Below are 55,421 nucleotides of genomic sequence, written 5' to 3' on the forward strand. Positions count from 1 at the left end.
ATCATCACGAGCAGTGGCCCAGGTGACCTGTTCACTGTGCGCAACGTCGGAAACTTGGTTCCTGCCGGCGGCCGCGATACGTCGGTGGAAGCGGCACTGGCCTTCGGGATCGACGAGTTGGGTGTCAGTTCGGTGATCGTGTGCGGACACTCGGGTTGCGGCGCGATGCAGGCACTCCTGACGAACAGTTCGTCGGAAGCGGGAGTTGTCGGTGAGTGGTTGAGGAATGCGGAGACGAGCTTGCAGGCATATACGAGTGGCCATCCGGTGGCGCGTGCTGCGGCCGAGGCGGGTTTCTCGGAGGTCGATCAGCTCGGAATGGTCAATGTTGCAGTCCAATTGCAGACTCTCGAACGCCATCCTCTGGTCGGTCAGGCCCGTGTGGATGGTCGCCTGCGTATCGCCGGACTGTTCTTCGACATCGGCTCGGCTCGGGTCATCGAAGTGACAGCGTCAGGGATCGGCGAGTTGATCGAGACCTGAAGGGGCTATTCGGGTCCGGGCTGATCCCTGAGTTCGACCAGCAGGCGAGCCCCGCCGAGCGGACTGTCGTGAAATGTCGTACGTCCGCCGTGCAGGGCCGCCTGCTGCGCCACCAGTGCCAGGCCCAAACCGGAACCCGTCTTGCCTGCCGTCGATCCGCGAGTGAAGCGTTCGAAGACGCTCGAGCGTTCCTCGGCCGGTATTCCGCAACCGTTGTCGTCGATCGTGATCGTGACGGTGTCCGGTGAATCGACCGGGCGCGCGAGGGTGATGCGCACCGTGCTCGCGCCGCCGTGGCGGACTGCATTGGTGATCGCGTTGTCGAGGATCAACCGGATTCCGCCGGGAAGGGCCCGGATGCAATAGGGCAGTGGGGAATCCACCGTGACGACACTGACATCGACGCTCGGGTGGTGGCGTCGTGCATCGTCGGCAGCGATGTCGCATACCTCGGTCAAATCGGTGTCCTTGAAGTCCTCAGCCGTCGACAACTCGCCCTTCGCCAGTCGCTCCAGGTCCCGGAGAGTCGATTCGACGCGGCCCTGTGCGCGGGCCAGATCTGTGAGGATCTCACGTCGCTGCTCGTGGTCGAGATCGTGAATGGACAACACTTCGATGTCGGTTCGCATCGCCGTCAACGGAGTTCGGAGTTCGTGAGCCGACGCGGAAGCAAAGTCCCGAGCGGCAGCAAGGGCCGAGTTGGTCGCGGCCTGTGCCCGGGCGACGTCGCTGAGCATCGATTCTGCTGCTGCGGCAAGCTCGTCCGCTTCACGGATGCCGGAAACCTCGGTGGCGAGATCGGGATCTCGCCTGGCGATCCGGCGGGTCAATTCCACGAGTGGGCGCACCGCCGGGCCACCGAACAACCATCCCAACGCGGCTGCGGCCGCTACGGCTCCGACGCCGAAGAACGCAACCTGACGCTGTTGGTCGACCGTGATGTCCCGCGCCTCGGCATAGGGAACCGCCAGCGAGACCAGGGCATTGATTCCGTCGGCCTCGGCGGTGTAAGCCCGGTACTTCGTACCGTCCACGTCGACGGTCGCCGAGCCGACCGGTAATTCGGGCAGTCGCGTCGGGGTACTGGATTTGACGGTTCCGTCGGTATCGGAGCGGATGGTCACGGAGAACGCTCCGCCGTCACCGAACGCGCCGAGAAAAGGTCCCGCTGTAGCCGCATTGGCCACGATGACCGTCGATGCCGTCTCCAATCGACGGTCCAACTGCGCCAGATTGTTTCGTGCGATAGCCAGTGCAACGACCACGCCGAGTGCGATGACGATGAACGTCGCCCCCAGTGCCGCGGCCGCGGCAACGCGAGTTCGTAGTGAGAAGCGGCGACGCTTCACGGGTTCTCCCGAAGCACGAACCCGACGCCGCGAACGGTATGCAGCAGACGAGGTGAACCGCCGGATTCGAACTTTCGACGCAGGTAGCCGATGAAGACGTCCACGACGTTGGTGTCGGCGACGAAGTCGTAGCCCCACACGAGTTCGAGGAGACGTTCGCGAGTAAGCACGATGCCGGAATTGTGAGCGAGCACTTCGAGTAGCTCGAATTCGCGTTTGGTGAGCGGTACTTCCTTGCCGTCGACGCGAACCCGGCGGCCGGAGAGGTCGATGTCGAGGTTGCCGACCCGCAGGGTGTTCGTTCCCTCGGAGTGATCACCGGCCGGAGTGTTGCTGCGACGGAGCATTGCGCGGATCCGGGCAACCAGTTCGGCGAGGACAAACGGTTTGACCATGTAGTCGTCTGCGCCGGATTCGAGCCCGGCGATGCGATCGTCGACCGAATTGCGTGCGCTGAGCACGCAGATCGGGATTTCGTTGCCGGCGGCACGAAGCGCCGTCACCACACCGGTGCCGTCGAGCACCGGCATGTTGATGTCGAGGACTACCGCGTCCGGTCGCTTGTCGGAGATCACTCGGAGCGCGTCGGCGCCGTCCACTGCCGTCAGTACGGTGAATCCCGAGAGCCGCAATCCGCGTTCGAGTGAGGTCAGGACGTCTGCGTCGTCGTCGACTACGAGGATTTTCGGTATCTCGGTCACAGCCCCATTGTGCCTTGCCTGGTACGTCGGGTTTCGCCGATCAGACCGGCAAGTCGGTACCGTCCGGACGCAAACCGGCCATGAACACCGCGACCAACCGCGGGACCAGGTTCGGCATGGCCTCGTCGGACAATTCGATTTGCGGGCGCGTCAGTTTGGCCAGAGCCATGACGAATTCGAGCGGTTGCAGATCGGCGCGAACCAGTCCGGCGCTCTGAGCGGCGCCGATCGTCGCGGTCATCTTCGATTTCGTCACCTCACGCACCGCCAGAACTTCGGGCGCCAGCTCGGTGAAACTGCGTTCCACCAGTGCAGGAATGAGCGCACCCAGGCGCAGTTCCACGAGGCGGTCCACCAGCGTGTGCCACGCGTTTGTGGGATCGGTGGACATTGCCGTGAGTGCGATGTCGGCAGCCTCGCGAACATCGGTCAGTGTTGCGACGGCGACGGCGGTCACGAGGTCCTCGCGCGTCGGAAAGTTCCGATACAGCGTGGCGATGCCCACTTTCGCGAGTTCTGCGACTGCGTCGAGGGGCGCGTCGTGCCCGCGCTCGGTGAACACCGCTCGTGCGGCGTCGACTATTGCGTTTCTGCGTTCACGTGCATCGGCTCGCACATTCACCTCCGGTATTGACAGTTCATCATAACCGGAGGAATATCTTCCACAAATAGTGGAGGAAAAACTTCCACTTAGGGAAGGTAGTTATGAACGCCGAAGTTGAAGCACGGGACCGCAAGAAGTTGGTGGCTGTGGTGTTGGGCTTGTCCGCCGTGATCGGGCTGATGCTGCTTGCCTTCGTACTGCCCTCGGTCAACAGTGGCCCGCACGAACTGAAGTTGGGCATCACCGGTCCAGCTCCGGCAACCGAACAGATCAGCACCTCGCTCGAGGCGAGTAAGCAAGGCGCCTTCGATACTCGAGAATTCGCTGACGCCGACGCCCTGCGTGACGCGATTCGGAATCGCGACGTGGTCGGCGGAATCGCCGTTGATGCCAACGGTCCTCACGTGTTGATCGCGACTGCAGGCGGAACCCCGATCGCCCAGACCCTGACCGGGGTGGCCAACAGCCTCTCGGAGGCCTCGGGGGCAAAGGTGCCCGTCGAAGACGTTGTGCCGCTGACTGCGGACGACCCGACCGGTGCTGGGCTCACGGCATTGGCCTTGCCCTTGGTGTTCGGCGGAATCATGCCTGCTGTTGTTCTCGTGCAACTGTTTCCGCGGAGCATTGTCAAGCGAGTGTTGGGCGCTGCCGGCGTCGCGGTTGTCGCGGGTTTTGCACTGACTGCCATTCTGCAGTTCGGCACCAACAGTCTTGACGGAAACTACCTGCTCACCGCGCTCGCACTCACCATGGGCATGTCGGCCATCTCGCTGCCCATTCTGGGACTCGAATCCCTGCTCGGGATGAAGGGATTCGCGTTGGGTGCCGTCACGATGATGTTCATCGGAAACCCACTCTCGGGGATGGCGACAACTGCCGCGTGGTTGCCCGCAGGCTGGGGTGCATTGGGGCAGCTGCTCCCACCTGGCGCCGCAGGAGCATCCGTCCGTTCGATGTCGTTCTTCGACGGCCATGGCGCCGCCACGCCACTTCTGGTGCTGGTGTGCTGGATTGCCGTCGGGATCGCGCTGTGCGTCGCCGCCGGCCGGAAGAAGGCGTCGACCCCCGTGGTCGAACCCGAGGCTGCGCTGGTCTAGCCGGCGGGGCTTGCGTACGGGGTCAGGTCGGGAATCGGCCAGGCCCCGTCAACGCGTTCCACGACCAGTTCGACGACCACGGTGTCCTCGTCCATCGGTAGAGGTCGGAGGATTCGGGGCTTTCCCGCCTCCCATTCGACGTTGATGCCCGCGGAGGTCAGAGCGTCCTGGTCGATGACGGCGACGATCAGTGGCAACGTGAGGTCGCCGAACACCAGATCGAGCACCGAATCGAGCGCGTCCGGGGTGGTTGCGCGAATGAATCCCGCCTCGTCGTAACTGATTCCGCGCGTCGAGACCTCGTACTCACCGAAACGCTTGCATGCTTCCCAGTCGTCGGCGATGGCGACGTGGACGAGTCGTTGTCCGGTCATGCAGTGCTCCTGTAGTGTTCGAAATAATGAAACGTCAACGTAGCATTAATTGAGTGGCACGGTAGTAGGGGACTTGATGGAGCAACCGCGCAGACGTGGGAGAACCAGCGACGCGGAGCGAGCTGATCGACGCAACGAGATTCTCGACGTCGCGGTCGACTCGTTTCGAGAAGTCGGGTTCGCTCGAACGACCATCGACGCCATTGCCACAGCGGCCGGCGTCGCCAAGCGCACCGTGTACAGCTATTTCGGCGACAAATCCGCGGTCTTTGCTGCTGCTGTTTCGCGTCAGCACGCGTATGTCGAGAACGCCGGTGGCGACCAGTCGGACCTGCTCGCCGCTGCAGTGGACATCGTCGTCGCCCTGCACAGCGACAACTCGATTGCGCTGCACCGCATGATGATCGGCGAGGCCGTGCAGTTCCCGGAACTGGCCGCCGCGTTCTACGAATCCGGCCCGGCCAAGTCGATTGCCTTTCTGGAGAAGATATTGATCGATCAGCACGGCCAGAAGGCTGCGCTGTGCGCGGATCAGTTGTACACGTTGCTGCTCGGGGAGGAGCACCGGCAGCGACTGCTCGGGCTCGCTTCCGAACCGACAACAGAACGAGCTGCGCAACTTGCAGCTCGTGCGGTGGGATGCGTTCTGGGATCTGATCGGTAGGCTCGACTGGGTGAGTAACTCTGTGGTCTGGTTTCGACGTGATCTGAGGGTAGGTGACCTTCCCACCCTGAGTGCAGCGTCGGATGCCGGCGGGCGGACGTTGGGTTTGTTCGTTCTCGACGAGAACCTGCTCGGACCGGCAGGCTCACCCCGTCAGGATCAACTGTTCGCCAACTTGACGGCGCTCGATCATCAACTCGACGGAAAACTGATGGTGGTTCGAGGTGATCCGGCGGACGTGGTGCCCCGTGTAGCGGAATCCGTTGGCGCCGAAGAAGTTCACATCAGTGCCGACTACGGACCCTACGGCCGACGGCGCGACGCGGCCGTGGCGGAGCAGGTGGAGTTGATAGCCACCGGATCTCCGTATGCCGTGGCGCCCGGACGCGTCACCAAGGCGGACGGTGATCCGTACAAGGTGTTCACGCCGTACTTCCGTCAGTGGATGGAACACGGTTGGCGGGGCCCCGCGTCGACCGATGCGCAGACGGTCCGTTGGTTCGATCCGAGCGACAAGGAGGGTGGCCCGCGCCGGGTGAGTATCCCCGCGCCATCCGCCTCCGTCAGCGATTTCGTCGGTGAGGTCGGCGCCCTCGAACAGTGGAAAGAATACTGTGAGAACGATCTTGACCGGTACGACGACGAACGAAATCGGCCTGACCTCGACACCACGAGCCGGATGTCGATTCCGCTCAAGTACGGCACGATCCATCCGCGAACGATGTTGGCAGATCTCTCCAAGCGACTGGGCGACGGCGCTCAGGCTTACCGTCGCCAGTTGGCGTGGCGAGACTTCTACGCAGACATCCTGTTTCAACGCCCCGACAGCGCGCGGAAAAACTACGACGACAAGTTCGACCGTTTACGTCACGACGGTGGAGTGGACGCAGACGCCGCCTTCACGGCCTGGTGTGAGGGCAAGACCGGCTTCCCGATCGTGGATGCCGGCATGCGGCAACTCGCGGCCGAGAACTGGATGCACAATCGGGTGCGAATGATCGTCGCGTCTTTTCTGGTGAAGGACCTACACATTCCGTGGTGGCGTGGCGCACGGTTCTTCATGTCGCATCTGGTGGACGGTGACTTGGCCTCCAATCAGCACGGGTGGCAGTGGACTGCAGGGTCGGGCACAGATGCTTCGCCCTTCTTCCGCGTTTTCAACCCCATCACGCAGGGGGAGAAGTTCGATCCCGACGGCGCATACGTCCGTCGGTGGGTTCCCGAACTCCGCGATGTTCCCGGGAAGGCCGTCCACTCGTTGAAGGCGATGCGCCCGGTCGACTACCCGGACCCGATCGTCGATCACGCGCATGAGCGTGAGGAAGCCTTGCGCCGGTACGGCGAGATCAAGGGCTGAGTGCTCAGTGATCTGCGGGCGCTACGCGGAGGCGGTTTCCGTCCAGATCTGAAATGACGAATGTCAGACCGAAGACATCTTCGTTTGGCTCTTCGACGACCTCAATTCCCTTGGCCACCCACTCGTCGTATATCGCCCGAATTTCATTGCTCCCGCCGTCGACCAATATGCCGACTTCGAAATTGCGCGGAGTCGCGGGATCGAGGTCGCGGGACTTGCCGCTCCACAGTGCAAGGACCACGCCGCCGCCGAGGTCGAAGGTCATGTACCGAGGGCTGAGGACCTCAGGCTTCGCGTCGAACAATTCGCCGTAGAACGCTGCTGCGGAGGCGGCATCGCTGACGTAGATCAGAAACTGGTTGGGTAGTCGCACTGTGGTTTTCCCTCTCCCGTTGATGTTCGGGCCACCGGCAGCGGGGCGTGTGCCTGGTCGTGCGGGGCCGTGTTCAACACTTCCCTCGCGCCGGACGAATGTCCAAGAACGAGTGCGTCTGAGAGGCAGATGGATTACTTATGACGACTGCTGCAGTCACACCGCACTGAGGTGGTACCCGACGCTCAGGTTCGGGTAGTAGCCGTCGATGTAGCTCGAGATGAAGTAGTGATCAGGGTCGGTGGTGCGAGTTCCGTCGGTGTCGAACTGCGGATAGTCGTTGGCCATGAAGACGGCTTGTCCGCCGCCGGGAGTGGAATAGACGACGTCGACCGTCAGGCCGCGCGGGTCCTGGTTGTAAGCCGTGACGATCTCGGTCTCGTGGGGCGCGAGCGACTGGCGTGGGCTCTGCATCCACTGTCCGTAGGGGTTGTCGGCGCCTTCGAGATGAATTGTCTGTTCGGTGTCGTTGCTGATCGTCATCGTGATGGTGTTGCCGGTCGTGGGAAGAGTTCCGGCACTGGCGATTCCGCTCAATCCCAAAGTGAGGGCGCCGGCGGCCAGAGCTGTGATTGCGGCAACTACGTAGCGTGGGTTCGTCATCGTCGGTGTCCTTTGTCCGGGTGAGCGTTCGGTTGGCTCTCTCGAAGACAACTATGTCGGAGCGGATCGATGTCGTATGTCCACTTCCAGGACCCTGTGCAGGAGGAACGGTGTGTCCACCGATCGGGGGACACCTACTCCGACACGGAGACAGCTTCGACCTTTCGCTCGCCGGTGACCAGCAGTCCGATCAGTGCGGCGGCCGCGAGAACCATGACGAGTGCGCCGTAGCCACGCGTCGTATCCACCAACCCCACCTTGCCGACCAGGTAGCCGGCCAGCAATGCCGGAAGGCTGTTGGCCAGATATGCGATGACGTAGACGGTGGACAACAACCCCGCGCGTTCGTGGTTCTCGGCCAGCGGCATGACAGTGAGGATGGTTCCCTGGAATCCTGCTCCGAAGCCGATCCCGGCAACAGCCGTACCAACCAGAATCAATACTGCAGAGGATGTTTCAGCACCGATGAGTGTGACGGCCACCCCGAGCACCAAGGCGGTTGTTCCGATCAGCATCACGGTTCGGCCGCCGAGTTTGCGGAAGGTGAGCACCGCTGCGGCTCCGAATCCCGTCAGTGTTGCGACCATGATGGCACCGATGAGCGAGCTGTGAACGTCAAGTGCGTTGCGCGCCAGCGCCGGTCCGAGTGAGAGGTAGAAACCGCCCAGCGCCCAGACCGCGATCAGGCACGGTGCTGTGAGCGCAATCATGGTTCGGGCCTCGCGAGGAACAGCAAGGGTGGGGCGTAGCGACTGCCAGGCTCCGGGGCGTCCGCCCGAAGTCTCGGGAGCGGCCCAAACCCCGAGGATCTCGAGGACGACGAGTACGAGGAGGACCAGGTAGACAGTGCTGGTTGGCCTGGGCAGGTGCTCGCTGATGAGACTCGAACCCACGGCTCCGACGGCAAGCCCCACTGTCGGAGCGACGCTGTTGATGATCGATCCGCGGCCCGGAGTGCGTTCGAGGTCGATCAACGCCGAACCCAAAGCGCTGATTGCAGCGCCGGTGGCAACACCTTGCACGACCCGGGCAATCAGCAGAATGGTCAAACCGTCGGCCGAGGCGAACAGGGCGAGCGAGACCGCCTCCAATGCGAGCGCTCCGAGCAGGACCGGGCGCCTGCCGATGTGATCGGACAGGGATCCGGCGGTCAAGAGCGTGGCGAGCAATGCGAGAGCGTAGATGCCGAACACGAGCGTCGACGCGAGCGAGGAGAATCCCCACAACTGTTGATAGTGCTCGTACAACGGTGTCGGGGTCGCGGAGGCGCCCAGGAACGTAGCGATGATGACGGCGATGAGTGTGAAAGCGGCGCCTCGCCCCAAGCGTGGGCGTGAAGTGCTCTCGGTCGGTGGTGAAATGGTCGTTGTCATTGTCGTAGCGCTTCCCGTGCGGGTGGTGAAGACTTCAAACGCAAATACTTTGCGTTTGGGACGCTACGCCTGCCCGTAGCCTAATGCAACATCTTTGCGTTAGTATTGATTTATGAGTCCGTCCGCAGGTCCGCGCCCCGGTGGCCGCAGTGCGCGCATCCAACAGGCAGTGCATGCGTCGGCGCGTAAGTTGTTGGAACAGCGTGATCGGGCAGAGATCACGGTGCCGATGATCGCAACCGATGCGGGTGTGACCCCGTCGACCATCTATCGGCGGTGGGGCGACATCAACGAAGTCTTTGCCGATGTCTCGATCGAGAGATTGCGACCGGACGCCGACCCGCGTGAAACGGGTTCGCTCCGAGGGGATCTGACGATCTGGGCGCAGGACTATCTGGAGGAGATGTCTGCACCCGTCGGTCGCGCATCGCTGCGAGATGTGCTGATGAGCGACGACCAGACGCACGCACCGGACGGCACGAAGAAGTTCAAGTGCGCCTTTTTCTGTCGGACACAGATCGACGTGATCCTAGCTCGTTGGCCGGAAGCTGCTGACGTGGATGGTGATTCGGTAGTGGACCACGTGGTGGCACCGATCATCTACCGAATTCTGTTCGACCTCGAACCGGTCGCGCCGCAGCGAGTTGCGGAATTAGTGGATCAGACGCTTGCGCTCGCGGCGCGGGTCGGTGCCGAAGGCTGATCGCTGCGTAGCCGGGCGTGGACGTGCATGTCGTGCCAGCCGTCGGCGTGCCTGGCAGAGCCTCGTCGAACACCTTCTTCGCTGAACCCTGCTTTGGTGGCGACTCGGCACGATCGTGGGTTGTGGATCGAGTGTGCGAGTTCCAGTCGATGAAACCCTACTTCGCGGAATGCCCACTCGGACAGTGCGGTTACGGCCTACGTGTTCCGGCTCTGCCACTCTGTGTTCAGGCGGCGCGCAGATTCCAGAGTTGCGATCGCCTCTTCGGTGTCAACTCGCGCGAGAACCAGTGCACTTACTGTGCAGGAGAGAAGGATTCGAGTGCGGTCTGAGAGCGTGGCGTCTGTCTCGGTCGGAAATGTGGCTTGTAGCCCGCTGCGAATTGCAACGGCAAGTTCTTGCCGATAGGCGCGGATCACGGCTGCCACCGCATCGTCGTGCGCGCCGAGTCCGGCAGCCGTATTGAGAAGTAGGCAACCGCGCCGAGGCGAGTCGGCGGTCATGGTGCCGATCGCGTGCTCAAGCGAGTAAAGGTAGTCGTCGACGGCGTCTGTCCCGGGATTTGTCGTGAGGCCGCGCAGACGTGGCCGGATGACATGTTCGAGGTACATCTGCACTGCGGCGTCGAACAATCCGCGCTTGTTGGTGAACGAGTTGTAGAGACTTGACCGACTCAGCCCCGTCGCGGATTCGAGGTCTCCGAGTGAGGCGCCTTCGTATCCGCGTGCCCAGAAAACGTCCAAAGCGGCAGCGACCACGGCTGTTGTGTCGAATTCTTGTGATCTGCCCATCAAAGCCTCGCTCTTTCTGTATCGTTCGGTCCAGTATATATTGGACCGAACGATACAGAATTCACTCGAAGCAACAGGAGTTCACCGATGAACGTCGCCGGCTACATCTTCGCGGGACTGGCCGCAGCAGTGCACGTATACATTTTTGTCCTCGAATCGATTCTCTGGACGGCACCGAAGACCCGCGCCACGTTCGGCGTGAAGTCCGAGGAAGAGGCGATCACCACGCAGCCGCTCGCCTTCAACCAGGGCTTTTACAACCTTTTCCTGGCGATCGTGTCGGCGGTCGGCATCGTGATTGCGGCGACCGGCTCCGCGTCGGTCGGAATTGCCCTCGTCCTGGCGGGCACAGGATCGATGGTTGCCGCGGGATTGGTGCTGATTCTCTCGTCTCCCGACAAAGCCCGCGCAGCCGTCGTGCAGATGCTTTTCCCAGTTATTGCCGTTGTTCTGCTGGTAATCCACCTGCTCTGAGTGCTCTATCCGCCGCCGAGCACCAGTGATTCGATCAACGCAAAAGCCCCGTTGAGTGCTCCACAATCGAAGGCTTCGGCCAGGGCGTATCCGATGACAAGTTCGTCGGTGCTCGGCGTGCTCGACCAGACTGCGTCGGTCTGTCTGGGATCGGATTCCTCGTTCTTGGAGAAGTGCCCGATCCGCAATCCGTCGCGGGTGAATGCACTGTTCGCGTCGTCGACTGGGGCGAAGTTCAAACTCACGCCGTCGACGAGTGCCGAGACAGAGTACGAGCGACGGGACAGAAACCCTTTGCCGACAGTGAGTTCGACTTCGTCGCCACCGACAGTGAAGAACAAGTCGGCGGCGGCGCGCGTTCCGATGGGTGTGCCTTCGCGGCGCGGGGCATCGACTCGACGCGTCAACAGAGCGTGTGAGTTGCCGTTTCGGACGTCGACGACCCCCGTGTCGACATCGAACGAGATCTCGACTTTTCCGTGAATCGGGTCCATTACGGCGTATTTGACCGTCACTGTGCCTACCCCCTGTAAGTGTGAACTCGGGTCCATAATACGTGGTGGGAGCGTTGTCCAGTATGCCCGAATCCAAAAAAATAGTGCCGAATGACGCGCGTTTGCGGCCAAATGCTTCTACGCTGGGTCTTGGGTTTGTTGCGCATCCCACAACGGTTTTTCCCACGCCAGACGAGGAGCGCCTATGAGGTTGTCGACTACTTGTTCTGTTGCTACGAAGGCTTGATCAAGCCGGAATTGCCTCTGCCGGATGGTGCTCGAGACCCATCCGGCAGGTTCGGGCCTTCAGCCGCCGGCGAATTTTTCCGAGGTGCCGAGATCGATCGGCAACGCGATGCCGGTGATCCCGCGCCCGGCCGGCCCCACCAGATAGAACACCGCATCCGCAATCACTTCGGGGTCGACCCACGGGTGGGGCAGCAGATTCAGCTTCGACATGATCGGAGCGGTATCGGCGAGGACAGGATTCTCCAAGTCTGGACGGAACGCACGAACCATCGGTTCGTTGTCGATCATCGTCGTTCGCACATTGCCCGGGTGTACAGAGTTGACCCGAATGTCCGCCCAGCCGAGTTCGTTGGCCAGAGACTTCGCCAACCCCCGAACGGCGTGCTTCGACGCGGAATAGTGTGCGATACCCGGCACGCCTCGAAGCCCGGCCATCGAGCTGATCAACACGATGGATCCACCTCGATTGCCGTTCATGATGTGCGGAATCGACACCTTGGTCGTCAACCAAACGCCGGTGACGTTGATGTCCATCAGCTCGCGGAACTCTTCGGCGCTCAGGTCCCAGGACAATTTCGCCGACGCCGCGATTCCCGCGTTGGCGATCACGATGTCCAGTCGGCCGAGTTTCTCGACTCCGGCGTCGACCGCTGATTTCAGGGCATCGAGGTCGCGAGTGTCCGCGACGGATGCGACGATGCGCCGGCCCTGAGCTTCGACCAGGGCGACGGTCTGGTCGAGGTCGGCTTCGGTGGCCATGTCGTACCCCGCCGTTGCGACCGGCGCGCACAGATCCACCGCGATGATGTCCGCGCCCTCGGACGCGAGCTTGACGGCATGTGCGCGCCCTTGACCGCGCGCCGCTCCGGTGATGAATGCGACCTGACCGTCCAAATTGCCCATCGAACTTCCCCTGCCCGTCTGAATCGTTGAAAACTGGAACGTGTTCATACTGCTACGTTCGGTGCGAGCCAGGCAGGGGAATTCTCTGAATCCTTATCCGCGAAGGAGTTTGGACAACTCGTCCAGTACGCTCGCGTCCTCGATGGTCGACGGGACCGTGTACTCCTCGTTGTCGGCAATCTGCCGCATGGTCTTGCGGAGGATCTTGCCGGAACGAGTCTTGGGTAGTGCAGCGACGACGGTGACGTCCCGGAACGTGGCGACGGCACCGATCTGGTCTCGCACCCGGGCGACCAGTTCCTGTCGGAGTGTTTCGGGATCGATGTCGACGCCGGACTTGAGCACGACGTAGCCGCTGGGGCGTTGCCCCTTGAGTTCGTCGTGAATGCCGATGACCGCGCATTCGGCGACAGCCGGGTGGCCGGCGACGACGGCCTCCATGCTTCCGGTCGAAAGGCGATGTCCGGCAACGTTGATCACGTCGTCACTTCGTCCGAGCACGAAGACGTAGTTGTCCTCGTCGATGTATCCGGAGTCGCCGGTGAGGTAATAGCCTTCGAAAGTCGACAGGTAGGACTTCACGTACCGGTCCTCGTCACGCCACAGTCCGGCGAGTGTTCCGGGAGGAAGCGGCAGGCCGATCACGATGTTGCCCTCGGTGCCCGGACCCACGAGTTCGCCCTTGCCGTCGACGATTTCGACGCGGTATCCGGGGCAGGCGACGGTGGGTGAGCCTGCTTTGATCTCCATCGGTTCGAGGCCGCGCAGGTTCGCGCAGATGGCCCAACCGGTTTCGGTCTGCCACCAGTGATCGACCACCGGGCGATCGAGAATCCGAGTAGCCCACTCGTAGGTGTCGGGATCCAAGCGCTCGCCGGCCGCGAACAGTGTGTCGAGCGACGAGATGTCGTACTTGGCAAGCTCTTTTGCATCCGGGTCGGCCTTGCGGACCGCGCGGATCGCTGTCGGAGCGGTGAAGAGTGCCGACACTTTGTATTCGGAAATGATGCGCCAGAATGCACCTGCATCGGGGGTCCCGACGGGCTTGCCTTCGTACATGACCGTCGTAGCTCCGGCGAGCAATGGCCCGTAGACGATGTAGGAGTGGCCGACCACCCAACCGACGTCTGAGGCGGTCCACCAGACCTGGCCGGGGCTGATGTCGTAGAGATTCTTCATCGTCCACGTCAGGGCAACGGCATGGCCACCGTTGTCCCGGACGACGCCCTTGGGCTTACCGGTCGTTCCCGAGGTGTAGAGAATGTAGAGCGGATCCGTCGCGGCGACCGACACCGGGTCGGCAGGAGTTGCATCGGCGATCAGCTCGTCCCAGTCGAACCAGGCTGCGGCACTTGACTTGTAGTCGGCAGCTGCGCCGGGAATCTGCTCGCGATTCTTCACGATCACGGTGTGCGCGGGCGTGGCGGACAGTTGCAGAGCCTTCTCGACCATCGGCAGGTACTCGATTGTTCGTCCGGGTTCGAGGCCGCCGGACGCCGTCACGAGCACCACTGGACCGGCGTCGTCGATACGGGTTGCGAGTTCCTTGGCCGCAAAGCCGCCGAACACCACCGAATGCACCGCTCCGATACGTGCACACGCGAGCATCGCGATCGCGGCCTCGGGGATCATCGGCATGTAGATGATCACGCGGTCGCCCGCCACCACACCCTGATCTTTCAAGACGCCGGCGAAGAGTGAGACCTGCTCGAGCAATTCGGCGTAGGTGTAGGTCGTCTTGGCTGGGATCATCGCGGAGTCGAAGATCAACGCGGTCTGATCGCCGCGGCCGTCGCGGACGTGCCGATCGAGGGCATTGAAGCTCGTGTTGAGCGAAGAATCCGGGAACCAGCGATAGATCGGCGCGGCAGAATCGTCGAGAGCCTTCGTGGGGGCGACATCCCAGTCGACGGCCCGCGCAGCGTCGAGCCAGAACTTCTCCGGCTGATCCATGCTCTCGCGATATGCGTCGGCATACGTGGTGTGGGACGCCTGCTCGGAAGAGCTCATCGACGTGTGTCCTCTCGTGAACTTCGCTTACCGGTGACCTGAAACACCTTAGGTCACCGTCAGTGCGGTGCGCCTCAGTAGCGGTGCGGGTACCGTCCCTTTGCGCCGGGCGGGCCCGTCCCGTCGGCCAGTGGCGCGTTGGGGTGGGATAAGCCAGGGACGGAAAGGGGGATCGATGTGACAGGTGCAGCGCAACGCGCAGGCTTCTGGGGAGTCCTCGCTCTGCGTGACTTCCGACTGCTGTGGACCGGCGACGCAGTCAGCGGTATCGGAAACGGTGTCACGACCGTCGTACTGCCGCTGGTCGCGCTTCGCGAACTGGACGCGAGTAGCTTCCAGATCGGTGTGCTGGCATCGGCAGTGTGGTTGCCGTGGTTGATCGTCGGACTACCTGCCGGTGCCTGGATCGACCGGCTGCCACGGCGTCCGATCATGATGATCGCGAACGCTGCGTGCGCGCTGCTCTTCGCGAGCCTCGCGATCGCCGGCTTCCTGGAGGCGATGACATACGGCCACCTGCTCCTGGTCGCGCTGCTCACCGGTACAGCCACGGTCTTCTTCCAGGCGGCCTATCACTCGTATCTCCCCACGGTGCTCGCCGAAGCGGATCTTGTCGAAGGGAACTCGAAGATTCAGGGCGCCGAGGCCGCAACTCGGGTGATCGGCCCAAGCGTCGGTGGGCTGGTGGTTGCAACTGTCGGGCTCGCGGCCGGTCTGGTTGTCGACGCGTTCACGTTCGCCTTCTGCTTCGTATGCATCTGGCTGATTCGTGTGCAGGAGACCGTCCATCGCGGACAGAATCAGCGAGAACCGTTGCGACGGCAGATTGCGCTCGGACTGCGATTCGTTGCCGGTGATCCGTATCTGCGGTCAATCGTCGTCTACGGCACTCTGCTCAATTTCGGTCTCACCGGGTACACCACGATTCAGATCGTGTTCCTGGAAAAGACGGTTGGTGCGGGGGAGTTCGGACTCGGGCTTCTCTTGGCGATTGCCGGGGTGGGCGGAATTGTCGGATCGATGATCGCGCGCCCGCTCGGCCGCAGATTCGGCACTGCCCGAAGCGTTCTCATCTGTCAGTTGGTGACGGGACCGTTCATCCTGTTGGCGCCTCTGACGACGTACGGTGCCGGCCTGTTCTGGTTCTGCATCGGCGGCATGGTGATGGTTGCGGGTGTCGTGTCGTGCAACGTGGTGCTCGGCAGTTTCCGTCAAAGTTACTGTCCGCCGGACCGCCTCGGACGAGTAGTGGCAACGAGTATGTTCCTGCTGCACAGCAGCATTCCGCTCGGTGCGCTGACGGCAGGCTACCTCGGCGACGCGGTGGGACCGCGCGGGACGATGTGGATCATGGCCTGCCTGATCGCGCCGTGTGGATTGGTCCTGCTCTTCAGCCCGCTCCGCGGGATCCGCGATCTACCGAGTCGGCCGGCGATCTCGCTGCGGTAGAGCCGCGGCGGCCTCTTCGCTTCGAATCGCGATGCGAAGAGTCGCGAGCATGAACAGTGACACTGCGAAACCGAAAAGCGCGCCGAACTGGTCCTGCGTGAACAGATAAACCTGCGTCACCAGAAGGCTCACGATGAGGGATGCACGCAGGAGTCTCAGGGCTCGCAGGTACGGACCGCGGAAGAGGAACCACACTCCCAGAACCACAAGAACTCCGGTTGCGACGGTGGAGATCTGGACCACCAGATCGGAGACGTCGTCGGCTTCGACGACGTTCTCGGAAACCAACGCGTAGATCACCTGGACAATCGCCAGAAGAGCCTGCAGTACGAACAGGGTCAGTACCAGTCGGCGGACGACACGGTGCCGGAGCAGTTCCTCAGCACGGTGGAAGAACGCGTTGCGGCCACGAGTGATCTTCGATTCGATACCGCCGGTCGGCGGAGTCTGTGAATGCAGGCCGGCTTTGATCGAATCGACGAGGTCGGTGAGGCTGCGGTCTTCGACGCCGTCGAGTACGCGGAGGGCGTGGTTGTACTGGATCTCGTCGAGCTGACCGAGAGCGAGGTCCGAGAGCGCTCGCGCCCCGATGGCGAGCCGATGACGATCATTCATTCCGCGCCGAATCACCACCTCGCGCGCGGCAAGATAGAAGAGAACGAAGACGACGTACATGATCGCGATGGCAGGCTGGTAGAAGTAATCGACGTCGGCGGTGACGAATTTTCCGACCTCGTCGATGAAGAGACCGAACCCGATTCCGCCGACGAGCGTGGCCAGGTCACGCGTGCGAGAGCCTTCGGTGATGGCGGTCGTCACGATGGCGACGGCCATCAGCAATCCGCCCCAGAGAACGTGTGCGATGTGGAGGGCGCCGCCCCCGATCTGGGGATAGCCCGTTGCCGCCAGATAAGCGCGGGTGATCAACACGGTGGCGATGCCCGCGAACAGGAACAATTCGAAACGAGCGAGTGCCGCGCGGTCGTAACTGTGCGGCAGCGTCAGCGCATTCCGGTCCTTCGTCGTCATTGCGGAACTCCCAGGTTTCGATAGCGCGCGATACGGGAGGACTGGCGATCGGTGTCCGACTCTTCGGCAAGCACGAAGAGTTCGTGCGCTATCGCAGCCCCTACCCTCTTGGAGAATTCCACGGGTTCGTCGGCCGCGTCAGGCGTTTCGGGAATGATCGCGTCGATCACGCCGTCTCGAAGCAGATCCAACGAACGAATGCCCTGCGCTGCCGCCATCTCCGGTGCGTGACTGATGTCGCGATGGACGATCGCGCTTGCGCCTTCCGGCGGCAGGGGAGCGAGCCACCCGTTCTGTGCCGCGAGTACCCGATCGGCGGGCAGCAGCGCGAGCGCCCCGCCGCCTGTTCCCTGACCGAGCAACACCGACACTGTCGGGGTCTTCAGCGTCACGAGGTCGGCGATGCAACGGGCGATCTCAGGGGCCAGTCCACGTTCTTCAGCTTCTTTGGACAGCGACGCGCCCAAAGTGTCGATCACGAGGACAAGCGGGAGTTGTAGTTCTTCGGCAAGTTTCATGCCCCGTCGCGCTTCCCTGAGCGCGGCCGGTCCCATCGTGGTGAGCGCGGATTGGCCACTGCGGTCCTGGCCGAGCAGGATGCACGGAAAGCCTCGGAAGCGGGCGAGCGAGAGCAAGATCGTCTTGTCGGTTTCACCCTGCCCGGTGCCGCTGAGCGGTACCTGTTCAGTTGCGGCATGGCGGAGCAACTGCCGGATGCCGGGTCGATCGGCCCGGCGCGAGAGCATCACCGACTGCCAGGCGGGAACATCGGGAATCTCGGGTGAGGGAATCGGGTCCGTGGCCGCCGGGGCCGGGGGATCGGTGAGCACGCACAACGCTCGATTGACCAGCAGACGGAGGCGGTCGACGGGTACGACGCCGTCGATAACGCCGTTGCGATACAAGTTTTCGGACGTCTGGATACCGTCGGGAAACTTTTCGCCGTACAGCGATTCGTAGACACGGGGTCCGAGGAATCCCACCAGAGCACCGGGTTCTGCGACGGTGATGTGGCCGAGGGATCCCCACGAGGCAAAGACCCCGCCGGTGGTGGGATTGCGCAGGTATACCAGATAGGGCAGGTGTGCCGCTTTGTGAACAGCCACTGCCGCAGCGATCTTCACCATCTGAACGAAGGCGACGGTGCCCTCCTGCATCCGCGTTCCGCCAGAGGTGGGCGAGGCGAGCAGCGGGAGTTGTTCTGCCGTAGCACGTTCGACGGCGGTCACGATCCGCTCGGCCGCGGCGACTCCGATGGAACCGGCGAGAAAGCTGAATTCACAGGCAATTACCGCGACTCGACGGCCCCGAACCGTACCGACACCGGTGACGACGGACTCGTCCACTCCGCTCTTCTCGCGGGCCTTCGCCAGGTCTTCTGCGTATTTCGGGTCAGGTCCGACGTCGACGGGCGGGGAGTCCCAAGAGACGAAGCTCTCGGGATCGAGTACCGCAGTGAGTAGTTCTTCGGCCGAGATTCGCACAACGTCCTCCAAGTAAGCAGCACCCCGTCCAGGATGAACCTACCTGGACGGGGTGCCGCCGGGATCGCGTGGCGCCAGTTGTGCGCCGGAGAATCAGCGTCCGAACGCCTCTTTCCATGACACGACCTTGCCGATACGAAGGATGGAGCGCTGGTAGATCTTTGCCGCGATCATCGACAACGCAGCGGTCACCACCAGCATCAGCAGAATCGTTCCCACGATCTGGAACGGAGAAGCAACACCGGCGGAAATACGCAGGGGCATGAGGATTGCCGAGAACGGCGGAATCCAACTCAACACGTTGCTCAGGGTTCCTTCTGGATTGCTCACCGAAACGAAAGCCACGCTGACCATCGCCATGACGAGCAGCGCGAGGGGCATCGCGGTGGCGTTGACGTCCTCCTGCCGCGAGACCATGGACCCGGCGGCGGCGTACAGGACGGCGAAGAAGAGGAAGCCGAGAATGAACCACCCGAGAGTGCCGAACAGAACGCCGATTGCGGTGCCCGTCACGGTCAGGACGCCCGTCGCCAGTCCGGTGGCGACGCCCGCGACGGCATAGGCAGCCATCTGCATCAGGCCGACAGCACCGATTCCGAGAACCTTGCCCCACAACAACTGCAGCGGACGAAGAGTGGAGAGCAGCAGCTCGACCACGCGACTGGACTTCTCCTCGACGACGCCCATCGCCACGTACGTTCCGAACAGCAGGATCTGCATGTACAGGAGCACCACAGCAGCGATCGACATCGCTATGCGTTGGCCCTGTTCGGGATCCGGGGGATCGATGGCATCGATGGTGACCACTGCGGTGGACGTGGCTTCGGCGAGCTGAGCCGGGTCGATCCCCGCAGCGGAAAGCGCATTCGATTGTGCTTGTTGTGCAACGGAACTCTCGATGACGGCGCGCAGATTCGTGGGCACTTCCTTCTTGGTCACGACAGTGACGCCGCCGCCCGATCCAGCGATCACGGCCACGTCGAGGTCGCCGTCCTTGACCTGGTTTCGTGCGGTTCCGTCGTCGGAAACCTCCGTCACCGTCACCGGATTTCCGAGGGTGTCGCCGATGGACACCATCGTGGCACTGAGTGATTGGTTGCCGACCAAGCCGATCTTCGACTTGTCCTCGTCGCCGCCGGAGAAGAGTGAGAAGGCGATGATGCCGCCGACGATCGCGACCAGGATGATGACGTTGCTGATCACAAAACTCTTCTTCGAGATCTGCGTCATGAATTCGCGTCGGGCGACCAACCCGATGGCTCGACCTCCGCTCAACTGGTTGCTCATGCGGCTACTACCTCTCGGAACAGATCGGTCAGTGACGGACGTCGTAGCGTGAACTCGTGCACCGGTCCGGTTTTCAACGCTGCATGCAGGATCTGCTGATCGTCGGCGGTTCCGTCGACGCTCAGGAGCGTTCGACCGTCGAGGTGGCTCAGTGTGGTGACACCGATCAGGTGGTGTGCCCAGCCGACCGGCGCGTCAGGGGCGAAGACTTCGATTCGGCCGTCGCCCTTGCCTCGTAGTTCGTCGACGGTTCCGATCTCTCGCATGCTGCCGCGGCTGATGATGCCCACGCGATCGCACAAGCGCTCCACCAGATCCAGCTGATGGCTGGAGAAGATTACGGGAACACCGGTGCGAGCCTTCTCGACCAACACGTCACTCATGACATCGACCGCTACGGGGTCAAGGCCCGAAAACGGTTCGTCCAGAACGAGTACCGCTGGATCGTGAACCAGCGCGGCCGCGAGCTGCACACGTTGCTGATTACCGAGGGACAGGGAGTCGACGGTGTCCTTGACGCGTTCGGCGATACCCAGACGTTCGGTCCAGCGCTCTGTCGCCGCATGCGCATCGGCTTTCGAGAGTCCATGTAGCTCGGCCAGATAGGAAAGTTGCGCGCCCACCTTCATCTTGGGGTAGAGGCCGCGTTCCTCCGGCATGTATCCGATAGTGCGACGCACGTCGAGGTCGACGGGTTTGCCGCCGAGGCGAACTTCCCCCGAATCTGCTCCGAGCACACCCAGCGCAATGCGCATCGTGGTCGTCTTGCCGGCGCCGTTGCTGCCGACGAATCCGAAGATCTCGCCTGGTCGCACTTCGAAACTGAGGTTGTCGAGTGCAACGACGTCGCCGTAGCGTTTCGAGATGCCGTCGATCGTGAGGGTGGCTGACATGGGTCCTTCCCATCGGTCGAGTGGTGCGCTTCGGTAATACGGGTCAGAGGTCGAACTCTTCGGAATCAATCGGATCCGGGTCTGGATTGGTCCACGAGAGAATCATCGCGGGCGTGCACGCGCCGATCAGCATTGCAGTCAGTGCCAATAAACCTCCCGAGTAAGGCAGTCTCTCTACATTCCACTGCACCGACGAGGTGAAAATGAGGAAAATGGCGACAATGAAGACCAACGATTGAGTCACGCTCAACCCGACGGAACGGGCGTCGTTGCGTTGCTGGATCTCCCATTCGTCCAGAGCATGCCGCGGCGCATCCCCTTGCCTGCCCGACACGATTTGAAGTGAAGACCACGTCGGTAGGAACAACAGGGTGAGGACCGGCCATGCCACCGCGAACAGTGGGTTGAACAGGCACGCTATGCCGATGGCAACCATCGTGGCGAACAGGACTCCGAGGGCGATGACGAGCATCCGCCGACGTCGACGGGTTCGCCAATTCGGGAGCCAATGTCGGAACGTCTCCTCGTTCTGCAGGAACCGCCGAGTGCGGTGGGCCTGGTAGCGGTCGATCAGATTTGATTCAGGCACTGGGCTTTTCACTCCCCTCGGTAGTGCGGTCAGATCGGTAGACCTCCGTCGACGGTGCATTCCGGTAGACCTCCGTCGACAGTGCATTCCGGTAGACCTCCGTCGACAGCGGCCCGAACTCCGTCCGGGAGAACACCGCTTCGACCGGAAGGTCGAATACCCAGCAGATCCTGAACGCGAGATCCAGGCTGGGGTAGTGATCGCCGCGTTCGAGCGCCCCCACCGTCTGCGGGTTGACGTCGACGAGTTGTGCAAGCTGGGCCCGACTCATCTTCCGCTCGGCGCGAAGCACTCCGATGCGATTGAAGATGGGGAGCGCGTCTCCCCGTCGGACTGGGCTCATGCATCAAAGTGTTGTAAAAACCCAACAGTTTGTCAACATGAACCGCGAAGATGCCGTTTCTGGGTGGTGTCGGCGGATAGGGTTCAGGCAACAGAAGGGGCGTCGCATGGTGGTCGAAAAGTTGGTGCTCGAGAAGTCCTGCCTCGTCGTGCAGGTGCGCGAGGACGGTAGCTACAGCGTGGGACCGCAAGGGCGTGAAGTGGTCTGGCGCGATGCGATGGAAAAAGGTGCCGTCATCGGTATCGGTCAGCACACTCCAGGGGACGTTGAGGGTGAATCGTGGTGGGTCGTGTACGGCCAGTCGGACGCCGGGGCAGACGTCACCGTTCGACTCGAGGATGGATCGCACGTGCCGGTGGGCCGTATCGGTGAGATTTTCGCCAGCGAATGGGTGAGTACCCCGCAGCAGGCCTTGCTGTATCGGTCCGATCGCCCGGTGGAGTCGCAGCCCACCAATCTCTCTGTTCTGTTCGCCAGGCCGACGTTCATGCCCAAAGCGGCGTTTCCGGAGAATGATCGCTTGTAGTTGCAGCGAGCTGCCGTCGGGAGGCTGGCGGCCATCTTCTCGAAACATTACGGTACGTACTGTACTGTTTGGGAATGACAACTTGGCCGAACGACCTCGCAGTAGTGCAAGTGCGCATAGCGCGACCCACTGACAGGCTCGACGACGTGATTGCGTTCTATCGCGACTGTCTGGGATTGCCCGAGCTCTACCGGTTCTCCGGTCATGCCGGGTACGACGGAATCATGCTGGGGCTGCCGGATTCGAACTATCACCTCGAATTCACGACCCACGAAGACGGAAGCCCGTGCCCGGCGCCGACGCAGGACAACCTGTTGGTGCTCTACTTCGCCGGCGAGTCGGCGATGTACGAGGTAGTTCAGCGGTTGGGTGAAGCAGGGCACGAACCCGTTGGCGCCGAGAATCCGTACTGGGAGGAGAATGCGGGGATGACTTTCGAAGATCCCGACGGCTGGCGTCTGGTGCTCATGCCGCGACCGGTGCTGTAGATGGTGCGCGCCCGCGACGAGCGGATCGACGACGCCGTACTGGCGGCAACCCTGGAGTTGTTGGGGGAGAACGGTTATGCGGAGCTGTCAATCGGTTCGGTGGCGACGAGAGCCGGCGTGCATCGACCCGCCATCTACCGGAGATGGCCGTCGAAGCGGCATCTGGTGGTCGACGTCGTCGTGGCGCACATCGGTACTGATCCAACGCCGGACACCGGCGATCTCAGGGCAGACCTGGTCGCCGGCATCACGACATTGGTTGTGGGGCTGAGCGAAACGGTAGTTGGGCGGATCCTGCCCGCGTTGGTTGCGGATCTGGCGGCGGACCCGGAATTGGCGCGGGATTTCCAGTCGGCATTCTTTCAGCCACGACGCGATTCCACTGCGGCAGTGCTGGAATCGGCGCGGCTACGCGGCGAAATTCGGAGCGACTTCGACCTGGACTTCGTCCTGGATGCCCTGGCGTCGCCGATCTATTACCGAGCGTTGTTCCGTCACTTACCGCTGGACGCGCTCCTGGCCGAGCAGTCCGTCGATTCTGTGCTGCTGACGTTGACTCCTCACGAAAATTTCTGAAGCCGTTTCGATTCAGTTCAATTCGACTGGATCGGGTCCGACACGGCTGTCGGTGTTCAGCGCTGCGATGGCAGCTGACTCGTCGGTATCGAGTGCGAAGTCGAAGATTGCGGCGTTGTCGCGCATGCGGGCAGGTGTCACCGACTTCGACAAAACGGTGTGTCCCTGTTCGAGATGCCAGCGCAGAATGATCTGCGCTGGGCTCTTTCCGTGTGCTGCAGCGATTTTCCCGATGGTCGGGTCGTCGAGGATAGTTCCCTGTCCCAGTGGGCTCCATGCCTCGATTTCGATGCCGCGACTTCGCGCGTATTCCCGTGACGCGTGCTGTTGCAGTCTGGGGTGCAATTCGATCTGGTTGACGGCCGGGGTGATCGAGCTGTGCTCGGCCAGCAGTTCGAGGTGCTCGGGCAGGAAGTTGGACACGCCGATCGCACGGGCACGGCCGGAGGCGAGGATCTCCTCGAAAGCGGCCCACGTCTCCACGAACAGGCCCTTTGCCGGTGCCGGCCAGTGGATCAGATACAGGTCGACGAAGTCGAGGCCGAGCTTGTCGAGGCTCGTGTCGAACGCGGCGAGCGCTCGGTCGTGGCCCTGATCGTCATTCCACAACTTGGTGGTGACAAAAAGCTCTGACCTCGGAACACCCGAACTAGCGATGGCGCGGCCGACACCGGCTTCGTTTCCGTAGATTGCGGCCGTGTCGATGTGGCGGTAGCCGATCTCGAGAGCGGTGGCAGTGACCTCTTCGGTCTGTGCGTCCGGTACCTGGAAAACGCCGTACCCGAGTTGCGGGATGGTGATCGGTTCGCCGGTGGTTCCGTGAGTCAGTGTGCGGTCGGGGATCGACAACATTGAAGAGCGCCTTTCAAGACTGGGTGTGGCGGTTCGACGGGCGATCGTGTCGCCCGTGCCCATCTATGCCGCGCATGCAACTATTGCGTGCGCCTGATAAATAGTTGCACACGCGGGTTGTCTGCGCAAGCAGAGTCGGTTGGCTACTCCTCGAAGAGCTGTCCGTTCTCCATTCGCCACCGGCGCGTACTTCGGGTGGACTGCAGCATGCGTCGATCGTGAGTGACCAGGAGGAGGGTCCCTTCGAAGGATTCCATCGCCTGCTCGAGCTGTTCGATCGCCGGAAGGTCGAGATGGTTCGTCGGCTCGTCCAGTACCAGTAGGTTCACGCCGCGAGCTTGGAGCAAAGCAAGTGCAGCCCTTGTTCTTTCGCCGGGGGACAGGGAAGCGGCAGATCTGAGTACGTGGTGTCCGCGCAGGCCGAACTTGGCGAGCAGAGTACGGACATCGGCATCGGGCCAGTCCGGAACCTGAGCGCCGAAGGCCTCCACGACTGGTTGATCACCTTCGAACAATCCACGCGCCTGATCGATCTCACCGATCGCGACACCGGAGCCCAGCGACGCGATGCCCTCGTCCGGGACGAGTTTGCCGAGCAAAACGTTCAGGAGGGTGGTCTTGCCTGCCCCGTTCGCGCCTGTGACGAGGATTCGATCGCCCCAGTCGATCTGTGTCGTGACCGGACCGAACGTGAACTGACCGCGAGTTACCTTGGCGCCATTCGTGGTTGCGACAACGGATCCGGACCGCGGAGCTGCTGCGATCTCCATGCGAAGTTCCCACTCCTTGCGCGGTTCCTCGACCACTTCGAGTCGCTCGATGCGACGTTGGGTCTGGCGTGCCTTCGCGGCTTGCTTCTCCGTCGACTCGGTCCGCAATCCGCGTCCGATCTTGTCGTTGTCCTTGGCCTTACGGCGCGCATTGCGGACGCCGTGTTCCATCCAGTTGCGCTGCATCTGTGCGCGATCTTCGAGATCGGAGCGGGTGCCTGCGTATTCCTCGAACGCCTCGCGTGCGTGCTGGCGGGCGATCTCGCGTTCGGCGAGGTACGACTCGAAGCCGCCGTCGTAGACGGCGATGTCCTGTTGTGCCAGATCGAGTTCCACGATCCCCGTGACGGTGCGCGAGAGGAACTCGCGATCGTGGCTCACGACAACCAGCGCCGCTCGGGTCTCGGCGACAAATCGCTCCAACTGCTCGAGACCCCGCAGGTCGAGATCGTTGGTGGGTTCGTCCAACAGGAGAATGTCGTAGCGCGAGAGCAACAGCGACGCGAGCCCGGCGCGTGCGGCTTGACCGCCGGACAACGCCGTCATGTGAGCATCGAGCGGAACTCCGAGCCCGAGTTCTTCGACCACCTTCTCAGCGCGCTCGAACAGATCGGCGCCGCCGAGAGCCAGCCAGCGTTCGAGAGCCGGAGAGTACAGATCCTCCTCCGCTTCAGCCAGGGTTTCGGCCGCGGCGTTCATGACCGCCTCGGCGTGCGCGACGCCGGTGCGTCGGCCGAGGAACTCGAGGACGGTCTCGCCCTCGATGCGGTCGGGTTCCTGCGCGAGATAGCCCACCGCAGCGTCTGGCGGGCTGAGGATGATCGAACCTTCGACGTCGGCAGTTCCGATTCCCGCCAGTGCAGTGAGAAGCGTCGACTTGCCGGCGCCGTTCGCGCCGACGAGGCCGATGACGTCGCCGGGCGCGACGGTGAGATCGAGGTCGGAGAACAGAGTGCGTTCTCCCCGGGAGGCAGAGAGGCCGCTGATGCGCAGTGTTGCAGTCACCTGAGAAGTATCCCCGGAGCTGTGCGCCTGTGTTAATCGGTGCTGTGCGCCTTTATTAACCGCGGGCGGTTAATAAAGGCGATTCACTCACGTCGGCGGCCGTGCTCGAGGCCATCGACCAACCGTCGAATACTCGCATGACGTCCTCCTCGGAGACGCCATGTGGCATCGGCCAACGGTGACCTGGCCCGAATGCGAACATCACCATGGACGCCCCGGGTGCGGTGATCGCGTTGACCGACCTCCCGTAGTCCCGTCGTTGATGATCGGTGAGCCCGTGAAAGCAGCCGATGTCGAGCACCAGCATGTGCCCGCCGTCGACAGCAATGTGCAGGTCTGCCGCGTCCTCGTGGAGGAACCGGACGTCGACGTGTGCTTCACGCGCGTGAATGCGCGCTTTGTCCAGCGGTTCCTGTTCGGCGTCGACGCCGGTGACGTGCCACCCGCGTTGCGCCAGCTCGATGGAATGGCGTCCGGTGCCGCAACCGATATCGAGTGCGCGGCCACCTTCAGAGAGGGGAATCGCATCCAGAAGGCCGGACAGTTGAGCGTCGAAGCCGTGACCGGTGTGCTCCCATGGAGTGACGCCGACCTTGTAGGCGAGACGATATCCGAGATTCATCGCTCTCTCTTTTCTCGAGGCGATTCGATTACTTGTATTCCAAGGTAGACCGGCATTTCGGGTGCGACAAGGGTGCGAAGAGGAGGTTCGGTGGGGAATGCCTCCTGGCGCCCGTGCGTTGGATCCACATATGACCGAGACCAACGATGTGACCTCTGTACCGACCATTGTTCTGAACGACGGTAAGACGATCCCCGCACTGGGATTCGGTGTGTTCCAGGTTCCGGACGACGAGACGCAGGAAGCCGTCTCCACCGCTCTGAAGACCGGTTACCGCAGTATCGACACCGCCAAGATCTACGGCAACGAGGTGGGCGTCGGCCGCGCGATCGCCGAATCCGGCATCGCCCGCGAAGACCTGTACATCACGACAAAACTGTGGAACGACGATCAGGGCTACGACTCGACGCTTGCCGCCTTCGACGCCAGCCTCGACAAGTTGGGTCTCGACAACCTCGATCTGTACCTGATCCACTGGCCGGTTCCGTCCAAGGACCTGTACGTCGAGACCTTCAAGGCATTCCAGAAGCTCAAGGCGGACGGACGGGTTCGATCCATCGGCGTCTCCAACTTCACCATCGAGAACCTCGAGCGTGTCATCGGTGAAACCGGTGAGGTGCCGGTCCTCAACCAGATCGAGCTTCACCCCAAGTTCAACCAAGCCGAACTGCGCGCCTTCCACACCGGCAAGGGAATCGCGACGGAAGCGTGGAGCCCGCTCGGCCAGGGAACTGTTCTCGGTGACCCCGTCATCACCGCTATCGCCGACGCTCATGGCGTCACCGCGGCTCAGGTGATCATTCGCTGGCACCTGCAGATCGGAAACGTGGTGATTCCGAAGTCGGTGACCCCCGAACGTATCGCCGCAAACTTCGATGTCTTCGGATTCGAACTGACGCCGGAACAGATCAACGCGATCGGTGCTCTCGACGACCCGGCCGGCCGCATCGGCCCCGACCCGGTCACGCTCGGCAGCTAGAACTTCCGGTAGACCCACGAACGGCACTCCCGCAATCGCGGGAGTGCCGTTCTGTCGTGCGAGGTCAGTTCAGGTGCGTGCGATGTTCTGCAGTGAATGCGATGTGCTCGTCCGCGCGTCCGGTGCGGAGCTTCTCGACCCACTCGGGATCGGCGAGCAGCGCGCGTCCGATGGCAACCATGTCGAATTCACCCCTATCGTACTGAGCTTCGAGACGCTCCAGCCCCGTGACAGCCGATGCGGCGTCGCCGGTGAATGCCGTCGTGAACACGGAGTCGAGTCCGACCGAGCCGACGGTGATGGTCGGCAACCCGGTCAGCTTCTTCGTCCAGCCGGCGAGGCCGAGCTTGCCGTCTTCACCGTCGAGTTCAGCGAACGCCGGTTCCCAGTGGCGCCTCGTCGACGGATGCAGAACGTCGACGCCGGCGTCGACCAGGGGAGTGAGGATGCGGCCGAGTTCAGCCGGGCTCTGGGCGATACGAGCGTCGTAGTGGCCGGACTTCCACTGTGAGAATCGGTAGACGATCGCGAACTCGTTTCCGACAGCCTCTCGGATTGCGGCGACGACCTCGGCTGGGAAGCGGGTGCGGGCTTCCAGTGATCCGCCGTATTCATCGGTGCGGACATTGGTTCCGGCCCACAGGAATTCGTCGAGCAGGTAACCGTGCGCTCCGTGCAACTCGAGACCGTCGAAACCGGTGTTCTTCGCGTTGAGTGCGGCGTCGACCCACGACTGCTTCAAGGTGTCGAGATCCGAGGTGGTGAATTCTCGTCCCAGACGGGTGCCGTCCAGCGCCAGGCCGGAGGGGCTGACGGTTTCGACCTCGGGGTTCAGACGCGAGTTTTCGCCGCGCTCGACTCCGAGGTGCCACAGCTGAGGAATGATCGATCCACCCTCGGCGTGCACGGCGTCGACTACCGACTTCCAGCCGCCCAGGCTCGAATCACCGTAGATGCGCGGTACGCGGGTGTGCGGGCCGGCTGCCGGGTCCGGGATATAGGTGCCTTCCGTGATGATCAGGCCGACCCCGCCCGCTGCGCGACGACGGTAGTACTCGGCCACGTCGGCGCCGGGGATTCCGTCAGGAGAGAAGGCGCGAGTCATCGGGGCCATCGCAAAACGGTTGCGCAACGAGAGTGATTTGACCTCGAAAGGCTCGAAGAGGCCGCGCAACGCGGGGGCCTCGGGTGCTGTCGATGTGTCGGGAAGAGTCACGGGTTTGTTCAACGCGGCGGACCCTCGACCTATTCCGCCGCCTGACTTTATCTCACCGAAATCTGCAAAAGGTTGCGTACGTTCGGTTTTCGATTGATGCCCACGTTGACCACACTTAGTTTGTGCATTAACTATTAACATGCGATATGGTCGTGCGGAAAGTTCTTGAGGGCGGTATCGAGCACGAAAGAGGACGCGCGAGCATGACAACAACGGTGCCGGACGAGCGGACCGGAGAGCTGGAGCCGATTCCGGAGCGGCCGTACCCGAAGCGTCGTGATCCCAAGGGGTCGTGGATGTTCGACATGATCAAGACCACCGATCACAAGAAGATCGGGATCATGTACATGATCACGGCTTTCGTGTTCTTCTTGATCGGCGGCCTGATGGCCCTGTTCATGCGTGCGGAACTGGCTGTCCCCGGGATGCAGTTCCTCTCGAACGAGCAGTTCAATCAGTTGTTCACCATGCACGGCACGATCATGTTGCTGCTGTACGCGACGCCCGTCGTTTTCGGCTTCGCGAACTACATACTTCCGCTGCAAATCGGTGCCCCGGACGTGGCCTTCCCGCGCTTGAACGCATTCGGCTTCTGGCTCTTCACTTTTGGTGGTTTGATCGTACTCGGCGGATTCCTCACGCCGGGCGGCGCTGCCGACTTCGGTTGGACTGCGTACACCCCACTGTCGGGTGCGGTGCACAGCCCCGGCGTCGGAGCCGACCTGTGGGTCTTCGGACTGACAGTGGGCGGTCTCGGCACTATTCTCGGTGCGGTCAACATGATCACCACGGTGATCTGTTTGCGCGCACCAGGCATGACGATGTTCCGGATGTCGATCTTCACCTGGAATATCTTCATCACCAGCATCCTGATCTTGATGGCGTTCCCGCTGCTGACCGCCGCATTCATGGGTCTGTTCGTCGACCGTCACCTCGGTGGCCACATCTTCGACCCGGCGTCAGGTGGAGTTCTGTTGTGGCAGCACCTGTTCTGGTTCTTCGGGCATCCCGAGGTGTACATCATCGCGCTGCCGTTCTTCGGCATCGTCTCGGAGATCTTCCCGGTCTTCAGCCGTAAGCCGATCTTCGGATACACCGGTTTGGTTTACGCGACACTGGCGATCTCAGCTCTGTCCATCGCGGTGTGGGCTCACCACATGTATGCGACGGGTGCTGTTCTCCTGCCCTACTTCTCGTTCATGACGTTCCTGATCGCCGTGCCGACAGGTGTGAAGATCTTCAACTGGATCGGCACGATGTGGAAGGGGCAGTTGACCTTCGAATCGCCGATGCTGTTCTCGGTCGGCTTCCTGATCACCTTCCTCTTCGGTGGTCTGTCGGGCGTTATTCTCGCGAGTCCGCCGATCGACTTCCACGTCACCGACACGTATTTTGTTGTCGCCCACTTCCACTACGTGGTCTTCGGTACGGTCGTGTTCGCCACGTACGCCGGTATCTACTTCTGGTTCCCGAAGATGACCGGTCGCATGATGGACGAGCGCCTCGGCAAGTGGCACTTCTGGACCACGTTCGTCGGCTTCCACGGCACTTTCCTCGTCCAGCACTGGCTCGGTGGCGAAGGTATGCCCCGTCGTTACGCCGACTACCTGCCCTCGGACGGATTCACGGTGCTGAACTCGGTGTCCACGATCTTCGCCTTCGTGCTCGGCGCGTCGACACTGCCGTTCATCTGGAACGTTTTCAAGAGTTACCGCTACGGCGAGGTGGTCACCGTCGACGATCCGTGGGGTTACGGAAACTCGCTGGAGTGGGCGACCACCTGCCCACCGCCGCGTCACAACTTCACCGAGTTGCCGCGCATCCGTAGCGAGCGTCCGGCGTTCGAGCTGCACTACCCGCACATGGTGGAGCGAATGAGGGCGGAAGCGCACGTGGGCCTCACCGGGCAACCCACGTCGACGTTGGAGAAGAGTGACGATCATCGCCAGATTGATTAGTGCGATAATAGTTACTGCACTAATCAATCTGGTAACATCGGATTCATGACGACGAAGGCTCCGCAGACGCAGATGGACGATCCGCTGGCTCTCGACCGGCAGGTGTGTTTTGCACTTGCGGTCGCGAACCGGGCAGTCCTGTCCGTCTACCGGCCACTGCTCGAGCCGATGGGCCTCACACATCCCCAGTATCTGGTGATGCTTGCCCTGTGGGGGAAGTCGCCGATGGCGGTCAAGGAAATCGGGCAGGCATTGCAGCTCGATTCGCCGACACTCTCGCCGCTCCTCAAGCGACTCGAGGCGTCCGGGTTGATCACGCGAACCCGTAGCCGCGCCGACGAACGTCAACTCGACGTCGACCTCACCGAAGCCGGTGTGGCACTGCGTGACGAGGCGGAGAAGATCCCGCCGGCGGTTGTCGCGAAGCTCGGCGTCAGCCTCGCCGAACTCGAAGAACTCCACAACGTTCTGACGCGGGTCAACGAGGCCGCGCTCCGCGCCGGCGCTTTGGACCAATGAGAGAAATGTGATGACCACATCTGAAAGAAACGTGACGACTGCGTCAAGACCGATGCGTACCGAACAGGTGACTTCCGTGACTTCCAAAAAGCAACGCACGAGCCCGAATCCCCTTCAGTGGTTGGGTTATTCAGTGGGGCGCAAGTTGCCCGATTCGATGCAGGACTGGGTGCGAAACGACCTGATCGGTGACTGGGCTGTGCCACGTCACCTGATCCGCAGCATGGTGCCGTTCATTCCCGTCTTCGCGGCCTTCATGCTCTTCCCCGGGCCGTGGGCCCTGCGGGCGTCGATGGTGCTGCTCGGAGTGCTTCTGGCGCTGTTCTATTCGGTCTCCTACATGGCTCAGAACAGGTCGCGTCGCCTCGAGCGTCACGGTTTGCCTTCCGACCTCGAGAACCCGAAGAAGATCTCGCGCCACGACGCCGAGAAGGCCGCCTACGAGAAGTTGCACGGCGGCCCCGCGACCTAGACGACTCGGTCAGATGCCGTGAAGGGCGCTGCCGCCGTTCATCTCGCAGACGCCCTGCTCCATGGCCGCCGAGAAACCACCCTCAGGCTCGGTCGAACGAAGAGCCGATTCGACGTCCTGCTCGACCAGGTATCCGTTGATCGCGATCGCCGCGGTTGAACCAGCAGCCGCAGCATTGATTACCTGCGCGCGAGGGTCGACGACGTTGCCGGCGCCCCAGATACCGGGAACACTGGTGGCGCCGGAATGATCGACGGCCACGAATCCCGTGGGGCTGGCTTTGCAGCCGAGTCGCGTCAGATGTGCGTCGTTCGGAACGAAACGCGGCGCAACGAACAGTGCTGAGCGCGCAACCAGTTGGCCGTTGTCGAGTTCGACGGCTTTCAGTTTGCTTTTCTCGCAGACCAATCCAGATACCGATCCGTCGGCAACCGTCACTCCTCGGGCAGCCAGTCGCGCGCGTTCGTCGGGGGTGAGCGAGATCTTGTCGGGGAAGAACGTCACATCCGACGACCACTGTCGGAGTAGAAACGCCTGGTGAAGTGACATCTCGCGAGCGTCGCCGCCGAGAACGCCGATCGGTTGGTCGCTGATCTCGTACGCATGGCAGTACGGGCAATGGAGCACGCTTTGCCCCCAAAGCTCCTGGATTCCTGGTATTTCCGGGAGTGAATCCCGTAGGCCGGTTGCAACCAGCACAGTGCGAGTTTCGAGCGTCGTGCCTCCCGACAGTTCGACGACAAAGCCGGGTTCGATACCGCGCCAGGAGATGTCGACTACGTCGTCGCGTTTGAATTCGACTCCGTACGTCTGTAATTCGCTGCGTCCGACGGCGAGCAACTCACTTGGCGCCATGCCGTCTCGCGAGAGGAAGCCGTGCATGTGTGCTGCCGGTGTGTTGCGCGGTTTGCCGGAATCGATGACGGCGACCGAGCGCCGAGCACGACCCAGCACCAGGGCTGCACTGAGTCCGGCGGCGCCACCGCCGACGATCACGGCGTCGAGGATCTCTGTTTCAGTGTGTGTTTGCATGAGCACAGATTGCTCGCGGAGCAGGTTCGTCAGCAACTAATGTTGCCATTTCTGGGAATCGTCGTCAGACTCGGCACAATGAATGTCAACGGTCCGCACATCGATGCCGCCATCTCGCAGATCGGCGCGCGCCTCAAACGCATTCGTACACAGAGGAACGTCACGCTCACAGCGCTGTCCGAGTCCACCGGTATTTCGAAGAGCACCCTGTCGAGGCTCGAAGCGGGGGAGCGTCGACCCAGTCTGGAGTTGCTGCTTCCGATCGCGCTTGCCCACCAAGTGCCGTTGGACCAACTGGTTGCGGCACCACAGGTCGCCGATCCACGTATCCAGAGTGCGCCTCGAAGCGTCAGTGGGCGAACGGTATTGCCGCTGACTCGGCAACCCGGTGGGCTGCAGGCATTCAAGATGACCATCCCGGCAAGCCAGACGGACCCCGACCCGCAAGTGCACGACGGCTACGAATGGCTGTACGTCTTGTCGGGGAGGTTGCGGTTGGTGTTGGCCGATCACGACATCGTGATGGGTACGGGTGAAGCTGCTGAATTCGACACCCGAAACCCGCATTGGTTCGGTAGTGACGGCGGCGGCCCGGTCGAGGTACTGAGTCTGTTCGGCCCCCAAGGAGAACGCATCCACGTACGGGCCAAGCCTTCGCCGAAGTGACGGCCAGTCATACTTTCATTCGATGCTGCCGGAAGCGAAGAGGACAGTGAGGATCCGTGCGAATCGAAATTGACGACCTGAGTCGGGATGTGGTCCGTGCTCTACTGACCGAACATCTCGCCGACATGCATGCGACCTCGCCCGCGGACAGCGTTCACGCGCTGGACATCACCGGGCTGACGGATAGCTCCGTGACCATGTGGACGCTGTGGAGCGAAGGTGACGAGCTACTCGGTTGTGTTGCACTCAAGGAACGGTCGTCGACCGGTGGCGAGATCAAGTCGATGCGAACCTCATCGGTAGCTCGAGGGCGTGGCGTGGGTACGCGACTTCTTCAACACGTCGTGGACGAGTCGAGACAACGAGGTTACCGGCAACTCGAATTGGAGACCGGCACACAGGACTTCTTCGATCCGGCACGCCGGTTGTACGCGAGATTCGGGTTCGTCCCGTGTCCACCGTTCGGAAACTACCGCGAAGATCCGAACAGTGCATTCTTCGTTCTCACCCTGTGAGCAGCTCTCATTCGGTGAACATTCTGGCAGTTATTCGTCGTACTGCGCTCTCGGAGTTCATGATTGCGGTGTCGAGCACGAGCCGTTCCGTGGTCCACGGCTCGTAGTCTCGGTCCAGGATTTCCTGCCACGTAGGTAGTACAAGATCCGGGATGTCGACGACTCGCTGTTCTGCGCGTCTGCGATGCTCGTCGGGATCCGAACAGATGACTTCGACACTGAGCAAGCGCGCCGAATTCTGTTGTGCGGTAGCTGACCAGGCGTTTCGTGTCGCCTCGACTGGGTTGACGCATTCGACCACGACCGAGAGTCCCAGTCGCAATTGTTCGGCGGCGAGCGCGTACCCGGTGATGTATCCGGCGGTCCCGGATACATCAGCGATACCGCTGCGGATCAGCGACTGTTCGATGGTATCGATTCGCACGTAGGGGATCTTGTGATGCTGAGCAAGCGCCCGCGCGATCGTCGACTTGCCGGTGGCCGGCAAACCACCGATCACGACCAGTGCCGCGTCGGCCGACGGCTGGGGGTTGTGTCCGGCATCCACCATCCCCGAAATGTACGGGGCGTCGTCGATTCACATCGACTCGCCCCGTACTCCTCTCAGTTCGAGGTCGCGAACTCTCGTGCTTCGAACGCCAGGTCGTCGGCGGCGGATTCCATCCGTGCCGTCGCACGGTTGGGTGCTGTCAACACGGCGACAATCGGAACTGCCAACGCCAGCAGGCCGAGAACGAAGACGGGGAAGAGGAATGAGAACACTTCGAGTCCCTGCGGCGCCGGGGCTGCCGCGTCGTGAACAACCTCGACTGCGGCCATTCCGGTGTAGTGCATACCGACGACGGCGATGCCCATGATGATTCCGGCGACAAAACGCAGAATCGTGGACTCGAGCACCATGGTGAACCACAGTGCAGCGGTTCCGGCGACGACTGCGATGAGAACCGACAATGCAACGAAGAGCAGGTCGTAGTGGATCTCACCCTGAAAGCGCAAGGCGCGCATGCCGGTGTAATGCATGATGTTCACGGCGAGACCGGTCACCACGCCGCCGATCAGAAGCCGCGTCCAGCGGAATTCGGTCCCGATGATCAGCAGACCGACAAAAACAGCACCTACTGAGATTATCGCGGAGATCACGGTCCATCCGAGGTTGTATCGAATGGGACTGCCGGGGACTGCGAAGCCGAGCATGGCGATGAAGTGCATCAGCCAGATGGCGACACCACCGATCGACAGGGCAGCCATGGCTAGCCATCGCATGCGTGTGGCGGTTGTCGTCGCCGACGCTGAATGCCTGGTGCACGCCAGGCCGACTACCGACCCGACCACGGACACGACGTAGGCGAGCCCGAGCAGCCAGATTCCCATCGAGAAATGGTGCATTTCATCCGACATGCCAGTTCCTTTCGGCGACGATTCGCATCTGGTGATTCATCTAGACGACTGCTTCAGCTGCAAGTCGTTCGAGGGAGTACTCGGTGACGGCGATCAGCGCGCGTTTGGCCGATTCGCGGTTTCGGGCGTCGATCTCGATCATGGGAACGCGGTTGGGTAGCGCCAATGCCTGCCGGAGATCGCTCGCCGAATGGATTGGTGCGCCGTCGAAACGGTTGACCGCCACAATGAACGGGAGCCCTCGCGCCTCGAAGAAGTCGACTGCAGCGAAGCTGTCTTCCAGACGGCGCGTGTCGACCAGAATGACCGCACCGATCGCACCGGTGATCAAGTCGTCCCACATGAACCAGAAGCGGCGCTGTCCCGGGGTTCCGAACAGATAGAGGACCAGGTCGTCGGCGAGAGTGATGCGCCCGAAGTCCATCGCGACCGTCGTGGTGCTCTTGTCGGGAGTGGAACCGAGATTGTCGATACCGTCGCTGGCGTCGGTGACCATTGCCTCCGTGCGAAGGGGGACGATTTCGGAGACGGTCCCCACAAGCGTTGTCTTGCCAACACCGAAACCCCCGGCGATCACGATTTTTGTCGATTTCACGCGAGACGATGAGTCAGAGTGCCCGAAGTCCACTGAGGGTCCTTTCGATCAGTTCGCGTCGCTCGACTCGAGATGCGTCGCTTCGCAGAGTGGCATGTATTTCCAGTGATCCGGCTACTACGAGGTCGGCAACCAGTACCCGCACGACTCCGATCGGAACACCGAGGTGGGCAGCGATCTCGGCAATCGAGATCCGCTGCTCGCAGAGTGCGACGATCGATGCACGAATATCCTGCGGTGCAAGATTGTTCGAGACCACGTCCTCGATCGTCGCGATGATCGCTTCGAGCGGGAGGTCGATGGACGGCAGGGTCCGACCTTCGGTGAGCGCGTACGGCCGGACCAAGCTGGGTTCGGCGTCGTCGTACTCGGATTGATGGTGAGGCATCGAACTCAAATACCCTGCGACGTTCGCGGGGCAATGTCCATCGTGGTCCCGACGCGATCGACGAGAGTCGCCATTTCGTAACCGATCTGGCCGATGTCGCATCCGGCGACAGCGAGGGCGGCAAGGTAAGCGCCGCTACCGACGCCCATGAGAAGCAGGTAGCCGTTCTCCATCTCGACGACGGACTGCATGACGGCCCCACCGTCGAAGAGGCGTGACGCCCCCGCGGACAGGCTGGCGAGTCCGGAAGTGACAGCGGCCAATTGATCCGCCCGATCGAGCGGAAGGTGTGTGCTCGAGGCGGTCAACAACCCGTCGGCTGAGACGATGATCGCGTGACTCACACCCGGCACGTCTCGGGCAAAAGCCGAAACCAGCCAGTCGAGTGCGCGGGGAGTCTCTTGGGCTCCGACAGTGTTCACTGTTCTCCTTCATCGTTGTGCAACATCGTGGACGATTCGAAAGACTGTCCGCCATCGGGCTGATGGTCGGCGGCGCGCCGACGCCCTCGTTGTACTCCGGATTGGTAACTGCTCCAACCACGTTGGACGTCCGCCGGATTGGATGCATGGCGCTGTGTCGTACCGCCTCCGCCGACGGCACCGGGAACCAGGCGGGCTCCGCGATCTCGAATGGGCAGACCGGAATCGGCGATCTTGGTGACCGGCATCTCGAACGAGGTCCGAGCGGCCAGCCAGCCTTGATCCGCGTCGGTGGTCCACGAACTGCCGGTGGAAGCCGCTGAAGTCTCCGCCGTCGGATCCACGAGCCACTCCGACACCATCCGGGCGAAAATCGGCATCGTGGTCGGAGCAGAGGGTACGCCGTTCGAGTTGCCGTCGCCCGCGCCGTCAGCCCTCGCCGATGCGCGAGCAGAGAGCCCGTCACGGGTGCGTGAGGAGAAGAATGCCGCAGTATTTGTCGGCGTCGGGGCTGAGAGCCGGTGCCGCGGCGGCGGGGTTGTCGACGGTTGTGGACCCACCGGGATCTCGGGACCCTGTGCCGGCGAGGCGAATTCCGGCGACGGAGTACGAACGGGAAGGGACGTCGATGTGCTTGTGCCCTCGGGATCGGGCAGAGGAGCGAAGGACGACACCGAGGTGGCGGGTGCAGCAGTGGTCGGAGTCGAGGTGCTGACTGCCGGTACTCCACTTGTGCCCGGAGTGCGACGTGGCAATCCCGAAGGCGCTGTTGCCGTAGGAGTGGATTGCGGTGTGATCGGGGCGAACGTCTCGGTCCGATCGGTACTGTTACCGGGCGTTCGACGCGGGAGATCAGCGAAACTTCTGGTCGCAGGCCGCGGGGGTGCGGATTCGGTCGGGACGGGCTGTGACCATGACGGTGCAGGCGGTGTGGGAGGGGGAGTCCGATCGAGCGTGGGAACGGGTCCGGTTCGCGGCGTGCGGATCTCGGGTCCCCGAGACGAATCGAGTATCGACGTCGGTAGGAGCACCGTTGCGGTGATGCCGCTGTGCGTCGATGACGTTGCCGTCGGGCGCAGGCGCACAGAGATGTTGTAGCGACGGCTGATTCGGCTCACGACGAACAAACCCATGCGACGCGCCGTATCCGCGCTCATCTCGCCGCCGGCGGCGAGGCGCTCGTTGGCATCGAGGATATCGGCAGGCGACATGCCGATACCGAGATCTGCGATCTCGACGATCATGGAGCCGTCGATAGTGCGGGCAGCGTTGATGGAGACGGTGGTCTCCGGTGGGGAGTACCGCAGAGAATTGTCGAGCAGCTCAGCGATGAGGTGAACGACGTCCGGGGCAGCATGACCGGTGACGACTCCGGGCGGGATCTGCCCGAGTTCGACGCGTCGATACTCCTCGACTCCTGATACCGCGGCGCGAAGGGTATCGCCGAGAGCGACGGGGGCGGTCCTGGCGCGGCGTACATCGGTTCCGGCGAGAACCAGCAAGTTGTCGCCGTTTCGACGCATTCTCGCGGCGATGTGGTCGAGCCGGAACAGATTCTCGAGGCGACGCGGGTCGTCTTCGTCCTGCTCCAACTGTTCGATCAAACCGAGTTGCTGGTCGACGAGGGACTTGTTACGCCGCGACAGCGTTTCGAACATGTCGTTGACCTGGCGCCGCAGGGTGGCCTGCTCGCCGGCAAGCGTGATGGCCTGACCGTGCATGTCGTCCACCGCGCGTGCAAGCTCGCCGATTTCCTCGTGGGTGCGGATCGGGACACGGGCGAAGTCGAGTTCGTCGGTACTGGCACCTGCGCGAATTCGTTCGATCGCGTCGGGGAGTCCGCGTCGTGCGGCCTGCAATGCGGCAAATCGCAACCGGCGGATCGGATCGATGAGCGATCGGCTGATGACGAGGGCGATGGCCAGTGCCAGCAGGACCGCGCCGAGCACGATTGCAGTGTCGCGGAGTGCTGCGGTTCGTGCTGCATTGGATTCGGCGGTGACGGTGTCGCCGAACTCGGTGACGGTGGTGTCGGTCAGGCTGTTGTACTGGTCGTTTCCGGATTTCAGATCGGCGCCGACGCGGCTCCCCAGAGGAGAGGTCGACGGAGTTGATCCGAGGGCGTTGATCCGGTTCTGAGCAGAGTTGCTGAGGGTCTGGACGGTGTCGTTACTCCCGTCGATGGCCAGAATGTTGTTCAGAGCGACCAGTTCGGCACCGGCAGCACTGACCATCGACGTACGAGCTTGCTGGTCCGGATCACCGGAGCCGAAGAGGATTCGTTGTTCGGCCAGCGCTCGTCGCGCTTCCCAGAGTGCGGAGAGTCGACCACCTTGTTCGCGCAGGACAGGGCGTTGAGAATGCTCGACGACGCTGGTGAAGGTGCTCGAGAGTGCGCGCGAGACTTCGCCGACCCGCGAAACCAAGCGTGCGGGAGCCACCGCGCCGGCGGCGATCTCCTCGGTGATGGAACGGCTCTCGGCGAGCGCCGAAGTTACTTGGTCGTTGAGGTCGTCGTCGGACTGGAACGCGCGCGCGGCGTCGACCAGTTGGTCCATTGCGTCCGAAACTGCTTGTGTTGCCGGGCCGGTGTCAGTGCGTGCCGATGCGGCTTCGGCGAGTTCGTACAGCGCGGATTCGAGGTTGATCGCGGCGGGCACTGCGAGGGCACGCTCGGACGAGGAACTCAGCTGTGCGGCTTCTTCGAGTTCTGTCTGAACTCGAAGTGCGCCGAGGACGACGGCGACGATCATCGGCAATGCGAGAACGGCGATGACCTTCCATCCCAGGCGCCATTCGCCGATCGACCACCAAGAGGTTGTCGTGTGTGAATCGTGTTTCATGCGGAACATGGCCCCTTCACGTCAACCCCCCGTGGGTCATTGCCCGAACCCCTTCGATCCGGTTTGACCAGAAGGAGTAGTTAGCTGAACGGTAACAGACTGTTCGCTGGCTCGCTACATCCCAGTTGGCTTCTTGGATCGCCGATGACTATATCCGGATTGTAAGGCCAGGTGAAAGGGTAAACGGACAAGTGCGGCGAATGGGATAGCCGGATTGTTCGATTCGGTAACTCGTCGACTCGTTGATATGCGGCGCGCGGGAATCTCCGGAGGATCTGCCTCAGGACCTGACATAGAGGACACGTCCGAACGAGGCGCACTCGCATGTCAGACTGTGGAAACCGCACCGATGACCGAATCGAACCTTGGAGACATAGTGGGTGGACCTGCTCGCGACGCGTTGCGCGCGATCGCCGAACTGCTCGCCCCTGACAGCGCTGTTGTCATCGACCGGGTGACGCTCGCGATCGAGTATCCGGAACGGTATGTCGAAGTACAGAACGAGCTGTACTCACAGACGCTCGAGAAGCCGMACCCGGAATTGGCGTGGTTTGCTCTCGTCGACGCGTTGCACGACCGAAAACTCCTGGTCTGGGTGGACTGGAACGAGGACGCTGCCGAGGTTCTCGGTCAGCTACGAGCGCTCGAGTCGGCGCCGGCAGGATCGTGGGAGTGGGCGCAGAGTCTTGCCATGGCCTTCGATCGAGCTGCCGGACTCGAATCGCTTCTCGCTCGAGTCGGCGACAACATCACCGAGACGGGCGTTTCACTTGCCTGGCTCGACAGCGACAGCGATACGTTTCTCATCGCGCTCGTCCCGAGTGTTCACGGTGCAACACTCGTCGAACTCGCGCTGGCAGCCGGGCACTGCGTGCGCGTGTTCTAGAGTCTCAGCGTTTGCCGAGCAGGCGGCGCAATCCTTCGATTCGATCGCTCAGTCTGGGCGGCGTGCGCTCGGGATCCATCAGTGCATTTTCAGCGAGCACGTGGTCTTCGCCGTCGACTGTATTCCGGTCGAATTCGCGCAGACTGCGAGCGTCGGAGGTCGAGAGAGCGCGAACCGTCGACAACAGTGACTGCTCACCCAACGCGTCGTCGACTTCTTCCTCGGTGACGTCGAGGTGCTCGCTGAGTAGCCGGCGCCTCAATCCGATGATCGAGGCGCGCAACTCGACATCTGCGTCGTCGTCGGATTCGACGGCGATGTCGCACTCGGTGTCGAAGCCCATCGAACGGTTGTTGAGGTTCGACGACCCGATTCGCAGGAGGCGATCGTCCATCACGAGGACCTTGGCATGCACGTAAATTGGTGCACCGGAAGAGGTCACGGGATAGAACGCACCGAACCGGTCGTGGATATCGGCCGACCACAGCAAATGCAGCAGGTCGTGGCGTGCCCCGTCCATCGCCTTTTGTTCGAGCCATCCATCGGCATTGCGCGGAATGACCAGAACGATCTCCGGCCCGTCGGCCTCACGTAGACGCGCGGCAATCGCCTCGGCCAGCGTGCGTGAGGCGAGGTACTGGCTTTCGATGTACAGCGTGTGTTCTGCCCCGGCGATGGCCGCGAGATAGAGCGCCTCGATCTCGCGTACCTCTGTGCGTTCGCCGAGTTCCGGCAGCGTTCTGGCGATGGCCACGTCGACGACGCGCAAGGTAGGAGCCAAATTGACCGGCCACGGCGTCGCCGTGCTCTGGACCGGTGGGAGGTCCTCTCCGGTTGCGGATTTCCAGCGTGCCCGCGCTAATTCGCCGATGGCCGCGGCAGCATTGCCGTCGACCGCCGTGGTTGCGTCATGCCAAGGGCCGTAACGTCTTCCGCTCGGTGTGATCCGGTAGTCGTTGCGGTCGACGTGATCCGAGGTGTCCCAGCGGTCCACCGTCATGTCGATGCCGCCGCAGAACGCCAGAGCGTCGTCGATGACGATGATTTTCTGATGGTGCGCCGCACCCACGGGATGGGCGCCGTCGATCTCGAACCGCAGGCGCTCGTCGGTCAGCCAGTTGGACACGAAGACGGGAGTCATGCCGCGCCCAATTGCGGTGAACGCGCCGATGTTCCATTTGAGTACGAGGATTTCGAGGTCGGGTTTCTCGCGGACCAGCCAGCGGAGGAACATTCCCAATCGGTTGGGGCCGTCGAGCGTCTGCTTGCCTGGTTCGAGTTTGATGCGCGTGTCGAAGTCCCAGCCGATCAACATGATTCGCTTTTCCGCTTGCAGCATTGCGGACTTCGCATGATGAAAGTAGTCAGCGGCGTCGACGATGCAGGCAAGATTGTCCGCCGGTTCGATGCGCCAGCAGGTTTCGCCCGGAATCAGTATTCTGTTCATTCGCCGATTCCCAGGTACGCGGTCAGTTCGCGCGCCGCCGCTTGGCCGGCGCGGTTGGCTCCGATCGTCGACGACGACGGTCCGTATCCCACCAGGTGTACGCGAGGGTCGGCTTCGACCTGCGTGGCGAGGCGCCCGGTCATCGGGATTCCGCCACCCGGTCCGCGCAGGTGCAACGGCGCCAGGTGATCGAGTGAGCTACGAAAACCGGTGCACCACAAGATGACATCGGCGTCGACGACGGTACCGTCGGCCCACTTCACGCCGTTCGGAAGGATTTCGGAGAACATCGGCAGACGATTCATCACACCGCGCTCTCGCGCTGCCTGGATGGCAGGCGTCACGGGGAGGCCGGTCACCGAGACAACGGATCCCGGTGGCAGGCCGCGTCGTACACGATCTTCGACCATGGCAACCGCAGCGCGGCCGATGTCCGGCGTGAACGGCTCGTCGCGGAACTCGGGTTCGCGCCGCGTCACCCAGGTAGTGGTCGTGACGCGTGAGATCTCGTCGAGCAGTTGGACGGCCGAGATACCGCCGCCGACCACCACAACATGTTTGCCTTCGAACTCCGCAGCGGTTCGATAGTCCTTCGTATGGAGTTGTCGGCCACGGAAGGACTCGGCCCCGCGATAGTGGGGGATGAAGGGGCGCTCCCAGGTTCCCGTCGCGTTGATCAAGCCTCGCGCCGCGAACACTCCCTGGTCGGTTTCGATTCGCAGTCGCTCTTCCCTCGGACACACCACCCGTGTGTGTACCGGGCGGTGGACGGGAAGTTCGAATTGCTTTTCGTACAGTTCGAAGTAATGGGGGACCGCCACCGATGCAGGCACTTGTTCGGCGTCTGTACCGGTGGTTTCCGCGAAGGACATTCCCGGGAGGTCGTGCACACCGTTGACGGTGCTCAGTGTCAGGCTCGGCCATCGGAACTGCCACGCTCCGCCCGGACCGGACGCATGATCGAGCACCACGAACCCCGATTCGGGTTCGATTCCGAACTTGCGCAGGTAGTACGCGGCGGAGAGTCCGGCCTGTCCCGCACCGATCACCACCACGTCAACCGGGTGTGGTTGCTGTGCGGCAAGGTCGTCTGTACTCATCGGTAATCTAACCTCCTGATGTACAGAACTTAGCTGCAGAGAAGTATGCGGACGGTAGCGGCGCCTCGGAACTCCCGTGTGTCGAGCCTTCCAGAAACGAAAGTGAGCGGACATGATCGGGTTCTCCCGTGACGGCAACGTCGTGACCATCGAGTTGCAGCGTCACGAGCGTCGTAATGCGCTCAGCGCCGAACTCTGCATCGCAATACGGGACGCGATGAACGCGGCAGTCGCCGAGCATGCGCACGTTGTCGTCATCACCGGTGAGGGATCGGCGTTCTGTGCAGGCGCGGACCTGTCCGGCGACGTCTACATGGAGGGCTTCACCGACCGCTTGTTCGAAATGCTCCGGTCGATCGACACGGCGCCCATCCCCGTCATTGCCGCTGTCAACGGTCCGGCCATCGGCGCCGGTACCCAGTTGGCCATCGCGTCGGATCTGCGCGTCGTGGCACCGACCGCTCGCTTCGGAATCCCCGCGGCCACCCTCGGAGTCTCGGTGGACAAGTGGACCATGCGTCGGCTCGCGTCGCTGGTCGGCGGCGGTCCGGCGCGTACCATTCTGCTCGGCATCGAACAGATCGGCGCCGAGGAAGCTTTCACGCGCGGTCTCGCCAACAAGCTCGGAACCCTCGACGACGCTCAGGAATGGGCGCACCGCATCGCCAATCTCGCACCGCTGTCGTTGCGGCACATGAAGATGGTTCTCAACGACGACGGCACCATGGAGGAACAGTCTCCCGAGCAACTCGACGCCCTCCACGCCGCCTGGCTCAGCGAGGACGTCCAGGAAGCCCGCGCCGCCCGCATCGAGAACCGCCCTCCCGTATTCAAGGGAAAGTAAAGCTCGTTGCAGGGAAAACAGGCACCAGGCACGCGGGACAGATAGTGGCTACGCTCGTCTGAATGAAGAAGACGACGGTTCTCGGAGTTGCGGCTGTTGCCGCGGCGACAGGGTGGGTGGCGCGAGCCGCATGGGGAATCCCGACGCAGATCGGGGCGTCGCGAAACACAGTGCAACCGTATGCGGCGATGTCCCCGCGATACCGGGACCGCCAGTTCCACAACTCGGAGCCCAGCAGCACTCTGGTTCCGGGCACCGATGCCGGGATGTTCAAGTCGATGGCTACACGGGGGTCGACGGGTCGGCCGCGTCAGCCGATTCCGTTGGCAACTCCGCTGGCGCCGTCGGTAGCGGGTGACGCGGCCGTGACGTGGTACGGCCATTCGAGTGTTCTCGTCGAGGTCGACGGTTACCGCGTTCTCGCCGATCCGGTGTGGAGCGAACGCGTATCACCCTCGGCCACAGTAGGTCCCGCACGTATGCATCCCACTCCCGTGGCCTTGGCTGATCTACCGACGGTAGATGCGATAGTCATCTCGCATGATCATTACGACCACCTCGACATGGCGACGGTCAAGATTCTGACTCGCACCCAGACCGCTCCGTTTGTCGTTCCGATCGGTATCGGGGCTCACCTGCGGCACTGGAAGGTGCCCGAGAACCGGATCGTGGAATTGGACTGGGACGAGTCGACAAAAATCGACGACCTGGTCCTCACGTGCACCGAGGCTCGTCACTTCTCCGGTCGTGGCCTCGTCCGGAACACGACGCAGTGGGCGTCGTGGGTATTCGCCGGTCCGAAGCACCGGGTGTTCTTCGGCGGAGACAGCGGATACACATCACGTTTCGAACAGTTGGGTGAAACCTATGGGCCTTTCGATCTGACGCTTCTCCCCGTGGGCGCGTACGACGTGCGCTGGCCGGACATTCACATGAATCCGGAAGAGGCAGTGCAGACACACATCGACCTCAACAAGGGCGACGGATCGCGCGGTGTCTTCGTACCGATCCACTGGGCGACCTTCAACCTCGCGTTTCACTCGTGGTCGGAGCCGATCATTCGCCTCAGCGAGTCGGCCGCAGAGGCGGGCACAACAGTGTCGGTCCCGATGCCTGGCGGCAGGATCGACGCGTTGTCACCGACACCGCCGTCGAAGTGGTGGATACCGCTGGGCTGACTGCGGCCCTTGCTCGAAAGTCACCCGGGATCTTCCTCAATCCAGTCGGATTCCGAACCAACCCCCACGTTGGTACTGCAGTTGATGTGTCACGTGTTCACTGGTGAGGTCGGGATCGGGTTGTCGTTTCGGTTCCCATAGTTGTGTGACACTTTCGGATGCGGATGCGATGCCTTCTCCGTCGAGGGTGACAACCTTCTCGTCCATTCCCAGCTGAGGCCATGCAGTTGCGACATCGATCGGCCCGGCAGGCGGTATCGGAGCCAGCAAATACTCACCGCGCACTGAGCCCGAGCGGCTTTCAGCCGTGCGTAACTCAAGCAGCGAGCCTCGCGTTCTTTGCGCGGTGGTCACCGATGATCCGTCCGCGAAACCGAGGCCGAGGAGTAGCGGCGCGCTGAAATGTGTGAACGTGGGACGCCCGTCGTAAGTGCCGAGACTCAGCGAGAGTGCCGGATCCTCGTAGCGGGCATCAATCGCGAACATCATCCCGAACGAGTAGACCCGAATCGCCGACAACCAGACAACCACGTTGTCGGTCCGGTTGAGGTCGAGAGAAATCGGCAGGTCGACGGGCCGTTCGCACCGAAGCGCCTCGTCGAGACCGTTGTAGACGTATTTCATACCGTTCCTCGATGGACTTCTCTGCTCGTTCCGACCAGCATCGCAGAACCGCGGCCCACGGGTGTGATCTTCGTGTAGCCGTCATTGCCACACGAGTCCGACCCTGATTAGTTGCTCCGGGTGCGTAATCTTTGACCATGGCTCACGAGCACACCAGTTCAGAAGAGACAGCAGTGGCGGTAGCGCCTGAGCGATTGCCGGACGACGTCGACGTCGCCCGCGGTCTGACCGCCGATCAGGTTGCAGCAAGGATCGCGTCGGGACAAACCAACGATGTACCGGACCGGGCGTCCCGCTCGGTCAAGGACATCATTCGCGGCAACGTCTTCACTCGCATCAACGCGATCCTGACCGTGTTGTTGGTGATCGTGCTCGCGACGGGTTCGATCATCGACGGCATGTTCGGGTTGTTGATCATCGCGAACAGCGGTATCGGCATCATCCAGGAGATCCGCGCCAAGCGCACGCTCGACGCTCTGGCCATCGTGAGTCAGGCCAAGCCCATGGTCAGGCGTGACGGCGTCGCCGTGGCAATGGCGCCCAAAGATGTTGTGCTCGATGACATTATCGAACTCGGATCCGGTGACCAGATAGTCGTCGACGGTGAGGTGGTCAGTTCTGCCGCACTCGAGGTCGACGAATCGCTGCTCACCGGTGAGGCTGATCCGGTTCACAAGGCGAGCGGCCAGCAAGTGCTGTCGGGCAGTTTCGTTGCCGCAGGTAGCGGCGCGTACCGCGCCACCAAGGTCGGTGGAGATGCATACGCGGCCAAGCTGGCCGAAGAGGCGAGCAAGTTCACCCTCGTGCATTCGGAACTGCGCAGCGGTATCGACAAGATCCTGAAATTCATCACCTATCTGATGATTCCGGCGGGAGCGCTGATCATCTTCAATCAGCTCTTCACGATCGGCTTGCCGATCCGACCCGCCCTCAACGGCATGGTGGCAGCGCTGGTTCCGATGGTTCCCGAAGGCCTTGTGCTCATGACGTCCATTGCTTTTGCGGTCGGGGTCATCCGATTGGGCAAGCGCCAGTGTCTCGTTCAGGAGTTGCCGGCGATCGAAGGCTTGGCCCGTGTCGACGTGGTGTGCGCGGACAAGACCGGAACGCTGACCGAGAACGGCATGCGTCTGTCCGAGGTCGATGTCGCACCGGGTGGATCAGGGGAGTCTGCAGTCAAGTCCGCGTTGAGCGCGATGGCCGCGTCCGACCCTCGCCCCAACGCGAGCGTTCTGGCGATTCGCGAGTCTCTCTCCGACGATTCCGGTTGGGGCGAAGCCACCGCGCTCGCGCCGTTCTCCTCGGCGAAGAAGTGGAGTGGCCAGTCGTACGGCAGTCACGGCAACTGGGTGCTCGGCGCCCCGGACGTGCTGCTCGATCCCGACTCGGAGATGGCCCGCAAGGCAGAAGAAGTGGGTTCGAGCGGGCTTCGTGTCCTCATGCTCGGCAGCAGCAACCTTCCCGTCGACGACGCCGACGCGCCGGGCACAGTCACCCCTGAGGCTCTGGTCGTACTCGAGCAGAAGGTGCGTCCGGACGCGCAGGAGACGTTGGAGTACTTCGCCAGCCAGAAGGTCGCGGTCAAGGTCATTTCCGGCGACAACGCGGTTTCCGTCGGTGCCGTTGCCGGTTCCCTCGGGCTCGAGGGTGGTGACCGTCCCATCGACGCGCGGGATCTTCCCAGCGATCAGGAAAAGCTGGCAGACACTCTCGACGGAGCAACGACGTTCGGTCGAGTACGACCGGATCAGAAGCGGGAAATGGTCGCTGCCTTGCAGTCTCGCGGACATACCGTCGCGATGACCGGTGACGGCGTCAACGACGTGCTCGCCCTCAAGGACGCCGACATCGGAGTCTCGATGGGTTCGGGCAGCCCGGCTACCCGAGCCGTGGCCCAGATCGTGCTGCTGGACAACAAGTTCGCGACGCTCCCGTACGTCGTCGCGGAAGGCCGCCGAGTGATCGGCAACATCGAGCGTGTGTCGAATCTGTTCCTGACCAAGACCGTCTACTCGGTGGTGCTTGCGTTCCTGATCGGTATCACCGGCGTCCTGTCCCAGGTCTTCGACTTCGAACCGCTGCCGTACCCGTTCCTGCCCCGCCACGTCACGATCGCGGCGTGGTTCACGATCGGTATCCCGGCCTTCATCTTGTCTCTCGCCCCCAACAACGAGCGCGCCCGAACCGGTTTCGTCTCCCGCGTGATGCGTCTGGCGTTGCCGTCGGGCCTGATCATCGGCATCACCACGTTCATCTCCTACGTGTTGGCTTACCAAGGCCCCGACCAGACGGAGACCCAGAAGATCCAGGCCGGAACCAGTGCACTCATCACGTTGATCATGATCGCCGTGTGGGTCCTGGCCGTCGTTGCTCGGCCGTACGTGTGGTGGAAGCTCGTTCTGATCGGCGGTTCGGTTGCCGGGTACCTCATCCTGTTCGCGCTGCCGTTCACTCGTGAGTTCTTCAAGCTTGATCCGAGCAACGTCGCTGCGACGACGCTCGCGATCACCCTCGGCGCTATCGGCGTTGTGCTCGTGGAACTCTCGTGGTGGATCAGCGCACGCCTGCACGGGGAGAAGCGGAAGATTTTCGCGACGCCCGACGACCTGCCCGGCGAGCATCACCACGCCCACGGTGAGTAAGTAGTTTCAGCGCCTGAACATCTGCACCCAGGCAATGCGATCGCCGCCGCGCTTCTTGGCCCGGTACATCGCATTGTCTGCGTGCTCGATCAGTTCGTTGACAGCCCGATCCGGTAAGTCCGTCTCGGGACAGAGGTAGACGCTGACGCCGGTACTGGCGGATACGGGATAGGGATCGGAGTCGGACGAGACCGCCGAATGTATCTCGGTGGCGACCTGTTCGATATCTCCTCGGTCGACTCCGCGCAGGACGACGAACTCGTCGCCGCCGATTCGCGCCACCACTGCCTCGGGCCCGGCGGCAGCGATGAGGCGGTCAGCGACAGCGGTCAACGCGTCGTCACCTGCTACGTGACCGTGCGTGTCGTTGAGGATTTTGAACGAGTCGACGTCGATGAGCAGTGCGATCAGAGCCTGCGTTCGATCACTGCGCAGCAGATGCTGTGCCTCGTCCTGGAGTCCGCGGCGATTGAGTGTCGCGGTGAGGTAGTCCCGGTGAGCGTTTCGTGCGTCGTCGGTCAGGCGCAGCCAGACGATCTGCAGAATCCACGCGGTGGAGAAAACCACACCGGCAACCATCAGATAGAGATTCACGACCACCCAGTCGTCGTTGACCGGCTCGGACATCGCCATGGCAGCGAGCGTCGTGCAGACAGCAAGAGCCCAGCCGATGTGGGTCACGGCAACACGCGGACTGTGAACTATCGCCGTGTAGAAGCCGATCATGATGAACAGGACGCAACCCAGCGTTCCGACGAACGCTGTGCGAACCGCGAAGAAGAGCGTGACGGCGAGCCAGAGGTCGGCCCAGACGACAAAGGCCACGGATTGGCGCCAGGTGGGCCACGATTCGTTTCGCACCCAACGGCAACCGGCATAGACCCCGCTGATGGTCCCGACTGCGAGGATGGACCGTGCAAGGGCGGAATCGGAACCGAAGCGGCTCAACTGCATGGTCGCCGCGATCAGCGCGAAGAGAAAACACCACACCGCGACTAATTTGCGTCCGGGAACGGTCAGCCCGCGAGTGTCGAGGAATCGGGGGAGCCAGGTGTAATCGGTGCGATCCGACCACCACCGGGACAGCAGTTCACGCGTGGGGTGGGGGTCGCTCCCCGTCCCGCGCAGTCCTGCATTCAATCCGGGCACCTGTCGATGTCGATGGGTGATCAATCAGCTATTGGCGGGTTAACGCTACCTCGAGTTGCGCGCGGCTCGAACGCACGGACCTGCTTTCTGGCGTAGAGGCCGTCGACCTGTGAGAATCGAAGGGCGCGGAGGAACGATTCCGCCGAAGGATGTGCGTCAGCACCGGGAGAGGACACGGACATGGGTTTCTTGGACAACGTCAAGGGATTGGTCGAAAAGGGCCAGGAGCTCGCAGCGGAGAACTCCGACAAGGTTCACGACGCGATCGACAAGGTCGCCGACATCGCCGACGACAAGACCGGCAACAAGTACGGCGATCAGATCGACAAGGCAGCCGAGGCCGCCAAGAAGGCTGTTCCCGAAAAGCAGTAAAACCGGATTCGGCCATACCGTTGCTCAGGGGCCCGTAACCGAAAAGGTTGCGGGCTTCTGTGCGTCCGCTGGGTGAACTCCCAGGGTCRGCGGGCAGAATGAACGCGTGAACTTCACCTGGATTCTGCTGGTTGTCATTGCCGCCATCGCAGTTACCGGGCTGTCCAATCGACGAAACCTGCAGGCCCCGCTGGTCCTGGTGACCGTGGGCTCGGTCGCCTCCTTCATCCCCGGTATGCCGCGGCCCGAACTGGACCCCCACGTCATTCTCGGTGTGGTCCTGCCGCCGCTTCTCTACTCGGCCGCTCTCAAGTTCTCGGTCGCGACCTTCAAACGCAACCTTGCGCCCATTCTGCGTCTCGGCGTCGGAATGGTGCTGGTGACGGCGTTCGTGGTTGCCTTCTTCGCCGAATGGATGGTTCCCGAGTTCACTATCGGCGCCGCCCTCGTGCTTGGAGCTGTGATCGCGCCGACCGATGCCGTCAGCGCGGTGGCGGTCGGTCAGAAACTCGGGCTCCCGAAACGAGTCATCGCCATCCTCACGGGCGAAGGGCTCGTCAACGACGCGACCGCGCTGACCCTCTTCACCGTCGCGGTCGCTGCCGTGACCGGAACGCGAATTGCGACGGATTCGCCCCTGTTGTTCTTCGCGTACGAAGTAATCGGCGGCGTTGTCGTCGGCTTGGTGCTCGCGTTTGTCGTCAAGTTCGTTCGCGCCCGCATGTACGACTCTCCACTCGAAACCGGCTTGGGGCTGGTCCTTCCGTTCGCTGCCTACCTGGCCGCTGAAGAACTACACGCGTCCGGTGTTCTGGCCGTCGTGGTTGCTGGTCTGGTGATCGGACACTATTCGACGGACGCGTCGATCATGACCAGGCTGCAGGAGCGCTCGGTGTGGTCGAGCCTGGACACGCTCCTCGAGATGTTCGTCTTCGCGTACATGGGGCTGCAACTGAGCTTCGTGATCGACGATGTTGTCGCCGACGGGCTTCCGGTGCTTCACGTGTTCGCGTACGGTCTGGCAGTCCTGGCCGTGGTCATCGTGATTCGGCCGGTGTGGCTGTTCCTGAGCTACTCCCGTGTGCGATTCGGTGTAACCCTGCGCCGTGATCGCGAGAATCAACTGACGTGGAAACAGAATCTGGTGGTCTCGTGGGCGGGAATGCGCGGTGTCGTCACTCTTGCTGCGGCCGGCGGTATCCCGTTCGCGCTCTCGTCCGGCGAGCCGTTCCCCGGACGCGGCGTCATTCAGGCGATCGCGTTCATCGTCGCGGTCGGGACACTGCTCATCCAGGGATCGACCTTGCCGTTCCTCATTCGTCGTCTCGACGTCGCGGATCCCTATGAACAATTGCGTACCCAGGAACAGATGGAGTTGGCACGCAACATTTCTCGCAAGGCCGGTGAGAAGGCGTTGGCCGACGCGGCCGCGCACCCTCCATCCGGGATCGATGGAAAGGAATTGCAGGCAATCGTCGAGCGCGTACGCCGCTCGATGCAGGCGAGGCTTCAACTCCAAGAGGTCGACGAGGACGCCGATCGCGAGGCCGCCCTGTGGAATGCGGGAGCGCTCTTCGACAAATTCCGGCATCAATCCCTTCGCTCGCAGCGAGTCGCACTGATCGCCGCGCGCGACGACGGAGATCTCGACGACGAGGTATTGCGTACCGTATTGGAAGGACTCGACATCGAAGAGGCCGCAGCCGAGGAACGTGTCAGGCGTCGCCGAGCAGGCAGCGCGGGCAAATAGAGGGGAACACTGCGTATGACGGTTCGGAGTTCGAGGGTTCGCGCAGGCTGGGGAGTCGTGGTGGCGAGCGCGCTCCTCGTGAGCGTCGGCTGCGGATCGGATGCCTCGCCAGATGTCTCTGTCACCGACAACGCAACCACGACTACCCCGCCGGTCGAGAGCAGCGCGCAACGCGGCGTCGTGTTCGACAGTGAACCCTTCACCAGCACAGCCGAAGTGGCGGCGTCCGGAGCGAGCGCGGTGAAAATCCTGTACGGCTCCACCTCCGGTATCGACGGCCGGGAGACCCAGGTATCGGGAACCGTGTTCACACCGCCTGGAACGCCGCCGGAGGGCGGTTGGCCGATCGTCTCCATCGGCCATGGCACGACGGGTATTTCGGACGACTGTGCGCCGTCGACCTCGCCGACCCTCTTCGGCACGATCGGCCTGGTCGCGCCGTTCCTCGGCTCGGGATACGTGGTCGCTGTATCCGACTTCGAGGGCCTCGGCACTCCGGACCCGCATCCTTACCTGCAACCGGACACCGCGGCGTTCAACGTCATCGACGCGGTTCGAGCGGCGCGCAACGTCGTTCCGGACACCTCGACTCGGTGGGCAACTCTGGGGCTTTCCCAAGGCGGGCAGGCTTCCTGGGCAGCGGCCGAGGAAGCCGACACCTACGGCGACGGACTGGAATTCGTCGGTGCAGCAAACCTGTCCCCGGCAGCGGACATCTCGCCGATCATCTCGAGTGATTCCGAGGTCAATCTGTCACTGCCTCAGCAACTGCTGCTGCCCTATGTACTCGAAGGGCTGTCCCTCACCCATCCGGAGCTCGAACGAACCGACTACGTGCGCGGCGCATTCGAGCAGAACTACGACCTGCTCACCTCGTGCCTGACCTCTCGCGCGACGGAGAAGTTGGGTCTTGTCGGAAAGGTGACGCCCGCCGACACCCGGCCAGCTACCGCCGAGGACGCGGACCGAATTCACGCGTGGCTCAGCGACGTTGCTCTCCCACGTCAACGCGCGAGCGGTCCGATGTACGTAGTCGTCGGTACCAATGACAACCTCATCCGTCCGGAATGGACCGAGGCGGCCGTCGAACGTGCCTGCGCCGAGGGTGACGTCATCGAATTCCAGGCGCGACCGGGCGAAGGTCACGCGGACGGCGCCGCTGTGCCGGGAGCTGTTGCGTGGGTGAAGGATCGATTCGCAGGTGTTCCGGCACCGAATACCTGCGGGTCGTGAATCGATGACAGCGTCGGCACGAATCCGCGCTCTGGCACTGGCATTGCCAGAGGCAACCGAGCGGGTCAGCCACGGTGAATCGTCGTTTTTCGTGCGCAAAGCGCCGCAGTTCGTCACCATGGCAGATCACCACCACGACGATCGCCTCGCGATCTGGGCCGCGGCCCCACCTGGGGCGCAGGCAGATTGGGTCAGTCGCGATCCGACGAGGTTCTTCGTCCCCCCGTACGTGGGTGGCCGGGGATGGATCGGTGTGTACCTCGACGTTCCGAGTGCCGACGAGACCGAGGACGAGAAATTCTGGAACGACGTAGCCGACGTCGTCGAAGATGCGTACCGCACGGTGGCCCCGAAAACACTGATCCGGAAACTGGACGAGGATTCGCGTTGAGTCCGGCCGTGGTCGCGCTTCTCAGCGTGCTGATTCTCGCAGTGGCCGGGGCACTGACAGCGGTGTGGATGCGCACCAGACGTGAGGTGACCACCCCGACCGAGCGTGCCGTCCATGCCGCGCTCCATACGGCTTCACTTGCCGCGCGGCCACTTCGGCGTGGACTCGACAAGAATTCGGCCGCCGAGGCGGCGCCTCACCTACGCGAGCTGACCGGCGGTTCCGGTCTGGGCCTCGCAGACGCGTCGGGAAATCTGCTGGCGTGGGACGGCCGTCACGAAGCGTTGTCCGATCAATTCCACGACGCCGCCATTCGCGCGATCGAAGGCGAACGCCGGGTGCTCGTCACCCACTCGGACCTGGTGCGCGGACCGAGCGATCACCATGTGCGAGCGCTGATCGCTCAGCCCCTGCTGATCGAGGACATCGGCGTGGTCGGCGTGCTGGGAATCGTCACCAGCGAAGACCCGTGGCCTGGAATGCTCGGAGCGGTCACCGAGGTGGCTCGATACGCCTGCAGCCAGATCGAACTCGCCGACCTCGACGCGTCCAGAGCCCTGTTGGATCGAGCCGAAGTGCGTGCCCTCCGCGCGCAGATCAGTCCCCATTTCATCTACAACGCGCTCAACACGGTCGCGTCGTTCGTCCGAACCGACCCGGCGCGGGCCAGAGAACTGATCCTCGAGTTCGCGGACTTCACCCGGTACTCGTTCCGATCTGCGGGTGAGTTCACCCTGCTTGCCGACGAGCTACGCAACATCGATCGTTACCTGACCCTCGAACGCGCGCGATTCGGGGAGGCGCTGAACGTCCGCCTTCAGATCGCACCCGAAGTGCTCAACGTGGTTCTTCCCTTCCTGGCTCTCCAGCCGCTGGTCGAGAACGCGGTTCGTCACGGCATTTCGAGTAAGCCGGAGGGCGGGACCGTGAGCATCGTGGCCGCGGACGAGGGACCTGACTGCATCATCAGCGTCGAGGACGACGGTGTGGGGATGGACCCTGAACTACTGCGTTCCGGCTCACTTGACGCCATCGAGTCGGGATCGGGACGACCCAGCGCACGCGAAGCTGCTCACGTCGGTTTGGCCAACGTCGACGACAGACTTCGTGCCGCGTTCGGCAACGACTACGGACTCGTGGTGGAGACAGCGCCGGGTGCCGGTACGAAGGTCAGCATGCGTGTTCCCAAGTTCAAGCAGGGTATTCACGTCTGATTCTCGCCTTCGATGATCAGGCTGAAACCGTCGTGGGAACATGGACCTGTTGTGAACGAGACTGACACTGATGCCCAGCTGACCGTCCTTGCCGTCGACGACGAGAAACCAGCCCTCGACGAGCTGGCCTTCTTGCTGCGCGCCGAGGACTCGGTGGCGCACGTTCACACGGCATCGGATGCGACGACTGCGTTGCGGATACTGCGCGGTGGAAGCATCGACGCGGTATTTCTCGACATCAACATGCCCGGACTCGACGGTCTCGAACTGGCCGGCATCCTCTCCAATTTCGCGACGCCACCACCCGTGGTGTTCGTGACAGCGCATGACGATCGAGCTGTTGATGCCTTCGACCTCGGTGCCGTCGACTACCTACTCAAACCGCTCCGAGAGGAGCGTCTCGCTCAGGCCGTTCAACGGATCGTGGGGTTGGCCGGGCGTACCAAGAGCGAGAACAAGCCCGAAGCTGCGTCCACCGACGAGGTGATCCCGGTGGAACTGGGCGGCGTCACGACGCTCGTTCAACGCTCCTCGGTGGAGTGGGTGGAAGCCGACGGGGACTACGCGCGTTTGCACACCGCCGGGAAGTCGCACCTGGTACGCATCCCGATCTCGACACTCGAATCACGCTGGGCCGACGCGGGCTTCTTGCGCGTGCACCGCTCCTACCTGGTGTCTTTGGCGCTGGTCACCGGCATCCGCACAGTAGGCAGCGGATTGGTGGTCTGTCTGCGCCCGCACGGAGACAAGCCTGCCGTCGAACTTCCGGTCAGCCGCAGACACACCCGTGAACTCAAGGATCGACTGGTTCGTGCGCCCAAGCAGAGTTGGTTGTCACGGTGACGTCGCAGTCCGATCCTCCGCAGCGTGAGCGCGTTGTGTTGGCGCAACGTAGTGGCGCACGGATCGTCCGTACGCGGGTGGAGGTGCAGGAACAGACCGAAGTCGGCGACGCCATGATCCGCGGTCTCGTTCGCGCGCAGTTGGGGCTGGCGATTCGCCTTGCCGTCGTCGCAGCCGGGCTCCTGTGTGCAGTACCGCTTCTGACGCATCTCTTCCCGACACTGTCGGAG

60 protein-coding genes (1 of these 60 running past the window's edge) are annotated in these 55,421 nt (G+C 62.5%); 27 read left to right on the forward strand and 33 right to left on the reverse strand.

Features of this window, described 5'->3' with window-relative positions:
* Positions 1-483, forward strand: a 483-nt coding sequence (locus tag AC1DWA_RS13175) for a carbonic anhydrase (protein ID WP_477916704.1), incomplete at its 5' end; no start/stop codon positions are given.
* Positions 484-488: 5 nt separating this feature from the next.
* Here AC1DWA_RS13175 and AC1DWA_RS13180 read toward each other — a convergent pair.
* The 3 genes from AC1DWA_RS13180 to AC1DWA_RS13190 are packed head-to-tail and all read right to left on the reverse strand — an operon-like array spanning position 489 to position 3,149.
* Complete coding sequence (locus AC1DWA_RS13180; RefSeq protein ID WP_020908761.1) at positions 489-1,832, reverse strand: sensor histidine kinase; 1,344 nt, start codon at positions 1,830-1,832, stop codon at positions 489-491.
* Positions 1,829-2,533, reverse strand: a complete 705-nt coding sequence (locus AC1DWA_RS13185) for a response regulator transcription factor (RefSeq protein ID WP_003939853.1) — start codon at positions 2,531-2,533, stop codon at positions 1,829-1,831. The genes AC1DWA_RS13180 and AC1DWA_RS13185 overlap by 4 nt, the downstream gene beginning before the upstream one ends.
* Positions 2,534-2,573: 40 nt before the next feature.
* Positions 2,574-3,149 (reverse strand): TetR/AcrR family transcriptional regulator, encoded by a 576-nt coding sequence (locus tag AC1DWA_RS13190; RefSeq protein WP_020970464.1) that lies wholly within the window; start codon positions 3,147-3,149, stop codon positions 2,574-2,576.
* A gap of 89 nt (positions 3,150-3,238) precedes the next feature.
* Here AC1DWA_RS13190 and AC1DWA_RS13195 point away from each other — a divergent pair, with 89 nt between their 5' ends.
* A complete protein-coding gene (locus tag AC1DWA_RS13195) occupies positions 3,239-4,234 on the forward strand; it encodes an ABC transporter permease (RefSeq protein WP_477846250.1) in 996 nt (331 codons plus the stop codon).
* On the opposite strand, the gene AC1DWA_RS13200 is transcribed toward AC1DWA_RS13195, so the two are convergent.
* Positions 4,231-4,608 carry a DUF952 domain-containing protein gene (locus tag AC1DWA_RS13200; RefSeq protein WP_060938171.1) on the reverse strand — a complete coding sequence of 126 codons (378 nt, stop codon included), beginning with the start codon at positions 4,606-4,608 and terminating at the stop codon, positions 4,231-4,233. The two genes, AC1DWA_RS13195 and AC1DWA_RS13200, sit on opposite strands and share 4 nt — an antisense overlap.
* Before the next feature lie 76 nt (positions 4,609-4,684).
* On the opposite strand from AC1DWA_RS13200, the gene AC1DWA_RS13205 reads away from it, so the two are divergent.
* Positions 4,685-5,272: a TetR/AcrR family transcriptional regulator gene (locus AC1DWA_RS13205; protein WP_021345249.1), complete on the forward strand. Its 588-nt coding sequence runs from the start codon at positions 4,685-4,687 to the stop codon at positions 5,270-5,272.
* A gap of 10 nt (positions 5,273-5,282) precedes the next feature.
* Positions 5,283-6,629 (forward strand): cryptochrome/photolyase family protein, encoded by a 1,347-nt coding sequence (locus tag AC1DWA_RS13210; RefSeq protein ID WP_029536898.1) that lies wholly within the window; start codon positions 5,283-5,285, stop codon positions 6,627-6,629.
* A gap of 4 nt (positions 6,630-6,633) precedes the next feature.
* On the opposite strand, the gene AC1DWA_RS13215 is transcribed toward AC1DWA_RS13210, so the two are convergent.
* The 3 genes from AC1DWA_RS13215 to AC1DWA_RS13225 form a co-directional block, all read right to left on the reverse strand.
* Positions 6,634-7,002 (reverse strand): VOC family protein, encoded by a 369-nt coding sequence (locus tag AC1DWA_RS13215; protein ID WP_020908755.1) that lies wholly within the window; start codon positions 7,000-7,002, stop codon positions 6,634-6,636.
* Positions 7,003-7,158: 156 nt separating this feature from the next.
* Positions 7,159-7,605 carry a hypothetical protein gene (locus AC1DWA_RS13220; RefSeq protein ID WP_020970459.1) on the reverse strand — a complete coding sequence of 149 codons (447 nt, stop codon included), beginning with the start codon at positions 7,603-7,605 and terminating at the stop codon, positions 7,159-7,161.
* Between the two features lie 134 nt (positions 7,606-7,739).
* Positions 7,740-8,978: an MFS transporter gene (locus AC1DWA_RS13225; RefSeq protein ID WP_020908753.1), complete on the reverse strand. Its 1,239-nt coding sequence runs from the start codon at positions 8,976-8,978 to the stop codon at positions 7,740-7,742.
* A 112-nt stretch (positions 8,979-9,090) separates the two neighbouring features.
* Between AC1DWA_RS13225 and AC1DWA_RS13230 the strand changes: the two genes are divergently transcribed.
* Positions 9,091-9,681: a TetR/AcrR family transcriptional regulator gene (locus AC1DWA_RS13230; protein WP_020970457.1), complete on the forward strand. Its 591-nt coding sequence runs from the start codon at positions 9,091-9,093 to the stop codon at positions 9,679-9,681.
* On the opposite strand, the gene AC1DWA_RS13235 is transcribed toward AC1DWA_RS13230, so the two are convergent.
* Both AC1DWA_RS13235 and AC1DWA_RS13240 read right to left on the reverse strand, forming a co-directional pair.
* Positions 9,639-9,866 (reverse strand): GNAT family N-acetyltransferase, encoded by a 228-nt coding sequence (locus AC1DWA_RS13235; RefSeq protein ID WP_290283637.1) that lies wholly within the window; start codon positions 9,864-9,866, stop codon positions 9,639-9,641. The two genes, AC1DWA_RS13230 and AC1DWA_RS13235, sit on opposite strands and share 43 nt — an antisense overlap.
* 12 nt (positions 9,867-9,878) lie before the next feature.
* The gene (locus AC1DWA_RS13240; protein ID WP_060938173.1) at positions 9,879-10,472 is read right to left on the reverse strand and encodes a TetR/AcrR family transcriptional regulator; all 594 of its coding nucleotides are present in this window, start codon (positions 10,470-10,472) and stop codon (positions 9,879-9,881) included.
* 87 nt (positions 10,473-10,559) lie between these two features.
* On the opposite strand from AC1DWA_RS13240, the gene AC1DWA_RS13245 reads away from it, so the two are divergent.
* Positions 10,560-10,946, forward strand: coding sequence for a DUF1304 domain-containing protein (locus AC1DWA_RS13245; RefSeq protein ID WP_046379045.1), 387 nt, complete (start codon positions 10,560-10,562; stop codon positions 10,944-10,946).
* 5 nt (positions 10,947-10,951) lie between these two features.
* On the opposite strand, the gene AC1DWA_RS13250 is transcribed toward AC1DWA_RS13245, so the two are convergent.
* The 3 genes from AC1DWA_RS13250 to AC1DWA_RS13260 all read right to left on the reverse strand — a co-directional run bounded on the left by AC1DWA_RS13250 (position 10,952) and on the right by AC1DWA_RS13260 (position 14,602).
* Positions 10,952-11,461 carry a hypothetical protein gene (locus tag AC1DWA_RS13250; RefSeq protein ID WP_223304422.1) on the reverse strand — a complete coding sequence of 170 codons (510 nt, stop codon included), beginning with the start codon at positions 11,459-11,461 and terminating at the stop codon, positions 10,952-10,954.
* 285 nt (positions 11,462-11,746) lie between these two features.
* A complete protein-coding gene (locus AC1DWA_RS13255; protein WP_020908748.1) occupies positions 11,747-12,592 on the reverse strand; it encodes a mycofactocin-coupled SDR family oxidoreductase in 846 nt (281 codons plus the stop codon).
* A 93-nt stretch (positions 12,593-12,685) separates the two neighbouring features.
* Positions 12,686-14,602 carry a propionyl-CoA synthetase gene (locus AC1DWA_RS13260; protein WP_269577032.1) on the reverse strand — a complete coding sequence of 639 codons (1,917 nt, stop codon included), beginning with the start codon at positions 14,600-14,602 and terminating at the stop codon, positions 12,686-12,688.
* A 177-nt stretch (positions 14,603-14,779) separates the two neighbouring features.
* Here AC1DWA_RS13260 and AC1DWA_RS13265 point away from each other — a divergent pair, with 177 nt between their 5' ends.
* Positions 14,780-16,051 (forward strand): MFS transporter, encoded by a 1,272-nt coding sequence (locus tag AC1DWA_RS13265; RefSeq protein WP_477846252.1) that lies wholly within the window; start codon positions 14,780-14,782, stop codon positions 16,049-16,051.
* On the opposite strand, the gene AC1DWA_RS13270 is transcribed toward AC1DWA_RS13265, so the two are convergent.
* From AC1DWA_RS13270 to AC1DWA_RS13295, 6 genes are all read right to left on the reverse strand, one after another.
* Positions 16,019-17,080: a hypothetical protein gene (locus AC1DWA_RS13270; protein ID WP_477846253.1), complete on the reverse strand. Its 1,062-nt coding sequence runs from the start codon at positions 17,078-17,080 to the stop codon at positions 16,019-16,021. The two genes, AC1DWA_RS13265 and AC1DWA_RS13270, sit on opposite strands and share 33 nt — an antisense overlap.
* Positions 17,077-18,564, reverse strand: a complete 1,488-nt coding sequence (locus AC1DWA_RS13275; protein WP_153212033.1) for an acetyl-coenzyme A carboxylase carboxyl transferase subunits beta/alpha — start codon at positions 18,562-18,564, stop codon at positions 17,077-17,079. Before AC1DWA_RS13275 ends, AC1DWA_RS13270 begins: the two co-directional genes overlap by 4 nt.
* Before the next feature lie 93 nt (positions 18,565-18,657).
* On the reverse strand, positions 18,658-19,851 hold the full coding sequence (locus tag AC1DWA_RS13280; protein WP_019744870.1) for an ABC transporter permease: 1,194 nt from the start codon (positions 19,849-19,851) through the stop codon (positions 18,658-18,660).
* Complete coding sequence (locus tag AC1DWA_RS13285) at positions 19,848-20,744, reverse strand: ABC transporter ATP-binding protein (RefSeq protein ID WP_019744869.1); 897 nt, start codon at positions 20,742-20,744, stop codon at positions 19,848-19,850. Before AC1DWA_RS13285 ends, AC1DWA_RS13280 begins: the two co-directional genes overlap by 4 nt.
* A 43-nt stretch (positions 20,745-20,787) precedes the next feature.
* Positions 20,788-21,333 carry a hypothetical protein gene (locus tag AC1DWA_RS13290; RefSeq protein ID WP_020970450.1) on the reverse strand — a complete coding sequence of 182 codons (546 nt, stop codon included), beginning with the start codon at positions 21,331-21,333 and terminating at the stop codon, positions 20,788-20,790.
* Entirely contained in the window at positions 21,326-21,676 is a 351-nt protein-coding gene (locus AC1DWA_RS13295) for a helix-turn-helix transcriptional regulator (protein WP_020970449.1), read from the reverse strand. The genes AC1DWA_RS13290 and AC1DWA_RS13295 overlap by 8 nt, the downstream gene beginning before the upstream one ends.
* Positions 21,677-21,782: 106 nt before the next feature.
* Between AC1DWA_RS13295 and AC1DWA_RS13300 the strand changes: the two genes are divergently transcribed.
* From AC1DWA_RS13300 to AC1DWA_RS13310, 3 genes are all read left to right on the forward strand, one after another.
* Entirely contained in the window at positions 21,783-22,202 is a 420-nt protein-coding gene (locus tag AC1DWA_RS13300; protein WP_021345236.1) for a hypothetical protein, read from the forward strand.
* Between the two features lie 74 nt (positions 22,203-22,276).
* Positions 22,277-22,690, forward strand: coding sequence for a VOC family protein (locus tag AC1DWA_RS13305; RefSeq protein ID WP_029255991.1), 414 nt, complete (start codon positions 22,277-22,279; stop codon positions 22,688-22,690).
* A complete protein-coding gene (locus AC1DWA_RS13310) occupies positions 22,691-23,266 on the forward strand; it encodes a TetR/AcrR family transcriptional regulator (protein ID WP_197941819.1) in 576 nt (191 codons plus the stop codon).
* A 12-nt stretch (positions 23,267-23,278) separates the two neighbouring features.
* On the opposite strand, the gene AC1DWA_RS13315 is transcribed toward AC1DWA_RS13310, so the two are convergent.
* The 3 genes from AC1DWA_RS13315 to AC1DWA_RS13325 all read right to left on the reverse strand — a co-directional run bounded on the left by AC1DWA_RS13315 (position 23,279) and on the right by AC1DWA_RS13325 (position 26,515).
* A complete protein-coding gene (locus tag AC1DWA_RS13315) occupies positions 23,279-24,118 on the reverse strand; it encodes an aldo/keto reductase (protein WP_020908738.1) in 840 nt (279 codons plus the stop codon).
* A gap of 143 nt (positions 24,119-24,261) precedes the next feature.
* Positions 24,262-25,893 carry an ABC-F family ATP-binding cassette domain-containing protein gene (locus tag AC1DWA_RS13320; protein ID WP_472795472.1) on the reverse strand — a complete coding sequence of 544 codons (1,632 nt, stop codon included), beginning with the start codon at positions 25,891-25,893 and terminating at the stop codon, positions 24,262-24,264.
* Positions 25,894-25,948: 55 nt separating this feature from the next.
* Positions 25,949-26,515, reverse strand: a complete 567-nt coding sequence (locus AC1DWA_RS13325; protein ID WP_477916707.1) for a class I SAM-dependent methyltransferase — start codon at positions 26,513-26,515, stop codon at positions 25,949-25,951.
* A gap of 130 nt (positions 26,516-26,645) precedes the next feature.
* Here AC1DWA_RS13325 and AC1DWA_RS13330 point away from each other — a divergent pair, with 130 nt between their 5' ends.
* The gene (locus tag AC1DWA_RS13330; RefSeq protein WP_477846255.1) at positions 26,646-27,494 is read left to right on the forward strand and encodes an aldo/keto reductase; all 849 of its coding nucleotides are present in this window, start codon (positions 26,646-26,648) and stop codon (positions 27,492-27,494) included.
* Between the two features lie 64 nt (positions 27,495-27,558).
* On the opposite strand, the gene AC1DWA_RS13335 is transcribed toward AC1DWA_RS13330, so the two are convergent.
* Positions 27,559-28,710: an NADH:flavin oxidoreductase gene (locus AC1DWA_RS13335; protein WP_020908734.1), complete on the reverse strand. Its 1,152-nt coding sequence runs from the start codon at positions 28,708-28,710 to the stop codon at positions 27,559-27,561.
* A 203-nt stretch (positions 28,711-28,913) separates the two neighbouring features.
* Between AC1DWA_RS13335 and ctaD the strand changes: the two genes are divergently transcribed.
* From ctaD to AC1DWA_RS13350, 3 genes are read left to right on the forward strand one after another with little or no spacing between them, the layout of a single operon-like run.
* The gene (ctaD, locus tag AC1DWA_RS13340) at positions 28,914-30,668 is read left to right on the forward strand and encodes an aa3-type cytochrome oxidase subunit I (protein ID WP_020970441.1); all 1,755 of its coding nucleotides are present in this window, start codon (positions 28,914-28,916) and stop codon (positions 30,666-30,668) included.
* Between the two features lie 45 nt (positions 30,669-30,713).
* Entirely contained in the window at positions 30,714-31,187 is a 474-nt protein-coding gene (locus AC1DWA_RS13345; RefSeq protein WP_019744857.1) for a MarR family winged helix-turn-helix transcriptional regulator, read from the forward strand.
* A gap of 52 nt (positions 31,188-31,239) precedes the next feature.
* Entirely contained in the window at positions 31,240-31,659 is a 420-nt protein-coding gene (locus AC1DWA_RS13350; protein ID WP_042451127.1) for a DUF5313 family protein, read from the forward strand.
* Between the two features lie 9 nt (positions 31,660-31,668).
* Here the strand turns inward: AC1DWA_RS13350 and AC1DWA_RS13355 are convergent, their stop codons facing one another.
* Complete coding sequence (locus AC1DWA_RS13355; RefSeq protein ID WP_446695624.1) at positions 31,669-32,697, reverse strand: NAD(P)/FAD-dependent oxidoreductase; 1,029 nt, start codon at positions 32,695-32,697, stop codon at positions 31,669-31,671.
* Positions 32,698-32,730: 33 nt separating this feature from the next.
* On the opposite strand from AC1DWA_RS13355, the gene AC1DWA_RS13360 reads away from it, so the two are divergent.
* Both AC1DWA_RS13360 and AC1DWA_RS13365 read left to right on the forward strand, forming a co-directional pair.
* Positions 32,731-33,357, forward strand: a complete 627-nt coding sequence (locus tag AC1DWA_RS13360; protein WP_019744854.1) for a helix-turn-helix domain-containing protein — start codon at positions 32,731-32,733, stop codon at positions 33,355-33,357.
* A gap of 56 nt (positions 33,358-33,413) precedes the next feature.
* Positions 33,414-33,872, forward strand: coding sequence for a GNAT family N-acetyltransferase (locus AC1DWA_RS13365; RefSeq protein ID WP_020970438.1), 459 nt, complete (start codon positions 33,414-33,416; stop codon positions 33,870-33,872).
* A 7-nt stretch (positions 33,873-33,879) separates the two neighbouring features.
* Here the strand turns inward: AC1DWA_RS13365 and AC1DWA_RS13370 are convergent, their stop codons facing one another.
* Genes AC1DWA_RS13370 through AC1DWA_RS13395 form a run of 6 tightly spaced genes read right to left on the reverse strand, consistent with a single transcriptional unit; the run spans position 33,880 to position 39,518 of the window.
* Entirely contained in the window at positions 33,880-34,422 is a 543-nt protein-coding gene (locus tag AC1DWA_RS13370; protein ID WP_134999154.1) for a P-loop nucleotide/nucleoside kinase family protein, read from the reverse strand.
* A gap of 53 nt (positions 34,423-34,475) precedes the next feature.
* A complete protein-coding gene (locus AC1DWA_RS13375) occupies positions 34,476-35,270 on the reverse strand; it encodes an MHYT domain-containing protein (RefSeq protein ID WP_019744851.1) in 795 nt (264 codons plus the stop codon).
* A gap of 40 nt (positions 35,271-35,310) precedes the next feature.
* Entirely contained in the window at positions 35,311-35,898 is a 588-nt protein-coding gene (locus AC1DWA_RS13380) for a GTP-binding protein (protein ID WP_003940118.1), read from the reverse strand.
* A complete protein-coding gene (locus AC1DWA_RS13385; RefSeq protein ID WP_019744850.1) occupies positions 35,879-36,253 on the reverse strand; it encodes a DUF742 domain-containing protein in 375 nt (124 codons plus the stop codon). Before AC1DWA_RS13385 ends, AC1DWA_RS13380 begins: the two co-directional genes overlap by 20 nt.
* 5 nt (positions 36,254-36,258) lie before the next feature.
* Complete coding sequence (locus tag AC1DWA_RS13390) at positions 36,259-36,675, reverse strand: roadblock/LC7 domain-containing protein (protein ID WP_003940329.1); 417 nt, start codon at positions 36,673-36,675, stop codon at positions 36,259-36,261.
* On the reverse strand, positions 36,672-39,518 hold the full coding sequence (locus AC1DWA_RS13395) for an ATP-binding protein (RefSeq protein ID WP_232253317.1): 2,847 nt from the start codon (positions 39,516-39,518) through the stop codon (positions 36,672-36,674). The genes AC1DWA_RS13390 and AC1DWA_RS13395 overlap by 4 nt, the downstream gene beginning before the upstream one ends.
* A gap of 349 nt (positions 39,519-39,867) precedes the next feature.
* Between AC1DWA_RS13395 and AC1DWA_RS13400 the strand changes: the two genes are divergently transcribed.
* Positions 39,868-40,404 carry a DUF6630 family protein gene (locus AC1DWA_RS13400; protein WP_477916709.1) on the forward strand — a complete coding sequence of 179 codons (537 nt, stop codon included), beginning with the start codon at positions 39,868-39,870 and terminating at the stop codon, positions 40,402-40,404.
* Between the two features lie 4 nt (positions 40,405-40,408).
* Here the strand turns inward: AC1DWA_RS13400 and AC1DWA_RS13405 are convergent, their stop codons facing one another.
* Together AC1DWA_RS13405 and AC1DWA_RS13410 are read right to left on the reverse strand one after the other, a co-directional pair.
* Positions 40,409-41,851 (reverse strand): phospholipase D-like domain-containing protein, encoded by a 1,443-nt coding sequence (locus tag AC1DWA_RS13405; RefSeq protein ID WP_060938182.1) that lies wholly within the window; start codon positions 41,849-41,851, stop codon positions 40,409-40,411.
* Complete coding sequence (locus AC1DWA_RS13410) at positions 41,848-42,951, reverse strand: NAD(P)-binding domain-containing protein (protein WP_046379033.1); 1,104 nt, start codon at positions 42,949-42,951, stop codon at positions 41,848-41,850. The genes AC1DWA_RS13405 and AC1DWA_RS13410 overlap by 4 nt, the downstream gene beginning before the upstream one ends.
* 112 nt (positions 42,952-43,063) lie before the next feature.
* Between AC1DWA_RS13410 and AC1DWA_RS13415 the strand changes: the two genes are divergently transcribed.
* Positions 43,064-43,795: an enoyl-CoA hydratase gene (locus AC1DWA_RS13415; protein WP_019744845.1), complete on the forward strand. Its 732-nt coding sequence runs from the start codon at positions 43,064-43,066 to the stop codon at positions 43,793-43,795.
* A gap of 62 nt (positions 43,796-43,857) precedes the next feature.
* Positions 43,858-44,973 (forward strand): MBL fold metallo-hydrolase, encoded by a 1,116-nt coding sequence (locus AC1DWA_RS13420; RefSeq protein ID WP_046379032.1) that lies wholly within the window; start codon positions 43,858-43,860, stop codon positions 44,971-44,973.
* Positions 44,974-45,009: 36 nt separating this feature from the next.
* On the opposite strand, the gene AC1DWA_RS13425 is transcribed toward AC1DWA_RS13420, so the two are convergent.
* Positions 45,010-45,597 (reverse strand): hypothetical protein, encoded by a 588-nt coding sequence (locus AC1DWA_RS13425; protein ID WP_070795841.1) that lies wholly within the window; start codon positions 45,595-45,597, stop codon positions 45,010-45,012.
* Positions 45,598-45,734: 137 nt separating this feature from the next.
* On the opposite strand from AC1DWA_RS13425, the gene AC1DWA_RS13430 reads away from it, so the two are divergent.
* Positions 45,735-48,239, forward strand: a complete 2,505-nt coding sequence (locus AC1DWA_RS13430; RefSeq protein WP_477846256.1) for an HAD-IC family P-type ATPase — start codon at positions 45,735-45,737, stop codon at positions 48,237-48,239.
* Positions 48,240-48,245: 6 nt separating this feature from the next.
* Here the strand turns inward: AC1DWA_RS13430 and AC1DWA_RS13435 are convergent, their stop codons facing one another.
* The gene (locus tag AC1DWA_RS13435; protein ID WP_046379031.1) at positions 48,246-49,388 is read right to left on the reverse strand and encodes a GGDEF domain-containing protein; all 1,143 of its coding nucleotides are present in this window, start codon (positions 49,386-49,388) and stop codon (positions 48,246-48,248) included.
* A gap of 180 nt (positions 49,389-49,568) precedes the next feature.
* Here AC1DWA_RS13435 and AC1DWA_RS13440 point away from each other — a divergent pair, with 180 nt between their 5' ends.
* The 7 genes from AC1DWA_RS13440 to AC1DWA_RS13470 all read left to right on the forward strand — a co-directional run.
* Positions 49,569-49,760: an antitoxin gene (locus AC1DWA_RS13440; RefSeq protein ID WP_003940164.1), complete on the forward strand. Its 192-nt coding sequence runs from the start codon at positions 49,569-49,571 to the stop codon at positions 49,758-49,760.
* Positions 49,761-49,866: 106 nt separating this feature from the next.
* Entirely contained in the window at positions 49,867-51,510 is a 1,644-nt protein-coding gene (locus AC1DWA_RS13445) for a Na+/H+ antiporter (protein ID WP_019744841.1), read from the forward strand.
* Positions 51,511-51,525: 15 nt separating this feature from the next.
* Complete coding sequence (locus AC1DWA_RS13450) at positions 51,526-52,743, forward strand: lipase family protein (RefSeq protein ID WP_046379030.1); 1,218 nt, start codon at positions 51,526-51,528, stop codon at positions 52,741-52,743.
* A 4-nt stretch (positions 52,744-52,747) separates the two neighbouring features.
* Entirely contained in the window at positions 52,748-53,134 is a 387-nt protein-coding gene (locus AC1DWA_RS13455; RefSeq protein WP_019744839.1) for an MmcQ/YjbR family DNA-binding protein, read from the forward strand.
* A complete protein-coding gene (locus AC1DWA_RS13460; protein WP_019744838.1) occupies positions 53,131-54,348 on the forward strand; it encodes a sensor histidine kinase in 1,218 nt (405 codons plus the stop codon). Before AC1DWA_RS13455 ends, AC1DWA_RS13460 begins: the two co-directional genes overlap by 4 nt.
* 51 nt (positions 54,349-54,399) lie before the next feature.
* Positions 54,400-55,191, forward strand: a complete 792-nt coding sequence (locus tag AC1DWA_RS13465) for a LytR/AlgR family response regulator transcription factor (RefSeq protein ID WP_047889180.1) — start codon at positions 54,400-54,402, stop codon at positions 55,189-55,191.
* Positions 55,188-55,421, forward strand: the 5' portion of a protein-coding gene (locus AC1DWA_RS13470; protein WP_003939880.1) for a membrane protein. The gene runs 138 nt beyond the window's last position; the window shows 234 of its 372 coding nt (coding positions 1-234); its start codon is at positions 55,188-55,190; its stop codon lies off the right edge, out of view. Before AC1DWA_RS13465 ends, AC1DWA_RS13470 begins: the two co-directional genes overlap by 4 nt.

This window comes from Rhodococcus sp. P4_F3_2 (genome assembly GCF_056401335.1).

What these genes read in the sequence shown, in the direction of transcription:
- AC1DWA_RS13195 (WP_477846250.1), top strand. Translation starts at nt 3,239, where the DNA reads ATGAACGCCGAAGTTGAAGCACGGGACCGCAAGAAGTTGGTGGCTGTG.
- AC1DWA_RS13200 (WP_060938171.1), bottom strand. Translation starts at nt 4,608, where the DNA reads ATGACCGGACAACGACTCGTCCACGTCGCCATCGCCGACGACTGGGAA.
- AC1DWA_RS13205 (WP_021345249.1), top strand. Translation starts at nt 4,685, where the DNA reads ATGGAGCAACCGCGCAGACGTGGGAGAACCAGCGACGCGGAGCGAGCT.
- AC1DWA_RS13220 (WP_020970459.1), bottom strand. Translation starts at nt 7,605, where the DNA reads ATGACGAACCCACGCTACGTAGTTGCCGCAATCACAGCTCTGGCCGCC.
- AC1DWA_RS13225 (WP_020908753.1), bottom strand. Translation starts at nt 8,978, where the DNA reads ATGACAACGACCATTTCACCACCGACCGAGAGCACTTCACGCCCACGC.
- AC1DWA_RS13230 (WP_020970457.1), top strand. Translation starts at nt 9,091, where the DNA reads ATGAGTCCGTCCGCAGGTCCGCGCCCCGGTGGCCGCAGTGCGCGCATC.
- AC1DWA_RS13240 (WP_060938173.1), bottom strand. Translation starts at nt 10,472, where the DNA reads ATGGGCAGATCACAAGAATTCGACACAACAGCCGTGGTCGCTGCCGCT.
- AC1DWA_RS13245 (WP_046379045.1), top strand. Translation starts at nt 10,560, where the DNA reads ATGAACGTCGCCGGCTACATCTTCGCGGGACTGGCCGCAGCAGTGCAC.
- AC1DWA_RS13255 (WP_020908748.1), bottom strand. Translation starts at nt 12,592, where the DNA reads ATGGGCAATTTGGACGGTCAGGTCGCATTCATCACCGGAGCGGCGCGC.
- AC1DWA_RS13260 (WP_269577032.1), bottom strand. Translation starts at nt 14,602, where the DNA reads ATGAGCTCTTCCGAGCAGGCGTCCCACACCACGTATGCCGACGCATAT.
- AC1DWA_RS13270 (WP_477846253.1), bottom strand. Translation starts at nt 17,080, where the DNA reads ATGACGACGAAGGACCGGAATGCGCTGACGCTGCCGCACAGTTACGAC.
- AC1DWA_RS13280 (WP_019744870.1), bottom strand. Translation starts at nt 19,851, where the DNA reads ATGAGCAACCAGTTGAGCGGAGGTCGAGCCATCGGGTTGGTCGCCCGA.
- AC1DWA_RS13285 (WP_019744869.1), bottom strand. Translation starts at nt 20,744, where the DNA reads ATGTCAGCCACCCTCACGATCGACGGCATCTCGAAACGCTACGGCGAC.
- AC1DWA_RS13295 (WP_020970449.1), bottom strand. Translation starts at nt 21,676, where the DNA reads ATGAGCCCAGTCCGACGGGGAGACGCGCTCCCCATCTTCAATCGCATC.
- AC1DWA_RS13300 (WP_021345236.1), top strand. Translation starts at nt 21,783, where the DNA reads ATGGTGGTCGAAAAGTTGGTGCTCGAGAAGTCCTGCCTCGTCGTGCAG.
- AC1DWA_RS13305 (WP_029255991.1), top strand. Translation starts at nt 22,277, where the DNA reads ATGACAACTTGGCCGAACGACCTCGCAGTAGTGCAAGTGCGCATAGCG.
- AC1DWA_RS13310 (WP_197941819.1), top strand. Translation starts at nt 22,691, where the DNA reads ATGGTGCGCGCCCGCGACGAGCGGATCGACGACGCCGTACTGGCGGCA.
- AC1DWA_RS13315 (WP_020908738.1), bottom strand. Translation starts at nt 24,118, where the DNA reads ATGTTGTCGATCCCCGACCGCACACTGACTCACGGAACCACCGGCGAA.
- AC1DWA_RS13325 (WP_477916707.1), bottom strand. Translation starts at nt 26,515, where the DNA reads ATGAATCTCGGATATCGTCTCGCCTACAAGGTCGGCGTCACTCCATGG.
- AC1DWA_RS13330 (WP_477846255.1), top strand. Translation starts at nt 26,646, where the DNA reads ATGACCGAGACCAACGATGTGACCTCTGTACCGACCATTGTTCTGAAC.
- ctaD (WP_020970441.1), top strand. Translation starts at nt 28,914, where the DNA reads ATGACAACAACGGTGCCGGACGAGCGGACCGGAGAGCTGGAGCCGATT.
- AC1DWA_RS13345 (WP_019744857.1), top strand. Translation starts at nt 30,714, where the DNA reads ATGACGACGAAGGCTCCGCAGACGCAGATGGACGATCCGCTGGCTCTC.
- AC1DWA_RS13350 (WP_042451127.1), top strand. Translation starts at nt 31,240, where the DNA reads ATGCGTACCGAACAGGTGACTTCCGTGACTTCCAAAAAGCAACGCACG.
- AC1DWA_RS13360 (WP_019744854.1), top strand. Translation starts at nt 32,731, where the DNA reads ATGTTGCCATTTCTGGGAATCGTCGTCAGACTCGGCACAATGAATGTC.
- AC1DWA_RS13370 (WP_134999154.1), bottom strand. Translation starts at nt 34,422, where the DNA reads ATGGTGGATGCCGGACACAACCCCCAGCCGTCGGCCGACGCGGCACTG.
- AC1DWA_RS13375 (WP_019744851.1), bottom strand. Translation starts at nt 35,270, where the DNA reads ATGTCGGATGAAATGCACCATTTCTCGATGGGAATCTGGCTGCTCGGG.
- AC1DWA_RS13385 (WP_019744850.1), bottom strand. Translation starts at nt 36,253, where the DNA reads ATGCCTCACCATCAATCCGAGTACGACGACGCCGAACCCAGCTTGGTC.
- AC1DWA_RS13395 (WP_232253317.1), bottom strand. Translation starts at nt 39,518, where the DNA reads ATGAAACACGATTCACACACGACAACCTCTTGGTGGTCGATCGGCGAA.
- AC1DWA_RS13405 (WP_060938182.1), bottom strand. Translation starts at nt 41,851, where the DNA reads ATGAACAGAATACTGATTCCGGGCGAAACCTGCTGGCGCATCGAACCG.
- AC1DWA_RS13410 (WP_046379033.1), bottom strand. Translation starts at nt 42,951, where the DNA reads ATGAGTACAGACGACCTTGCCGCACAGCAACCACACCCGGTTGACGTG.
- AC1DWA_RS13415 (WP_019744845.1), top strand. Translation starts at nt 43,064, where the DNA reads ATGATCGGGTTCTCCCGTGACGGCAACGTCGTGACCATCGAGTTGCAG.
- AC1DWA_RS13420 (WP_046379032.1), top strand. Translation starts at nt 43,858, where the DNA reads ATGAAGAAGACGACGGTTCTCGGAGTTGCGGCTGTTGCCGCGGCGACA.
- AC1DWA_RS13425 (WP_070795841.1), bottom strand. Translation starts at nt 45,597, where the DNA reads ATGAAATACGTCTACAACGGTCTCGACGAGGCGCTTCGGTGCGAACGG.
- AC1DWA_RS13430 (WP_477846256.1), top strand. Translation starts at nt 45,735, where the DNA reads ATGGCTCACGAGCACACCAGTTCAGAAGAGACAGCAGTGGCGGTAGCG.
- AC1DWA_RS13440 (WP_003940164.1), top strand. Translation starts at nt 49,569, where the DNA reads ATGGGTTTCTTGGACAACGTCAAGGGATTGGTCGAAAAGGGCCAGGAG.
- AC1DWA_RS13450 (WP_046379030.1), top strand. Translation starts at nt 51,526, where the DNA reads ATGACGGTTCGGAGTTCGAGGGTTCGCGCAGGCTGGGGAGTCGTGGTG.
- AC1DWA_RS13455 (WP_019744839.1), top strand. Translation starts at nt 52,748, where the DNA reads ATGACAGCGTCGGCACGAATCCGCGCTCTGGCACTGGCATTGCCAGAG.